At 41.0% G+C, this 57,671-nt stretch carries 46 protein-coding genes and 1 tRNA gene (2 of these 47 running past the window's edge); 27 read left to right on the top strand and 20 right to left on the bottom strand.

The features are described from left to right. On the bottom strand, positions 1-1,673 hold the 5' portion of the coding sequence (locus BLP52_RS09860) for an oxidoreductase (protein ID WP_091710306.1). Its footprint begins 496 nt before the window's first position; only the first 1,673 of its 2,169 coding nucleotides appear in the window; its start codon is at positions 1,671-1,673; its stop codon lies off the left edge, out of view. Positions 1,674-1,983: 310 nt separating this feature from the next. Between BLP52_RS09860 and BLP52_RS09855 the strand changes: the two genes are divergently transcribed. The 5 genes from BLP52_RS09855 to BLP52_RS09825 all read left to right on the top strand — a co-directional run bounded on the left by BLP52_RS09855 (position 1,984) and on the right by BLP52_RS09825 (position 8,971). Continuing rightward, a complete protein-coding gene (locus BLP52_RS09855) occupies positions 1,984-2,325 on the top strand; it encodes a hypothetical protein (RefSeq protein ID WP_091710305.1) in 342 nt (113 codons plus the stop codon). Between the two features lie 126 nt (positions 2,326-2,451). Next, positions 2,452-3,234 (top strand): helix-turn-helix transcriptional regulator, encoded by a 783-nt coding sequence (locus BLP52_RS09850; protein ID WP_091710304.1) that lies wholly within the window; start codon positions 2,452-2,454, stop codon positions 3,232-3,234. A 688-nt stretch (positions 3,235-3,922) separates the two neighbouring features. Further along, entirely contained in the window at positions 3,923-5,566 is a 1,644-nt protein-coding gene (locus BLP52_RS09835; protein ID WP_091710301.1) for a methylamine methyltransferase corrinoid protein reductive activase, read from the top strand. Between the two features lie 72 nt (positions 5,567-5,638). Next, the gene (locus BLP52_RS09830; protein WP_238380786.1) at positions 5,639-8,155 is read left to right on the top strand and encodes a GAF domain-containing protein; all 2,517 of its coding nucleotides are present in this window, start codon (positions 5,639-5,641) and stop codon (positions 8,153-8,155) included. A 51-nt stretch (positions 8,156-8,206) separates the two neighbouring features. Then, positions 8,207-8,971, top strand: coding sequence for a formylglycine-generating enzyme family protein (locus BLP52_RS09825; RefSeq protein ID WP_238380785.1), 765 nt, complete (start codon positions 8,207-8,209; stop codon positions 8,969-8,971). 199 nt (positions 8,972-9,170) lie between these two features. Here the strand turns inward: BLP52_RS09825 and BLP52_RS09820 are convergent, their stop codons facing one another. Continuing rightward, positions 9,171-9,566, bottom strand: coding sequence for a DUF3467 domain-containing protein (locus BLP52_RS09820; protein WP_238380784.1), 396 nt, complete (start codon positions 9,564-9,566; stop codon positions 9,171-9,173). A gap of 81 nt (positions 9,567-9,647) precedes the next feature. Next, the gene (locus tag BLP52_RS09815) at positions 9,648-12,125 is read right to left on the bottom strand and encodes a DUF5814 domain-containing protein (RefSeq protein WP_091710299.1); all 2,478 of its coding nucleotides are present in this window, start codon (positions 12,123-12,125) and stop codon (positions 9,648-9,650) included. A 149-nt stretch (positions 12,126-12,274) separates the two neighbouring features. Between BLP52_RS09815 and BLP52_RS09810 the strand changes: the two genes are divergently transcribed. Further along, entirely contained in the window at positions 12,275-13,111 is an 837-nt protein-coding gene (locus BLP52_RS09810; protein ID WP_238380783.1) for an RAD55 family ATPase, read from the top strand. 20 nt (positions 13,112-13,131) lie between these two features. On the opposite strand, the gene BLP52_RS09805 is transcribed toward BLP52_RS09810, so the two are convergent. From BLP52_RS09805 to BLP52_RS09755, 11 genes are all read right to left on the bottom strand, one after another. Beyond that, on the bottom strand, positions 13,132-13,977 hold the full coding sequence (locus BLP52_RS09805) for an MTAP family purine nucleoside phosphorylase (RefSeq protein ID WP_238380782.1): 846 nt from the start codon (positions 13,975-13,977) through the stop codon (positions 13,132-13,134). Positions 13,978-13,981: 4 nt separating this feature from the next. After that, the gene (locus BLP52_RS09800; protein ID WP_091710298.1) at positions 13,982-15,085 is read right to left on the bottom strand and encodes a DUF373 family protein; all 1,104 of its coding nucleotides are present in this window, start codon (positions 15,083-15,085) and stop codon (positions 13,982-13,984) included. A gap of 99 nt (positions 15,086-15,184) precedes the next feature. Further along, positions 15,185-15,814, bottom strand: a complete 630-nt coding sequence (locus tag BLP52_RS09795; RefSeq protein WP_091710297.1) for a 6-hydroxymethylpterin diphosphokinase MptE-like protein — start codon at positions 15,812-15,814, stop codon at positions 15,185-15,187. 7 nt (positions 15,815-15,821) lie between these two features. Next, a complete protein-coding gene (ileS, locus tag BLP52_RS09790; protein WP_091710296.1) occupies positions 15,822-18,998 on the bottom strand; it encodes an isoleucine--tRNA ligase in 3,177 nt (1,058 codons plus the stop codon). A 272-nt stretch (positions 18,999-19,270) separates the two neighbouring features. Next, entirely contained in the window at positions 19,271-20,134 is an 864-nt protein-coding gene (locus tag BLP52_RS09785) for a formylglycine-generating enzyme family protein (RefSeq protein WP_238380781.1), read from the bottom strand. Positions 20,135-20,459: 325 nt separating this feature from the next. After that, positions 20,460-21,095 carry an NTP transferase domain-containing protein gene (locus BLP52_RS09780; protein ID WP_091710295.1) on the bottom strand — a complete coding sequence of 212 codons (636 nt, stop codon included), beginning with the start codon at positions 21,093-21,095 and terminating at the stop codon, positions 20,460-20,462. Beyond that, positions 21,083-21,904 (bottom strand): adenosylcobinamide-GDP ribazoletransferase, encoded by an 822-nt coding sequence (cobS, locus tag BLP52_RS09775; RefSeq protein WP_091710294.1) that lies wholly within the window; start codon positions 21,902-21,904, stop codon positions 21,083-21,085. The genes BLP52_RS09780 and cobS overlap by 13 nt, the downstream gene beginning before the upstream one ends. After that, entirely contained in the window at positions 21,901-22,491 is a 591-nt protein-coding gene (gene cobZ, locus BLP52_RS09770; RefSeq protein ID WP_091710395.1) for an alpha-ribazole phosphatase CobZ, read from the bottom strand. Before cobZ ends, cobS begins: the two co-directional genes overlap by 4 nt. Before the next feature lie 122 nt (positions 22,492-22,613). Then, positions 22,614-23,591: a cobalamin biosynthesis protein gene (locus BLP52_RS09765; RefSeq protein WP_091710293.1), complete on the bottom strand. Its 978-nt coding sequence runs from the start codon at positions 23,589-23,591 to the stop codon at positions 22,614-22,616. Beyond that, positions 23,588-25,081, bottom strand: coding sequence for an aminotransferase class I/II-fold pyridoxal phosphate-dependent enzyme (locus BLP52_RS09760; protein ID WP_091710394.1), 1,494 nt, complete (start codon positions 25,079-25,081; stop codon positions 23,588-23,590). The genes BLP52_RS09765 and BLP52_RS09760 overlap by 4 nt, the downstream gene beginning before the upstream one ends. Positions 25,082-25,142: 61 nt before the next feature. Continuing rightward, positions 25,143-26,606, bottom strand: a complete 1,464-nt coding sequence (locus BLP52_RS09755; protein WP_154717845.1) for an aminotransferase class I/II-fold pyridoxal phosphate-dependent enzyme — start codon at positions 26,604-26,606, stop codon at positions 25,143-25,145. Between the two features lie 197 nt (positions 26,607-26,803). On the opposite strand from BLP52_RS09755, the gene BLP52_RS09750 reads away from it, so the two are divergent. From BLP52_RS09750 to BLP52_RS09725, 6 genes are all read left to right on the top strand, one after another. Further along, complete coding sequence (locus BLP52_RS09750; protein ID WP_091710291.1) at positions 26,804-27,586, top strand: TIGR00266 family protein; 783 nt, start codon at positions 26,804-26,806, stop codon at positions 27,584-27,586. Continuing rightward, the gene (locus BLP52_RS09745) at positions 27,570-28,292 is read left to right on the top strand and encodes a metallophosphoesterase family protein (RefSeq protein ID WP_338011379.1); all 723 of its coding nucleotides are present in this window, start codon (positions 27,570-27,572) and stop codon (positions 28,290-28,292) included. The genes BLP52_RS09750 and BLP52_RS09745 overlap by 17 nt, the downstream gene beginning before the upstream one ends. A 33-nt stretch (positions 28,293-28,325) precedes the next feature. Then, positions 28,326-28,838 (top strand): cupredoxin domain-containing protein, encoded by a 513-nt coding sequence (locus tag BLP52_RS09740; RefSeq protein WP_091710289.1) that lies wholly within the window; start codon positions 28,326-28,328, stop codon positions 28,836-28,838. A gap of 22 nt (positions 28,839-28,860) precedes the next feature. Further along, entirely contained in the window at positions 28,861-30,012 is a 1,152-nt protein-coding gene (locus BLP52_RS09735) for a tRNA (guanine(10)-N(2))-dimethyltransferase (protein WP_091710288.1), read from the top strand. Between the two features lie 106 nt (positions 30,013-30,118). Next, positions 30,119-30,700: a helix-turn-helix domain-containing protein gene (locus BLP52_RS09730; protein WP_091710287.1), complete on the top strand. Its 582-nt coding sequence runs from the start codon at positions 30,119-30,121 to the stop codon at positions 30,698-30,700. A gap of 16 nt (positions 30,701-30,716) precedes the next feature. After that, positions 30,717-31,400 (top strand): DUF2110 family protein, encoded by a 684-nt coding sequence (locus BLP52_RS09725; protein ID WP_091710286.1) that lies wholly within the window; start codon positions 30,717-30,719, stop codon positions 31,398-31,400. Positions 31,401-31,421: 21 nt separating this feature from the next. On the opposite strand, the gene BLP52_RS09720 is transcribed toward BLP52_RS09725, so the two are convergent. Then, positions 31,422-32,162, bottom strand: coding sequence for a transcriptional factor MsvR (locus BLP52_RS09720; RefSeq protein ID WP_091710285.1), 741 nt, complete (start codon positions 32,160-32,162; stop codon positions 31,422-31,424). A gap of 148 nt (positions 32,163-32,310) precedes the next feature. Here BLP52_RS09720 and BLP52_RS09715 point away from each other — a divergent pair, with 148 nt between their 5' ends. Beyond that, on the top strand, positions 32,311-33,330 hold the full coding sequence (locus BLP52_RS09715) for a class I SAM-dependent methyltransferase (protein WP_338011378.1): 1,020 nt from the start codon (positions 32,311-32,313) through the stop codon (positions 33,328-33,330). Positions 33,331-33,359: 29 nt separating this feature from the next. Here the strand turns inward: BLP52_RS09715 and BLP52_RS09710 are convergent, their stop codons facing one another. The 3 genes from BLP52_RS09710 to BLP52_RS09700 all read right to left on the bottom strand — a co-directional run bounded on the left by BLP52_RS09710 (position 33,360) and on the right by BLP52_RS09700 (position 36,555). Further along, positions 33,360-33,833 carry a DUF2124 domain-containing protein gene (locus BLP52_RS09710; protein WP_091710284.1) on the bottom strand — a complete coding sequence of 158 codons (474 nt, stop codon included), beginning with the start codon at positions 33,831-33,833 and terminating at the stop codon, positions 33,360-33,362. 90 nt (positions 33,834-33,923) lie between these two features. Continuing rightward, positions 33,924-34,886 carry a methenyltetrahydromethanopterin cyclohydrolase gene (gene mch, locus BLP52_RS09705; protein ID WP_091710392.1) on the bottom strand — a complete coding sequence of 321 codons (963 nt, stop codon included), beginning with the start codon at positions 34,884-34,886 and terminating at the stop codon, positions 33,924-33,926. Between the two features lie 193 nt (positions 34,887-35,079). Further along, on the bottom strand, positions 35,080-36,555 hold the full coding sequence (locus BLP52_RS09700) for a hybrid sensor histidine kinase/response regulator (protein ID WP_091710283.1): 1,476 nt from the start codon (positions 36,553-36,555) through the stop codon (positions 35,080-35,082). 319 nt (positions 36,556-36,874) lie between these two features. On the opposite strand from BLP52_RS09700, the gene BLP52_RS09695 reads away from it, so the two are divergent. The 3 genes from BLP52_RS09695 to BLP52_RS09685 are packed head-to-tail and all read left to right on the top strand — an operon-like array spanning position 36,875 to position 43,598. Further along, complete coding sequence (locus tag BLP52_RS09695; protein WP_238380780.1) at positions 36,875-37,474, top strand: helix-turn-helix transcriptional regulator; 600 nt, start codon at positions 36,875-36,877, stop codon at positions 37,472-37,474. After that, the gene (locus tag BLP52_RS09690) at positions 37,471-38,337 is read left to right on the top strand and encodes a hypothetical protein (protein WP_091710282.1); all 867 of its coding nucleotides are present in this window, start codon (positions 37,471-37,473) and stop codon (positions 38,335-38,337) included. The genes BLP52_RS09695 and BLP52_RS09690 overlap by 4 nt, the downstream gene beginning before the upstream one ends. Further along, on the top strand, positions 38,334-43,598 hold the full coding sequence (locus BLP52_RS09685) for a HEAT repeat domain-containing protein (protein WP_091710281.1): 5,265 nt from the start codon (positions 38,334-38,336) through the stop codon (positions 43,596-43,598). Before BLP52_RS09690 ends, BLP52_RS09685 begins: the two co-directional genes overlap by 4 nt. 28 nt (positions 43,599-43,626) lie before the next feature. On the opposite strand, the gene BLP52_RS09680 is transcribed toward BLP52_RS09685, so the two are convergent. Together BLP52_RS09680 and ftsZ are read right to left on the bottom strand one after the other, a co-directional pair. Further along, on the bottom strand, positions 43,627-45,120 hold the full coding sequence (locus BLP52_RS09680) for a dihydropteroate synthase-like protein (protein WP_091710280.1): 1,494 nt from the start codon (positions 45,118-45,120) through the stop codon (positions 43,627-43,629). Between the two features lie 108 nt (positions 45,121-45,228). Beyond that, positions 45,229-46,425 carry a cell division protein FtsZ gene (gene ftsZ / locus BLP52_RS09675; RefSeq protein WP_091710390.1) on the bottom strand — a complete coding sequence of 399 codons (1,197 nt, stop codon included), beginning with the start codon at positions 46,423-46,425 and terminating at the stop codon, positions 45,229-45,231. A 489-nt stretch (positions 46,426-46,914) separates the two neighbouring features. Between ftsZ and BLP52_RS09670 the strand changes: the two genes are divergently transcribed. From BLP52_RS09670 to BLP52_RS09620, 11 genes are all read left to right on the top strand, one after another. Then, on the top strand, positions 46,915-48,654 hold the full coding sequence (locus tag BLP52_RS09670; RefSeq protein ID WP_091710279.1) for a site-2 protease family protein: 1,740 nt from the start codon (positions 46,915-46,917) through the stop codon (positions 48,652-48,654). Positions 48,655-48,701: 47 nt separating this feature from the next. Further along, the gene (locus BLP52_RS09665) at positions 48,702-49,715 is read left to right on the top strand and encodes a potassium channel family protein (RefSeq protein ID WP_091710278.1); all 1,014 of its coding nucleotides are present in this window, start codon (positions 48,702-48,704) and stop codon (positions 49,713-49,715) included. 5 nt (positions 49,716-49,720) lie between these two features. Continuing rightward, entirely contained in the window at positions 49,721-50,422 is a 702-nt protein-coding gene (locus tag BLP52_RS09660; protein WP_091710277.1) for a potassium channel family protein, read from the top strand. Positions 50,423-50,440: 18 nt separating this feature from the next. Then, positions 50,441-51,190 carry a sulfite exporter TauE/SafE family protein gene (locus tag BLP52_RS09655; protein WP_091710276.1) on the top strand — a complete coding sequence of 250 codons (750 nt, stop codon included), beginning with the start codon at positions 50,441-50,443 and terminating at the stop codon, positions 51,188-51,190. Between the two features lie 59 nt (positions 51,191-51,249). Then, positions 51,250-51,346, top strand: a tRNA-Arg gene (locus BLP52_RS09650). Between the two features lie 243 nt (positions 51,347-51,589). Continuing rightward, positions 51,590-52,675: an iron ABC transporter substrate-binding protein gene (locus tag BLP52_RS09645; RefSeq protein WP_091710275.1), complete on the top strand. Its 1,086-nt coding sequence runs from the start codon at positions 51,590-51,592 to the stop codon at positions 52,673-52,675. Positions 52,676-52,764: 89 nt separating this feature from the next. Then, positions 52,765-53,889, top strand: a complete 1,125-nt coding sequence (locus BLP52_RS09640; protein WP_091710274.1) for an iron ABC transporter substrate-binding protein — start codon at positions 52,765-52,767, stop codon at positions 53,887-53,889. Next, positions 53,886-54,503: a class I SAM-dependent methyltransferase gene (locus BLP52_RS09635; RefSeq protein ID WP_202905766.1), complete on the top strand. Its 618-nt coding sequence runs from the start codon at positions 53,886-53,888 to the stop codon at positions 54,501-54,503. The genes BLP52_RS09640 and BLP52_RS09635 overlap by 4 nt, the downstream gene beginning before the upstream one ends. 19 nt (positions 54,504-54,522) lie before the next feature. Beyond that, a complete protein-coding gene (locus BLP52_RS09630; protein WP_091710273.1) occupies positions 54,523-56,295 on the top strand; it encodes a radical SAM protein in 1,773 nt (590 codons plus the stop codon). After that, positions 56,288-57,307, top strand: a complete 1,020-nt coding sequence (locus tag BLP52_RS09625; RefSeq protein ID WP_091710272.1) for a FecCD family ABC transporter permease — start codon at positions 56,288-56,290, stop codon at positions 57,305-57,307. Before BLP52_RS09630 ends, BLP52_RS09625 begins: the two co-directional genes overlap by 8 nt. Next, positions 57,298-57,671: the start of an ABC transporter ATP-binding protein gene (locus tag BLP52_RS09620; RefSeq protein ID WP_091710271.1), read on the top strand. 421 nt of this gene lie beyond the right edge of the window; 374 of the gene's 795 nt are visible here — the first part of the coding sequence; the start codon lies at positions 57,298-57,300; its stop codon lies off the right edge, out of view. Before BLP52_RS09625 ends, BLP52_RS09620 begins: the two co-directional genes overlap by 10 nt.

The following is a 57,671-nucleotide window of genomic DNA, read 5'->3' as shown; positions in this document are numbered from 1 at the left end:
AGTGAATAAGCAATTTCACATCCTAGCACGCCACCACCTACAACCAGTATATTCCGGATGTTTTCAGGAAGCTCCATATTCCTGTTCAGAAGATCTTTCCCCTCTAAATATCTCACATCTTCCATACCTTCAATTGCAGGCAAAGCGGTTTTCAGTCCGTTACAACAGATAATCACATCAAACCCATCATTAATATCGGATACATGGAACTCTGTGTTGAATCTGATGGAAAATCCATCTTTTTTCAGCAGTTCCATCCGGTATTCAAGATTTTCGAGGTATCTCCTGATATCATGTTTTATTAGCATTTTACCGGCTGTGACAAGTTGACCTCCAATACGTTCAGTCTTTTCAAAAAGTGTCACTTCATGTCCTCTTATATGAGATGTAATGGCTGCTTCACAGCCAGCAGGGCCGGCACCTATGATGGCGACCTTCTTTCTCCTTTCAGCTTTAGTAAGTTTCTTTGTGTCCTCAAATCCGGTGTATGGGTTCACTGAACAGCATGGATGTCCTCCTTTTTTAAAAGATTCAATACATCCTTCATGGTCACCTATGCAGTGTATTATCTCTTTAATCCTGTTCTCTTTTACCTTGACCGGCCAGTAAGGGTCTGCCAGCAGAGGTCGCCCCAGCATTACAAAGTCAGCCTGCTGAGCTGATAATACGGACTCTGCAACCTCAGGTTTTCCAAGCTTGCCTACGGCTATAACCTTAGCATCAATACTTTCCTTTCTAAAGAAATCCTTTAGCCTGCCAGCTATTTCCTCAACATAGACAGCATCGTCAAAATAGGATGGCGGATGAGGCCAGAACCAGTTATCATAACAGCCTTTGTCAACATCAAAGGCATCCACTCCGGCTTCATACAGAGCCTTGCAGAACTGTAATCCCTCATCTATTGTCCTCTCTCTTCCACGGAAACGGTTCCTGAAGACCTCATCACCGTAGCTTTCCTGCAAAGCCTGTGTCAGGTCTATTCTATATATTACTGGAAAATCCTCTCCACAACGACGTTTAATCTCTCTGACAACGTCAATACCGAACTGGAAGTTGTTCCTGTACCTGCCTAGTTTCCGGCGGTTCCATGGTGCAGATGTTAATTGGTCCATCAGGTATCCTTCGTGACCATGGAGGTGTACACCATCAAAACCGGATATTTTTGCATTGGCTGCACTCTGTCCCATCATCTTGACAATTCTTTTTATCTTGCGATCAGAGAGGGGCAGATGAGGAACCTGAGGGATGTAATAGTTACTGTTCCATGAAGCAGATTTGAGTATCTTTCCATGTAATGCTGATTCAGGTGAGCCGACTCTTCCAAGACCTGCAGACAATTGTATGAATATCTTTGTTCCGTATGGTTTTACGCCTGCGGTCAGGTCTCTCCAGCCACTTAGCCGTGTTCGTGAAGAGCCATCGATACGCGGAAAATAAGTAGTATCATTCTCTTCAGAAAGAGTCGGATCGATCCCGTAAGATACAGGTACAAGGCCGGTAATCAGCAGACCAGTACCTCCTTTTGCCCTTTCAATGAAGTATTCTATCATCTTATTGAGGGGACGACCGACAGGATCAGCCATATTGATATTGCCAATGGGAGCCATTATTATCCTGTTCTTAAGTTTGCATTTGCCAATGTACTGCGGCTCGAACAATTTTTCAAATACCATATATCCCTCAAAAGATGCCTGATATTAGCTATATGAAAACATTTTTTCTATTCCTTCGATAAAAGAGAAGGTATGCGGACAACACATGATATCAACTGCAGGTAACTGATACGTACCTGATTGTGTAAAAAGTATAGATTTAGCTGTCTATTATATCTAATGCAGATGTTAAGTTCAAGCCTTTGATTTTATCGACATCGTTGTTATTTTGTTGATTAAAGATTTCTTATGACTTTTTGATTTTAAAGTATAATTCGTTATATATAGGTATGAAATGAAAATTATGTATTACTGTCAAAAAGGTGAAATAATGTCTGATGAGAAAAAATATATTGATGATCTAAGACGCGATGAACGGTATTCTTTTGAGCTGCAGAGAAAGGGAGTTAACAAGAACTTCTATGATGCCAACAGAATGCTTCTTTGTCCTGAATGTGGCAGATCTTTCAATCTGTTCCACTCAAGAGCAAAATTATGTTCTGGATGTCCAAAACTTGTCAGAGGTTGTGAACTTGCCAGATGTACACATTGTCATACTGAATTCCCATTAAATAACTTCATGTCCAAAAGATCCTCACGAATGACAACTAATTACATTGAATCAATAATAAATAGATATCATCATACGTTTGGAGAAAGACCCGGGCAATAATACTATCAGCCTGATAGACTGGGTTCAGAGGTTAAAATGTCATCATTGAACTATTTGTACTGTCTGGGAATTGATCGTATCCATATAATCAAATTGCTTCCTTCAGGAAAAGGCGAGTGATAGACCATGAAAACTGAATTGATAAGTACGGTGTTCCTATCAGAAAAAAGGAAAAGTACTCTGTTGATGTTAATGGATGGGCCAGCCACCATTGATCAGATAAAGAATTCCATAAATGGTACAACCAGTGCGATCATGGCTCAGATCAAAATTCTTCTGGAACAGGGTCTTATTGAACAGAAGAACGATGAATACAGGTTGACGCATGTTGGTCAGATCATCCTTAAGAAAATAAAACCACTGATCGAAGCTCTCAATGTCGTGGAAGGTAATAAGGAGTTCTGGGCAAGCAGGGACCTTGGTGCAGTACCAGATCCTTTACTTGACAGAATTGGAGACCTTGGAGAAGTTCTGATACATGAGCCTGATCTTAACCATCTGTTCGAACCACCCAGAGAACTGCTTGTTAGCCTCAAGCAGACAAAGAATGTCTGTACATTCTACTCATATTTCTGTCCTACATGTCCCAATAACTACGCAGAGCTGGCAAAAAAAGAAGTGAATTATAATCTTATTCTCACAAGGCCTGTATATGAAAGACTGCGGGATGAATATACAGAACAATACAATGCAATTGTTGAATCTCCCACCTCACATCTTTACGTGTGTGAAGAGAACATAATGAAACCAGGTGCAATATCTGTTACAGATAATCTTCTTCTGTTGTCATTCTTCAATAAGAAGGGATTTTTTGACCATAAAAAGGTCATAAGTTTTGAGGATAGTGCACGTGAGTGGGGACAGGATTTCTTTTTACATTACAAAGAACTTGCAGAGCAGGTTACATGAAACTGTGAAATACAAAATATTCCTCATTTTTAATCCCTGCTTATATCGACATTCATGCTTTTGATAATGTCAAAGGCTTTAATCGGTCATATGCTTCTGTTATTTTGAATGACCTTATTCTGAATTAACAAGTCGTAAAATCCATTGTTTGAATTGAAAACATGGGTTTGATAATAGTCTTTTAATTGATTTATTACCTCAGGTTATTATATATTCTATTACCGGATAGCATGAATTGTCCATCTGTGGACACAGGACATAGAAGATATATGCACATTCAAGGGTCTGTAATTCTACTTCCGATCCAGAGTTCAATTCAGAAATTAGATCATAATATTTCCAGGAGATCGTGCATATTGAATCCCGACCTGTTTTTGCAGGGTCTCTCCACATAAAACGACCCTGCAACTAATTGCTGCAAATATTGTCACATTTATATGATTTATTAAGAATTATCTGATTTTTTTTCAATGTAACTGAAAACATGGGTTTGATAAAATCAATCATGTTATTTTTAATTCTGGCATTTTTTTTATCAACAATACTATCCTTATTTGAAGCTTCGATAATATCGCCACCTCTTATTTTTTTCCCGAAGTCGTTATTTATAGTTCTCTGACAAATCAATTGCATATACAATAGAACCGCATGTCAGTAATTCGTGCTTGAAATAAAAGGAGGATTTTGTTTGTATGGAATTGCATTAGATCTTGGAACAAGTGGATTTAGATTACAACTCATAAACCTGAGAAAAAAAAATGCTATTAAAACAGTAATGACAATGAGACATCCCCTCCCTGGAGGAAATGTGATTGATCATCTGGGTTTTGCTATTCAGGTTGGGGAAGAAAATGCAAACAAGATAATGATCCATACAATTCTAAAGATGTTCAATGAATTACACATTCCCCTCGATGCAATAACAAGAATAGCTGTTTGTGGCAATCCTATACAACTCTCACTATTCCAGAACATCGAAATAAGGGATCTTGCGTATGCCGGGAAGAACATGCAAAGGAGACTTGGTATCGAAAGCGTGGAAAGGGGGCTGAAGATCTACAGAGGAATAGAGATTTTTGGTAAGGATTCCGGACTGGATGAATGTGAAATAATTGTTTTACCTTCAATAGAGCATGAGATCGGAGCTGATGCCCTTGCAATGATGGTCAAGACCGATTTTATTGAACAGGATGAAGTGGCTATTGTTACAGATTATGGCACCAATGCAGAAATGGCACTTAAGAAAGGTGACCGTATCATCACCTGTAGTGCTGCAGCAGGCCCTTCCATAGAAGGTCAGGGAATCAAATGTGGTATGCTTGCCAGTCCCGGAGCTATTTCTGATGTGAATGAAGAGAACGGATTCTGGAGGATTACCGTACTGGATGAGAACATGGAACCCGGAAAAGGTGATCTTATTGATCCTGAGACAGGAGTGATTGTGGAAAAGGGTGAAGTGCAGTCAAGGGGAATCACCGGTACCGGTGTCATCTCTGCAATTTCACTGGCAATTAGCTCAGGTATGGTAACGAAATTACCAGAGCTTCCAAAAGGACGACTTGTTCTTGGCGAAAAGGTTAGACTTACAGACGAGGACTTTGCAGAGGCAGGAAAAGCAATAGGAGCCATCAGGGCTGCACATCTGACATTACTTATCGAATCCGGAGTGAAGTATGAGAATCTGAAGTACATGTATATGTCAGGTGCTTCGGGAACTTATGTTGACGCAGAAAAAGGGCGTAAGATCGGATTAGCACCCATTTTCTCAAAGAATATAGTACAATTTGGTAACACATCTCTTGAACTTGCAAGGGATGTGGTTATTGGTAATTATGAGCTGGACGAGATAGTAAGTCTTGCTGACAGGATAAAGGCAGATCACATAATGCTGGCATCCAATGATGTCTTCAAAAATATCTACGCATGTGAGCTGGCTTACTGGACAGAAGGAATGCCTTATGAAATGTACAATAAATTCCTTGAAGCCTATGGAATGCCTGGTCTTCCGGATATTAACATGATCCCAACTATAGAAAAGAGAGTTAACAGGGATATTGAAGATTCGGGTTATCAGGGACTAAAGATCATCAGGGATCTTGACATGCTCATTGAAGAGGAATCCAGCGGATGTATGCAATGCAGGATGTGTGAAAGAGAATGTCCTGAAAAGGCCATACATGTTGTTCCAAAAGATGGACATGTGTATGTGGATTATACAGCACATCTGTGTCTGGGTATGAGTTGTAAAAGGTGTATAGGGGTTTGTCCTGTTAAAGCTATAAATTACAGGGAAATAAGAGCCATATCCCCGGGAGACCTTACTGCAGTGTGATCTCTTCAATTCTATTGAAAATGGTTAGTTGTACGAATAATTAAAGAATGTAAAGTATCACCGGTCAAAAACATGATTGGACAAGCAGATATGGAAATTAGTATGGAATCAATAATCAATAATAGTCCTATTATTGTGATTTCCAGAAAGATAGAGAAAGATTTTCCTGTGAAGTATATCTCAAACAATGTTAGGCAATTCGGATATACTCCTGAGGATTTCTATTCAGGTCAGGTCAAATATGCAGATCTCATTCATCCTGATGATAGAAAAGTTGTTTTAAAATCTCTGAAGTACCTGAACAAGCAACTGCCAGAATTCATTCAGGAATACAGGGTGATCAGCCGCTTTGGAGAGGTTCGGTATGTTGAGGACAAGGTTCGCATAAAGAAATATGATGAAAATAATTTACACCTTGAAGGCACAATTATTGATATTACCGAGCATAAGCACAATGAAATGATAAAACATCAGCAGAAATCCCATAATGGCAGATCACTAACTGAAATCTCACTTGACGATGTCCTGGGACTGCTTGTTACAAATGCTGAAAGGATACGTGACGGCCTTACGTGTGCTGTTATGCTTATTGATAAAGATAAAAAACATATTTGTCGTGTTATTGCACCCAGTCTTCCTGCCTTTTACAGGGAAGCAATGGAAGGTCTTGATATCGGCTACGGTGTTTGTTCAGGTGGTACTGCACTCTATATGGGAGAGCGTGTCATTGTTGAAAATATAGAGGTCCATCCATACTGGGCAATGCACAGGGATATTGCTAAAAAAGCAGGCCTTAAAGCCAGCTGGGCAGAGCTGATAAAATCATCATCAGGTGAGATACTTGGTGTTTTCTTAATGTACTTTAATTTTCCTAATGCACCAAAGAAGACATGTTACGAATATCTGAAAGCAAATGCTGACCTTGCAGCAATTGAGATCGAGCACCGTGTAGTCAATGAGACTTTCAGGGAATCCGATCATAAGTTCAAGACCATTTTCAATAATATCAATGATCAGATCTATGTCAGTGAATTGAATGGCAATCTGATAGATGTCAACAAAGTTGTTGTCGATGATCTTGGATATTCAAAGGAATTTATTTTAAAGTCATCACCAATGGATATTGTTCCTTCATGGTATGTACAGCGTGCTTCTGAGCTCATTAAAATTATAGAAAGGGATCATAAGGCAATGTATGAAGCTGCAGCTATCTGTAAGGATGGGACAGTTATTCCCCTGGAAATAAATGCCAGGATGATAAACTATAACGGAAAGAAGACAATTCTGTCAGTTGCACGCGATATCACAGAACGTAAAAAGGCTGAAAAGGCAAAGGAGCTTAATGAATCACGTCTTGAAGCGTTGATAAAGCTCAATGAGATGACAGGTGCTTCCCTGGATGAGATCGCAGAATTCGTCAAGGAAGAGGCTGTTCGACTTACGGACAGCAAACTTGGATATCTTGCATTCATGAATGCCGATGAGACAGACCTGATTATGCATTCCTGGTCTAAGACAGCAATGAGTGAATGTGCCATAACCGATAAAGAGTTTATCTATCCTGTAAAGAATACCGGATTATGGGGAGAAGCTGTCAGACAGAGAAAAGCCATCATAACCAATGATTATGAAGCTTTCAGTCTCCATAAAAAAGGATATCCTGAAGGACATGTTAAATTGACAAGGCACATGAATGTTCCCATATTTGACGGAGAACACATCGTTGCTGTTGTAGGCGTTGGGAACAAAGATGAAGACTACGACGAATCCGATGTCCGCCAGTTAACTCTCCTGATGCAGGGCATGTGGAAACTTATCCAGAGAAAACAGTTGATAGGTGCATTAAGTAAGTACTCCGAGGAGTTGCTTAAAGCTAACACGAAGCTTCGGTCTGTTAATATGATAAAAGCTGAATTCATCGAAGAATACATGAACAACGGACATGATCTTTTGCATAGCTTCGATATACTTGATGATGAAACACTGAACCTTCTGGATGACACTCAGAAAGAGGCTATTTCCACAATGTTGAATAACTCTGAGAGGTTAAAGCTGTTGATAGATGCAGTTCTGTATAGTGATCTGCAGCAGTCAGGCAGGATAGAGTATTCATTTGAACCGGTAAGTATCGAAACTGTTCTTTCTGATGTACTGCTCAACCAGATATTGCTTATAGACGAAAAAGGACTTTTGCTTGAGAAAGAAATTCCCAACGGACTTCCACCTGTGAAAGCTGATAAGGAGAAACTTAAGGAAATGTTTGTTTATCTTATCCATAATGCAATTAATCTCACACCTAAAGGAAACAGCATAGGGGTTGATGTTTCCGATGAAAATGGCTATTTGCATGTGACCATAACTGACACAGGTGAAGGTATAGATAAAAGCCTAATTCCACGTTTGTTCTATAAGATGTATCAGGCAGATGAATCAATAGCAAGGATGTTCCAGGGTTTTGAGTCCAGTCTTTATATTTGTAAAGATACTGTGGCAGCTCATAATGGAAATATCTGGATAGAGAGTGAGAGAGGACTTGGCAGTTCATTCCATGTAAAGATCCCAAAGTGGGTAGAAGGAATCAATACCTAAGCCTTTACAATGCATTTTGAAAAGTGAAAATATCATTGGATGAATAATTTTATGGAATTACAGTCATCTTTTCTGCAAAAAAGAGAGGCATTAGAGATTCTGAATATTTACAAAAACTCCATTGGAATGGAACTCATTCTGATTCCATCAGGCGAATTTGAAATGGGTTCTGATACAAATGAAAGTAACTGGTACAATAACGAAAAACCAGTTCATAATGTCAGCATAGAATACCCATTTTATCTTGGTAAATTTTTAGTTACGCAGGAACAGTGGATGGAAATAATGGGCAACAACCCATCTAAGTTTGTCGGGGACAACAGACCTGTTGACAGAGTTTCATGGAATGATGCACAGGAGTTTGTTAAAAAATTAAATAATAAAGAGAGTACTGAAAAGTATCGTCTGCCATCTGAAGCAGAATGGGAATATGCCTGCAGGGCTGGAACAGCTACAAGATATTCATTTGGTGATAATGAGTCAGAACTGAATGAATACTGTCATCACGGTAATTCTGATATTGGCTCACATCCCGTTGGCCAGAAGAAGCCCAATTCTTTAGGATTGTATGACATGCACGGAAATTTATGGGAATGGATGCAGGATGTGTATTTTGATAGTTATGAAGGTGCCTATGCAAATGTTGGATTACAAAAAACTACTGATGACATTTCTTCCAGAGTTATGAGGGTACTGCGTGGAGGCAGCTGGCAGACATCTGCCGCAGGCTGCCGTTCTACAAGCCGTTATTTTTATCCTCAGGTTGTAAGGCGTAACAGCAGTCGTATTGGTTTGCGTCTTCTCAGAGAAATATGAGGATCTTATATATCAGGAAAACAAGGGGAATTATTATCGGAAACGCTGTCATCCCGCAATTTCACTGACAATCATTTCTGGTATGATAATAAGTTACCCAAAATTATCTGAGCTGCCAGAAGGAAGGATCATTCCTGAAGGCAAACCCTTCCTAAATAATACTTAGTTCACACGATCAATTGAACTCACAAAACCAGAATCACATATATCCCTGTATCTCAGTACTGTCCTGGACAGCCTCAGGCTTTTTCTTAACTCCCACCTGCGGCCTTGCAATCGGACCAAATGCAGCCTCGTAGTTCTGAATATGCTGATTAAGCCAGCGCACAAGCTCCACGGCAGCCAGAGGTGACATAATTACCTCGGTCTCCAGTCTTCTTTGAATTACCTGTTCTCCTGACTTGTCTGTTGCCATTGGCATATCATTATAGAAACCGATCCTGAAATCATACGGACTGTGACCTCCTACAGCACCGATAGAGTATACTTGTTTGAAATCCTCTGGCTTATGAAGCTCTATTCTTACAGTCTTCTTTTTCTTAGCATCTTCCGGTTTATCGCTCATTACAACACCTTCGTTTTTTTCTTTGTCCATAATATCATATCCTCACAGTACTCTAATCTGACAGTATAACTATTATAATTTTTGATTTTACACGCAAGAGAAAGAAATGGTTTATCCCTCAACCTGCTTTCTCAAACTCTTGGCCTTTGATGAAATATCACGCTTTGAATAAGCACTAGCTATCATTTCTACAGCCTCAAGATTGCGCACCACATTATCAAGATATCCAAGCACATCTCCAGGATAAGCCGTAACACCATAAAGATGTTCGAGTTTCTTAACAATGCCCTCCGGCTCATATCCTTCAGCCCTGATAGAAATTATCTTCTCGGAGAACTTACGCTCTGCACACCCACAATAAGGGGAATCACGGCAATTACAGGTCAGAAAATCAGCCGCAAACTCGAACAACTGATCACGCAGGGTAATATCCAGTTTGTCCATGTTCTCTCCTTCAAAAAGAATATCCAGAGAAGCACCCTGGAACACCCTTGAAGGAAGGTTCACATTAAGAGCCGAAGAAATACGATTTGCATATTTGTAATAAACAGAATCAAAAAATTCAAGATTAGAAACCGTTACAATGGGGTCCTGTTCCACAAGGACAGAATCGCGTATAAGGAAAGCCTTTGAAACTGACAGGAAATGACCTGCTGCTATCTTACCGAATTTAGTGAGAGATACAAAGTCTCCTTTTTTATGTATGAACTTATTCTTTGCAAGCTTTCCAAGCAGATAATCCACATTAAAATCTGCCAGCATAGATGAATGGATCTTCTCCAGGTCTCTCTTTGATGAAGTCACAGCAACCGAAGCAAGAACTTCCTCCAGCTGTTCGTCTTCCCCGTACTCAACTTTGGTATGTTCCATTTCACCTTTAAGGAGTTTCAGGGCAACAGCATCCTCTGTATCACCCTTATCACCTGAATACTTTTTATTCGGAACAGCCAGCAGCACAACCTGTCCACGGTCATGGTAATCCGGTCTTCCGGCACGACCAAGCATCTGAAGGAAATCCTGCATTGTAAGCCACTCAATACCCATTGCAAGAGACTCAAATATAACCTGTGATGCCGGGAAATCCACACCTGCAGCAAGTGCAGCAGTTGTAACCACAACCGGCAATTTTCCTTTCAGGAATGCTATCTCGGTCTTTTTGCGTTCCTGACTTGTAAGACCTGCATGATAAGCAGCAGCAGATATTGGAAGTGCCTCTGCAATACGGTGGCAATTCCTTCTTGAATTTGTAAAGATGATAGTCTGTCCTTTGTGTCCTTTTGATGACGTGGTTGCAAATTCCTCCCGCACAAGCCGGGCCATGATCTTATTCTTGGAATGTTCAGGACACAGGATGAGATGCCTCTCTATCGGCACAGGACGATACTCATATTCCACAAGTCTTGCATCAAATTGTTTTGCACGTAACTTCGGCTTTGCAACGGTAGCAGACAGATAGATGAACTGGGCACTGGGTGCAACATATTTCAGTCTTCCAATGACACCGTCCAGACGATGACCCCTTTCCGAATCCTCAATGGTGTGTACCTCGTCAATGACCACAGTGCCTATCTTTCCTAACAAATCAGCACTACCTGTCCTTAGCAGGTAATCCAGACCTTCGTATGTTCCTACAATGATCTCAGAATCCAGTGTCCTTTTCATTGAAGCGTTCTTTGCAGTCTTTATCCTGGCACTACCTACCCTGATAGAGGTCTTCAGTCCAATTGGGGAATATCGTTTTGTGAACTGGTCGTATTTCTGGTTTGCAAGGGCCACAAGAGGCACAAGGTAGAGCATACGTCCTTTACCACGCAGTATATTCTCAATACCCGCAAGTTCGGCTATCAGTGTCTTTCCGGTTGCTGTCACAGAAGTCACAAGCTGATTCTGACCTTTTAAAAGACCATTTTCTATGGATAGTGACTGAACTGGTAGAAGGGTATCGGATTTTGCAAGCAATATCTTCTTGAAACTTTTATGCAAAGGAAGAGGCTTTATCTTTCCGGTAGGAACTTCTGTGTTTGCTGCAATGGAATCAAATTTTGTGAGTTCACGGTCAAGGTCTTCAGGACTTACCATTGCCATTGTACGGTCAAGGTCCTTTGTCTTGAGCATTATCTCTTCAAATCTCTGGCATGCTTCATCAGCATAATTTATTTGAGAACTTTTTAACATCCTGTTAAGCTCTTCCCTGGCACAGTCCTCGCATATCTTATCCCTGTGATATTTAATAGAACGTCTGTTAAGGAAATTGAACCGGTTCTTCAAAAGACAAAAACGACATGCATTGACAACATCAGCACTTAACTGGAATCCCTGGAGCATCTCAGCGAACTCTGCTGTTTGTTTCTCATCACCGCCCTTTGCTATCATAATACGGTCAGCTATTCTCAAAAGATCTATGAATTCGGAAGGTGGCCTGTATTCACCTTTCCCATCACTTTTTACCTTGAATTTATGAGGACGGGGGCCTGCATCAGTATGCCTCAGGATAAGTTCACCGACAAAGAGAGGGACTTTTTTCCTATCACGTATCGGCAGAATGATTATCTTTGACCTTTCAGGGCTTGCAAGTATCCAGAGTGTCATTGCTGCTCATTGATGACTTTCAGTTTATAAAAACTATTGGTACTAAGGATATTGCAGAGAACTTAAAAAATATAATAAACTATCATTTTCTCAAAAGAAGAGTTTTATAATATTAAAGACAATATAATTACTATTAAAGAGGACATACTATGCTGGATCCTAAAAACATGTTAGAAAACGAAAATACTACTCCTGTTGCCGAAGAATCCAGAGAGAATGCTGAAAGCTCACTGTATGACAGCATCCGAAATCCAGATCATAACCAGGTTATACACAAAGGAGTTCAACTAAAATCTACCGGTATATTCGTTCTGGACAGAACACTTGGAGGAGGATTACCAGCAGGTTCACTTACATTTTTCTCGGCGGACCCGCGATCTATGTCAGAGGTTTTTCTTTACCAGTTCACGCAATCAAGGAAAACATATTATTTTACAACCAACAGAAGACCTAGGTTTGTGTTGAATGATGTTATAAATCTTGGTTTTGATCCTTCGAATATAATATTCGTAGATATATACAGTGAATATTACTGTACTTCATGTGGAGAGATCTCAGACAATCTGAACAACGAGTTCATAGATTCGAAAATACTGGAATTTACCGAATATAACCTGCGTAACATTGCAAATGACTCCAGTGGTGAGGATGTAAACATAATCTTTGATTCTTTTTGTTTCTTTACAGGACTTACAGCTAACAAGGGACTTATAAAACAGCTAATCAACGTCATATACGAAACAACAAAAGAACTTAATTGTCTCACTTATCTTTACGGATCGACTTGCACCACCAATGAGAATCTCAAGGCTTTCATTTACAGTTTATGTGATGTGATATTCGAATCAATGCTTGATGAAGGTGCTGACAAGGTAGTGAGTAAACTGGCAATCCCAAAAATTAGAGGAATGATACCAAATACCGAGATCATTAAGTTCAAAATCGGCGATGGTGTCCAGATAGATACTTCCAGGGATATCGCCTAAGCAGATTTAAAAATATCAATTTATAGCTCTGCATCAGAGCATGCGTACCTGCAATTACATGAAGGAGACTCAGGAAGGGCACATATGACACTGCTCAGTATATCCTGCAACCTTTCTTTTATTGTGTCAAGAGTATCAAGGACATCACTTACTGTCATTTTACCATTTCCAAGACCGCATGCATTATTGGTTATTGTGCAGATGGAAGCATAACACATGTTCATCTCTTTTGCAAGGACTGCTTCAGGAAGACCAGTCATACCAACCACATCTCCAAACTGCCTCATCATGCGTATTTCAGCTCTGGTTTCAAAGCGTGGACCTTCGGTACAGACATAAACACCTTCTGAATAGCCGATATTATTTCTTTCAAGATAATCTGCCATTAGTTCTCTTATCTCAGGACAGTATGGTTCGGTTACATCAGCATGAACAGTCCTGTCATTGTAAAATGTTGATGGACGGGTTCGTGTCATATCTAAAAAATCTTCAGGCAGGAAGAAACTTCCAATTGGATGGTTCTTCATTGTTCCAACAGAATTTGTAGAGATTACCCGTGAAATACCAAGTTCATGTATAGCGTAAATATTTGCTCTGTAATTGATCATATGAGGTGGCAGGTGACCATTATTGCTGGCATGTCGAGGCAATAATGCAACATTCTTTTTACCAATAGTAGTTAGATATACAGCAACATCGCCATAAGGAGTATTTACCATTAACTCCTCTGCTATCCCTTCAGAAGGAAACGCAACACCACCTATTAAAGCAGCCTGGAGATTCAGATCTCTGTAATCCTGCATATCTTCCTTATGATCCTGTGAACTGTCCGGAGATACTATATAATTGCGTGCTTTTTCCTGCATGCTCCTACCTTTTTGATCTTTTTATCTTATCCAGAGGTTTATTGGAAACTCTGATCCCTGCCAGTGCAAGAATTATGGCAAACACAATGGAATATATGAATACCTGTATGCCTCCAAATTTACTGGCTTCAGTTGTACTTACCACAGGATTCACAGATAGCAGATAACTGGAGGCTCCCCACAAGAGGAAACCCAATGACATGATAAAGAATGCCGGGATGAGATACTTATCTGTTGGTTCAGAGCGTTGCCTGCAATCAATAATTTTACCTGCATCTGCAAACAGGATCGCCAGAACATATACCCAGATAGTCCTGTGGATGAATGATGTTATCAATGGAATTATACCGTAATACCATATTCCCTGTGAAGTATAAAGTGACCATACGTCCATCAAGCCTAGAAACGTAGCCACCAGTATCAATAAAGCTGCTGTTGCATAGGTGAAAAATGTCATCCTGCCTGAATAGAAGGAATCTTTCAGTTTTTCCCAGTAAAGGTTCACTGTGTCACTGAAACCTCTGTAAAGCATATAAAGACCCACAGCTGCCAGAATACCTATTATGGCTCCCTGTGAATAGTCAATAAGAAGGAAAAATGCATAGATAAGAGCCGCAAGACCCAGAGGTACGAAGAATGTCTGGGATATTTTCGGATCATTGAATGCATGTTTAATAATGTAGTAAGTACTTTCAAGATTTGCACTCTGCATAACTACAATACGCCTGACAGAATCGATCTTGATCCTGGACTGGACTATTGGTAATAATGTTTCATCCTCAGCACCGTCTGACACAAAGATAGCTGATTCGGCCGGAAATTTTTTTAACAGTATATCGAGCTGATTGGCAATCTTCTGATCAGAGATGATTCCAATATTTCGATCGCCTGCAAGGGTGATTATTTCAGCATCAACTCCTTTTGCCAGCAGTTCGTCAAGTATCTTCACGCCACCAAAGATAGTATTGGTATCTGAATCTTCAGGGTCTGCAGTTGCAAGTTTCACTGCTGCTTCTATGTTTGCTTCCTTACCTATAAGAGGAGCAAGTACGTTTGCTTTATCACCAAGGTCGTTATCCCGGTCAATACAGATTACCAGTGTTTGCATGCAACTCCTGTAGATATTTATAACGAAAATATAAATAGATTCTGATAAAACGTTACCTGCAAGTAACTTGGAAAAAAGATAAATTGAGTGTTACAAGACTTATGGATTTAATCTTTCTATAAGCAGACGAGCCCATTTCAGTTTTTTCTTCTTAATAGGATTGACATTCTCATCATCAAAATCAAATCCAAGAAGAGTTATACTGGCAGCACCAAATTCCTTTGCCAGATATGCACATCTGTCCCCGTCACTGAATCCACCGAAATTGAATACATTTTTCAGAGGTCCAGCCTGGGTACTGCCTATTATTCTGTTAAGCTGCGGGATATAAGTATGAAGCTTGTCAATGTTGTCTCCATGACCATGTACCACCATTATTGAACCTGCTTTGTTGGCAATGATCTCTTTATCGACATCTCCATCAAGATCTGTTACAATAATATCAGGAATTATTTCTCTGTCAACAAGTACAGCAGTCGCTCCATCGGCTGCTATTATCACAAAATCATCGGGATTAATTAGTTCAAGTTCCTGTGAAAGAACAGGAGCATTTCCACAGACAAGAACATCCTTCCCTTCAATGAGTGATTTTAATTCGGAAATATCTGCAGAATTGGAGGTATCGAGCATGGCAGAGAGGATGAGAGCTGCCTGCTCATCACCTTCCCTGCTAAAACCCATGTCCTTTAGTATGGACTCGTAAATGGGTTCCCATTCATTGAAGTCCATTGTAACCTCAGTTTGTTTTTGAAATGCCGATGGTCATGGATATACCTTCGACATCCCAGTCCTTTTCAAGTGAACCTGCCGTGTCAACATCAAGACCAATAACCTGAACGTTTGCACGGGTTTCCTTTGCAATGAACTGCTCGCGGTCAAGTACAAGGTCAAGTACCCTCTGGTCGTTTATCTGTATGTGGGATTTGATATTGTCATCAACTGCAAGATTGAGTTCCTTCCTCATGTCCTGCACCCTGCGGATAACTTCCCTTGTGTAACCTTCGGATTCGATCTCACGGGTCAGGTTTGCATCCACATAGATTATACCTGCGCTGGACTGGGCACTTGCAACCATTTCAGGTAGCGTCTCTATGAAGTTGACCATTTCAGGTTTGATCATGGCAGTTCCGCCTGGTATTTCAAGTTCAAACTGGTCTTCCAGAGCAAGAGCCTTCTTAAGTTGCATTGCATCTGCCTGCTTTATTGCACCTATGACCTTGCCAGCATCACCTTTGAATACCGGACCTATCTTTCCAGGATCCGGGTTTGCTTCAAATCCAAGTTCGTCCCATGATTCACCTACACCTGTAAGCACGATGTCTTTGGAGTTTGTCTGGTCCATTAGTACGGACTTCAGGTTTGTGACTGCATCTGCTGCCTGCTGGTTCACAGGACTGAGAACTATGCGTGATACAGGCCACCTGAGTTTCCTGCCAACCTTCTGGCGGGCATTGGATGCAGACTCCACAATTGAGCGGACCATATCCATGTGAGCTTCAAGTTCCTTGTCAACAAGACCCTCGTCGACCTGTGGCCAATCGTTCATGTGAATAGTAACTGGTGCATCAGGGTACACATTTCTCACAAGGTTCTGGTACATTTCCTCAGCCAGATGTGGCATGAATGGTGCGATCACCTTTGCTGTCAATACGAATACATCATAGAGTACACGATAAACTGCAAGCTTGTCAGGGTCATCTGCTTCTACCCATGTTCTTGGCCTGATAAGCTGGATATACCATCTTGAAAGATCCTCAAGAACGAACTCGTTAATAGATCTGAGTGCCCTGTGCAATGTGCACTTTGACATTGCATCATTAACTTCAGCAACAAGTGATTGTGCCCTTGAAAGTATCCATCTGTCTTCCTTGCGAAGGTGTGGTTTCACAGATTCAAGTGAGACTTTGGATGGATCAAATTTATCAAGAACCATATATGGAAGTGGGAAACGATAGACATTCCAGAGAATGTTGATAGTCCTGTTGATATTGCCCAATTCACTGCTTACGAATTTGAGATCATCCCATGGAGCACTTGAAGATAAAACGAAGCTACGCAGGGTATCGGCACCGAACTGCTCTATTACATCACCTGGAGCTACTACATTTCCAAGGCTCTTTGACATTTTCTTGCCTTCACTGTCAAGGGTGAAACCGTGCATAAGTACGCTCTTGTAAGGTGCCTTGCCAAAAGCGACCATACTTGCACCAAGCTGTGAGTAGAACCATCCACGTGTCTGGTCCTGTCCTTCTGTGATAAAGTCTGCAGGCCACCATTTCTCGAACTCTTCTGTCTGCTGTGGGAATCTCAGTGTTGCCCATGAAGCCACGGCTGAATCGAACCATACATCGAAAACGTCTTCAACACGCTTCATCTTGCAGCCACATTCACAATCAAGCAGGATATCGTCCACATATGGCCTGTGAAGCTCAACATCGTCGCTTACACCTGACATTTCCTGAAGTTCTTTCTTGGTACCGACAACGTGCATCTTGCCACAGCTCTTACACTTCCAGACAGGGATTGGGATACCCCAGTATCTCTGACGGGAAACACACCAGTCACGTGCTCCCTCAACCCAGTCCTTAAACCTAGCAGAACCGGCCCATTCCGGATACCATTTTACCTGTGCTATCTCTTCAAGCATCTGTTCCTTGAGTTCACCGATCTTGATGAACCACTGTTCTGTAGCAAGGTAGATGATTGGTGTCTTACAGCGCCAGCAGTGTCCGTACCTGTGTTCAATAGTACCTTCTGAGAGCAGGTTTCCGCGCTCATTAAGGTCTTCGATGACAACTTTGTTAGCTTCACGGATATGCATTCCTGCATATTCACCGGCTTCTTCAGTGTAGCGACCATCGGGTCCAACCGGACAGAATATAGGAAGACCATTCTTCTTACCAACTTCAAAGTCATCCATACCATGTCCCGGAGCAATGTGTACACAACCTGTGTTCTCTGCGGTTACATAGTCTGCAAGATATATGCTGTGTTTCATCTCGGCCTGTTTTGGCACTTTGTCAGCGATCGGACTTTCGTATGAGAGTGATGTGAGGTCCTCGCCAAGCATTGTTCCGAGAACTTCATAATCTACATATCTTCCCTTTTTGAGTACATTTTCAACAAGTTCGGAAGCAACTATAAGTGTTTCCTCTTTGCCTTCTGCATTTACCGCTTTTACCTTTGAGTACTCAAAAGAAGGATGCACTGCAACTGCTACGTTTGAAGGTATGGTCCATGGTGTTGTGGTCCATATGACCACAAAGGTGTTCTCCTCACCGATTATCGGGAATTTTACAAATATTGAAGGGTCTTTCCTTTCCTCATACTCAACTTCGGAATCAGCAATAGCGGTTTCACAGCGTGGACACCAGTTGACAACACGTTTACCCTGCTCAAGGAGACTTTTCTCCTGCGCCTGTTTCATTGTCCACCAGGCAGCCTCGATGTACTCATCCCTGAGTGTCATATATGGGTCATTCCAGTCAAGCCAGGCTCCAAGGTCCTGGAACTGCTCTGTCATGTCGTCCTTCTGATTAAGAGCGAATTCCTTACATTTTTCGATGAAATTACCGACACCGTAGCTCTCGATGTCCTTCTTGGATGTAAAACCAAGTGCACCTTCCACTTTTACCTCTATAGGAAGACCATGCATATCCCAGCCTGCACGATCAACGATATCAAAACCATTCATGGAACGGTATCTTAAGATGGAGTCCTTGATGATCTTGTTCCAGGCTGTTCCCAGGTGAATATGTCCGGTTGTATATGGTGGACCGTCTACGAAAAAGAATCGTTTTCCGCCTTTTCTGTGCTCACGTACCTTGGAATAGGCACTCGTCTCGTTCCAGAGAGCATGTACCTTCTCCTCTATTTTCTTTGGGTCATACTGGTTGGTGATCTCCTCTATCATTCAGGATTCTCCATGTAAATGTGAATTATGATTAATTTGAGTTTATATGTAAACACTTCGTGTAAACCTAGTGCTTATCCTACTGCAATATTGAATTTAAATATATTGCATCAAGAATCTGCATCATGCTAATTCTATCGCCTAAGCCTGAATACTTTCAACTAAGGGCAGCATGAATCATACTTAAAAGTTTCGAATTTAACAGTTAAAACAATCCTGGATGACCAGTAATCCCGATAAAAAAAGAAAAGTGTAGATACCCATTAAGGATATCATATATCTTTCACAACGCGGAAACCAATATATTCCACACGACTGCCCTGTCCGATGCTATCTCTTACAGCAGAACGACAGTCAATATCTGCATTATGCCAGCTTCCACCGCGGAATACTCTTGTACCACTGACCCCGCCTGTCCATTCACTGCCATCAGTAGGAGCTTTGTAGTAGTTGCTGTGATACTCATCCTGAGTCCATTCTGCAACATTTCCATAAACATCATAAAGGCCCCATGGATTCGCATCCTTCATGCCAACCGGCCATGTCTTGTCTTCTGAGTTGGCATCATACCAGCCATAATCAACCAGCATTGAAGTATCATCACCAAAGCAAAAAGCAGTCTCAGTACCAGCCCTGGCAGCATATTCCCACTCAGCCTCAGTAGGCAGGCGATATGTTTCAGTGCCTTCCATTGAATTAAGTATACCAATGAATTGATTTGCATCTGCCCATGAAACCTTTTCTACCGGAAGATCACCGTCTCCTGTGAAATAGGAAGGATTCTCGCCCATGACCTTTACCCACTGGTCCTGGGTTACTTCATAAACCCCGATATAGAAGTCTTTTCCAATAGTCACCTCATGAACAGGTCTTTCTGCCCTGTCACTGTATTTCTCCTCTTCAGGAGCACCCATCAGGAAGTCACCTGCAGGGACCTTCACAAATTCCATTCCTATGGAATTGGTAAAAGTACTATCATCAACTACTGTTTCTTCAGGAGCAGGGGTTACGTCTTCTGCAACTTCCTGCTGTGTTTCTTCATTTGCTGTATCATCAGAACCAGTACAACCACTTACCAGGACTGCAGCCAGAAGTACGAGACACATAATAAATGTCATGTAAGATCTTTTGATCATAAACCTATCCTCATATGTTTTACTATAGTAACAACCGAAATAACATTGGTTTTAGTCAGAAACACAATTTAAATGCTTTGGTTTGTTCTACTACAGATCAATAAAATTACTAAAAACATGAAAAACAAAAAAAGAAAAATTGAAGACTATGAATAGAATGGCACCTCTTATTCTGTAAAAGGTGCCTGTGAGTTCTCCAACCACCGCACATGAGACAATTCCAACCTGCCTTAAAGAATATTAGTAATTATAAGATATAAAGTGTGCGGATATTGTAATTAAATATCATTAACAATATTTTACTGCAATTTTCTTTGACTGGAATCTAATTCTTAATTGACCTGACATCACGCTCAAGGATCATCTCTTTGCATTTTTTGAGGTCATCGACCGTATTGATATTAAGAGCAAATTCAACATCTTCCATCACAAGACTGACATATTCCTGCTCATGATCAACATCTTTACCGTCCATTATATTGACACCAGAAGGAACTATCAGCTTTCCTTCACCGCCCCAGTTGAACACCGTATCCGGCCTTATGCCAAGGCTTTTACAAACGGATATCGGAGAGAATATAGACATAGCAGGTTTACCACATGTCTTGTATTCAGCAATTACCTTTTCAAGAAGAGCAGGAGTTAACAAAGGTAGATCTGACATAAGTATCATTAAAGGGTCGCTTATACAGGCAACTTTTACTGCATAGACCATGTCACCAACATAGTTGCCACCACCTGTCGGAATTACCTGCACCTTCCCTTCATACTCTTCTTCCACAAAAGATGCGGTTTTAGGTGTTGCCGGAGATACGGCAACATAGATATCACCTATACTTTCTGTTTTTTGCAGCGCATCGATCACATATGATATCAGAGGCTTTCCAAGTAGATCGACACAGGGTTTTTCCCCCATACCTAACCTGCTTCCAAAACCCCCGGCCATTATTATAGCGTCCAAACAATACCTCCATACATCAATACCAATGTTACAGCGATAAGTGCGATTATCCTTCCAACCTCATTGGAAGCACCGATAACATCACCATTAACACCACCAAAATGCCTGTTACTGATATTTAGCAAAATAAAGGTTGCGAATATAGCTGCAATGAAAGGAATAATACCTGTTATACCGAAACCCAGGTAAAATGACATTGCGACACAGGCAACAATACCAATTACAAATCCTATAAGATATTTAGGTACTGTGGTATTCTTGATGAGTATTGATCCAAGCCCTTCGTGTATGGACTTGCCAAATGCAGCAACTGTCAGCATGGACTGCATGGCACTTATCTCTGACACGAACATCGCAAAGAAAAAGATTCTTGCCACATCGGCAGCAGATGAGTATACAATTAAAGACTGCTCATTAAGTGCCACAAGAGTTGCATAGAATGCAATAATAATAAGAGATGCGTAGGCAACGCCGCCTATTCCAAGGGACATATCCTTCAGTGCTTTGAGTTTCTTTTCCACAGACCCATGTGCAGTCAGACCGTCACCAAGGTCGGCCATTCCATCAAGATGGTTCAGTCCTGTAATATAGTAGACGAAAACTATTACAAACACAGCGGCAATGTTGATCGGCAAATAACTTATCAAAATATATGCAACTGCACCCATCAATAACCCAAGGACAATTCCAACTACCAGATGCAGGTATGTTCTCTTGAAGAACTCATCAAGTCCTTCCATTGTAATTCCTACAGGAATTGTTGAAAGGAATCCGAAACTGGATCTGAGAGCTAATAAGAATCCGTTCATCCTGCTATCACATCACTTTTGTTTTCAGGGTCTGTTTTCTTCTTTTTAGCTTTTTCAGCAGCTTCTGCCATTGCTCTTGTGTACATGTTGGCAGACACTCCGCCAATTAGACCACCTATAATGTCATCCATGAAAGGTCCAAGTTCAGCAAGAATACCTGGTTTTTGTTTGTCAAATCGTACGAACTCAAACATTCCTTTGTCACCACTGATATATTTAGAAATACTCATACCAAGCACCTCATCTGCGATAATGAATGTAAGATCCTTTTCGTAAGAACTTCTGCTTATATTAGGTAAGCGGCCTTCTCTACCTTCTTTTTCAAGTAAGATACCGGAATAGATAAGAAGACAGAGATTCGGATCGGATACTGCAATATCAAGTTCTCTGAGGAACTTTTCCTCTGCAAGTTCTTTTGTTTCTATACCCGGATGGGGAGCATAGAGCTCAAGTGCAGCATCAACAAGCATCTGAACTGTTATTCCTTCCTCTTCAAGGATCTCGATTATATCCCTGGTGATCTCACCTTCCAGTTCTTTTGACTGGTTCTTTTTCAGGTCTTTTGATTCTATATCCGATAATTTCATTGCCATCACTTCGGGGAGATTTCTTTATAATATTGTTGTTTGAGATTTGATCGTTATATTTCTGGATTTCAATTCTTAGACATTAATATCAGACTGTGGTCATTAATTAGCTTTCAACATAGCTATAGTATAATTGTAAGTGAAGATACGATGATAGCAAAGAACGATGCCACAAGGATAATCCAGGATGTAAGTTTGATATCCTCCGACACCGGGTAAGCAAAGCCATCACCCAGAACATAGGTATTCGGTTTTTCCAGTTTTATTTTCAGAGCACCTGCAACGGAAGCCATTGGAAAACCGGAATTTGGAGATGGTGTTTTTAATCCGTCCCTGATACCTGTTTTAAAAGCTGTCCTGTAGTCCGGTATCTTGACCTTACGATAAGCGAGACTCACAACAAGAGTTGCAGCTGAAAGGAAAATCACAGACAGACGTGCAGGTATCCAATTAAGTACATCATCGAACTTGGCAGAGAACCAGCCCACTTCACGGTGACGCTCGTCTTTATATCCTACCATTGAATCCAGTGTACTTGTAGCTTTGAATACATATGCTGCTATGAGTCCGTAAGGCCCGAAACATGCATAGAACAAAAGGGGGGAAAGTATTCCATCTACATAGTTCTCAGAAGTTGTCTCGATAATTGCTGAAGATACCTGGCCCTCTTCCAGTTTTGACGTATTGCGGCTCACATACATTGAAAGTTTCTGCCTGGCGCTGTCAAGTTTACCAGCATCAAGTTCAGTCCTTACTTCATTGGCTGCACCGTAAAGACAGCGAATGGCAAATGTTGCCTTAAGGAAATAAGCAGCCACCAGATAACGAAGAACTGCCGGAATGGACTCAATACCCATGAATAACATTACAAGATAGGCAATAGTACATCCGAAAAGTATCGTAGTAAGGCCAATAAATATTCCGTAAAGCTTGCGATTGTTCTCAGGAATGTTCTTTTTGAAGAAGCCTATCAATCTGCCCATCCAGACAACAGGATGGATTGCAAAGGGAGGCTCGCAGAACACAAGGTCTAGAGCATAGGCTAAAAGTAATACTATTACCAGTTCGCCTGGATTTGCCTGTACCGAAGGCAGGATCATAGATTGAGCTCCATTACTTCCTTCCACGCTTTTCTGATACTTTCATCGTTAAGACCTTCGCCAACAAAGACAGATAACAGGTCATCAACTATCTTTTCCTCATGAACTATATTGCAATTAAGACAGCTCCATACCTGACCACCGCTTGAGCTTTCTATCCAGTTTCCACCTGTACGACTATCCTCGCATGGATAGAAGGGACAGAAGCAGAAAGTACAATCCTGTCCTTTGAAATGACATGGATAATAGTCACAGTCAGTGTTACTTCCTTTGCGTCCGCATTCTGCAGCTACTTTTATATTTTCATGAAGCTGCATCTCAGCCTGTTCCCTGCCCCATTCATATATTACCTGACGTACTGTATCTGCAATACGCTCATTCTCCTCTCTTGTGCGTATTGCCACCCTTATATGATTCTTGCCATTGTTCTGGAAAGAATTGCAGTCACGAATAAGAACACCATGTGATGCCATTCTTTCTGCAAGTTCGGATGAATTGAGCGACAGATCAGTAATATCTACATAAATGTAATTAACACAGCTCTCTGCAGGCTTGAACCCCCTGCGAGATAGTTTACTCATAAGAAAATCGCGTTCTTGCGCTATGAAAGCCCTTGAATCCAGCAGATATTTGCTGTTCACACCGCCTTTCATACTCAAGAGAGCTGTAGCAATTGTATCTGAAACACATCCCATGTTCCAGGAAAGTCTTGCATTGTTAAGCACACATGCAAATTTTGAAGAAGCAACTCCAAAACCCATTCTGATCCCGGGAATTGCAAAAGATTTCGTTAAGGAACGCTGAATGAAAAGATAATCATTATCCTCCACAAGATAAGCAACACTCTGCTCCGGTTCTGCCAGTTCTATATAGGCCTCATCCACAAAGAGTATTGTCTTCTGGGCTGCACATTGTTCTGCAAGTTTCTCCATTTTCTCTTTTTTGAACAATTTCCCCGTTGGGTTATTTGGGTTGCACACAAAAAGGATCTTAGCTTCGGCAAGAAGCTCATCCTCAAGGTTAAAAATATCATCCTGCTCGATATACTTTATACTGGCACCCATGACACTGCATTGCAATTCATATTCACTGAAAGTAGGTCTTGGAATTAGTACAACATCGCCTTCAGCTACTACGCACTCTGCCACCAGTCGTATAATCTCAGTTGAACCGTTTCCGGGAATGATGTTCTCATATGTCATTCCCATTCCCACAAATTCTGCTGCAGCCGTTCGATATTCAAGATAACGGTTATCCGGGTACTGCTCAAGTTTTTCAAGGCCTTTATCCAAAAGGTCCTGCAGGTCCAGCTCAGGATCCGGCTGGTCAAAAGGGGTTCCTAAGGGATTAAGACTTGCACTTGCATCCAGGATATCTGATTCAGGAATGCCGTATTTCTGGGAACTTTTTCTTATCAGTCCACCATGTACACATGGTTCAAGGCTTAGAAGATATTTCTTTACCGGAAGATGTGGTCTTTGGTCTGTCACAATAATCAAAGCATGTAGAAAACATGAAATCTATTGACCTGCTCAATTGATCTTCGCAGAATCAAAGCAGAGGCTCAATGATTTCCTTCCATGCCCTCCTTATATTATCATCAGTGTCTCCGTCGGCCATCAGCGCATCAAGCACCATTTTGGCGACCTTTGGTCTATGCAATAAAGTACAATGTTCACAACTCCACACCTGCCCTCCGGTGGAGCTTTCTATCCATTTACCTCCTGTCAGCTCTTCCTCACATGCATAGAAAGGACAGAAACAGAAAGTGCAATCCTGCCCTGTAAAATGGCAGGGATAATATTCACAGGTACCACGGCCGGCACAGGAACTACCACCGTGTTCAATGGTCTCTTCAAGTTTTTCCCTTGCGTCTTCTCTGCTGGTTTCAGCAAAGACAACATCAAGGGTGTGTATCAGTTTTTCAAAATCCTCCCTCATACGGACTGATATTCTCACATATCGCTTATTTCCATCAAAGAAATCACTGCATTCACGTATCAATATGCCATGCAGAGCCAATCCTTCGCTAAGTCTTAATGAATCCAGGAACAGATCTTTCACGTCAATAAGTATATAGTTAGTATTACTTTCAACAGGATCGAAACCATAGATACCTGAGAAGCGTTTGACCATGTATTCCCTCTCATTTTTAATGAACTCCCGGGACCTTCTAAGATATTCACTGTGAGGACCACCTTCCATGCTCAGGAACGCTAAACCTATGGCTTCGTCCGTTACACCAATATTCCATGAAAGACGTGCAGAATTGAGTATGTTTGCAAGATGAAGGGAAGCAATTCCGTATGCCAGTCTGATACCTGGCATGGCTGTAATGTTGGATACCGACCTTATTATAAAGAGGAACTCATTGTCAAGTGCCATTTCAGCAATACTCATATCAGGATCAACCAGTTCAATTGCTGATTCATCAACAATAAGTAGAGTACAATGTTCAGCACATTTTTGCGCAAAATCAGAAATTTCATCCTTAAGTATGAGCTGGCCGGTAGGATTATTCGGATTACCAATGACAATGACCTTTGCCCTGTCCAATGTCATTTTTGGAAGGTTTAACAATTCATCGGTAGTAAAAGAATGAATACGTGCTCCGAAAACCTCTGCTATATGACGATACTCACCGGATGAAGGTGAAGCAAGAATTACAATGTCCTCTTCATTGACAACGGTTTCCATGATCAGACGCAAGAGTTCACATGTACCGTTTCCGGGAATTATATTATCTGCAGAGATGTTAGTACCTAGATAAGCAGCTGCAGCCTGCCTGAGTTCAAAATATCTGTTGTCAGGATACTGCTCTATTCTTTCTGTTGATCTCAAAACAACCTGTTTCAGGTCAAGGTTACTTGCCTGAAAATCGAACGGTGTGCCAAGAGGATTCGTGTTGGAACTGAAATCAAGAATATCTGATTCGGCACCGTTGAATCTCATTGCCAGTTCATGAGTCCTCCCGCCGTGTTTCTTTGCCTGAAGTGCAAGCAAATAATGCTTCAAATGAAGTGGAAAATTTTTTCGGTACACACTTATCAACAGGTGGTTACGCACAGGAGCTATATTAAACTATTCAAGTTGAGTTGTGCAAGATGCCTTAGAATATGTATAATGAAGGATAAAGCAATAAATACTGGTAACACAAATCTCTATCACAAGTTCTTCAGGAACATTAAATGATTGCATTAGAGGAATAATTGATGGCTGATGAAATAGATTATAAGATTATTGGCAACGACATGCAGCTTGTAGAAATTGAACTTGATCCAAGTGAGGCTGTTAGGGCAGAGGCCGGAGCTATGATGTATATGGGACCGGGGGTCAGAATGGAAACATCCACCGGTGGTGGCCTGCTCAGAGGTTTAAAACGTGCCGTTACAGGTGAGAGCTTCTTTATCACAAGTTTTGTCCACGAAGGGGAAGGAAAAGGCTATGTGGCATTCGGGGCGCCTTATCCTGGAAAGATAATACCACTTGATCTAAGTAAATTCGGAGGTAGTTTCCTCTGTCAGAAAGATTCGTTCCTCTGTGCTGCAAATGGAATTGAAATCGAAATAGCACTCACCAGAAAGATAGGAGCAGGACTTTTCGGTGGAGAAGGATTCATACTCCAGAGACTGAAAGGCAACGGAATGGCTTTTGTACATTCCGGTGGCGCTATTGTTGAGAGAGATCTTGCACCCGGAGAGACGATCAGAGTAGATACCGGATGTCTTACTGCATTTGAAGAAAGTGTCGGATACGATATTACATTGACAGGCGGTTTCAAGAATGCGCTCTTTGGAGGCGAGGGTCTTGTACTGGCAACACTTACCGGACCTGGTAAAATATATCTCCAGAGCCTGCCGTTCTCACGTCTTGCTGACAGGATAGTCGCTGCATCAAGATACATGACCAATAATCAGAGAGAAGAATCCTCCGGAATAGCTGGTATTGGCAGTAATGCACTTGGAGGTCTTCTTGGCGGTGACCGCTCATTCTGAGCAAATAACCGGCAACAACAGGAATTGGAGACGCTTGAAAATGAGGTTATTCGCCATAGCAGATCCGCATGGAAATTATTCAAAGATAGAGGAACTGCTAAAGATCGCAGGTAACGTGGATCTGGTACTGATAGCAGGTGACATTACTAATTTTGGGCCCGATGAAAAAGCCCTTGATCTTTTTGATAAGTTTAGTTCGAAGATTCTTGCCGTGCCCGGTAACTGTGATCATGAGTCTATTATCAAAGTGATCGAAGACTCAAAAGCCACTAACCTGCATAAAAGATCAATCTCCATAGATGGAATAAGGTTCATAGGCATGGGAGGATCAAATCCCACACCTTTCTGCACTCCATTTGAAATACAGGAATGTGATTTTGAAGAAAATATAAGTCGCATGCTGGAAGATGTGAAAGCAGATGAGGTGCTGGTGACCCTTACACACACTCCACCTTTTAGCATTCTGGATATGGTAGGAGATATGCATGTGGGATGCAAGGCACTCAATGTATTCCTTGACAAAGCGGATCTGATGATCTGTGGTCATATTCACGAAGCAAGAGGAGTTGAAAAGTCAGGCAAAACCATTATTGTCAACCCTGGAATGGCTGCTTTGGGATTTGCTGCTGTAATAACTATTGTATTTGATAACAAGACTCCTATTATAAATGTAGAACTTATAAAAAGTGATAGAGAAGTTATTTAACCATCGGAAATATATTATAATGCAGGTGATACAATGAAAGCGAAATTATTGATGATACTCCTGATATCGCTTTCTCTGATAGTTGCAGGCTGTGTCGATAACACAGAGTCCACAACAGAAGAGAATGCATCCACGAACAATTCGGTAACCGATACTGCAAATAACAACACGGTTACAAATAATACAGATAATACGGATAATACTTCTACAGGAGAAACTAGCTCTGTAAATACCAGTTCCGAGGAAAATGGTAACGGAGGAGTTCAGGTCATAGAGTATGAGGGACCAAAAACATACACATTGTACATGGAAAATTATTTGATCCAGCCAAATAACCTGACAATCAGTCAACACGATACTGTAGTATGGTTCAACCGTAATAACCCAACACGCCTGTTCACACTGGTGAGCGATGATGGTCTCTGGGAGAATACTACCATAGGATACAGATTATCCTTCAAATATACTTTCAACGAGACTGGCACATATACCTACCATGTACTGGGCTGGGAAGAAAGAATGAAAGGAACCATTATCGTTAAATAAGAACGTATCTTCTGGGAACCGGATGAAAGTAAGATCTGTAAAAGAAGGAGATACTGAAGTTCTGGTTCCCGTTCCTGAAGAAGGGGCTAATTTTGCTCCTTCTGCAGCACCTGTTTTTTTTAATCCGGTCATGGAGATGAACCGTGATATCTCCATAGCTGCAACATCTGCTTTTCTTAAAAGAATGGAATCTGACCCTGAGAAGACCATAACTTATGTTGATGCACTTTCAGCTTCAGGAATCCGGGGCTTAAGAGTAGCCAATGAAATCGGTATTGAAACCACCCTGAATGACTGGAGTGAAGATGCCTATCAGCTTATACTGGAAAATATTGAAAAACTAGGTATTGATGGCCATACATTTGCAAGGCATAAAAATGCCAATGTTCTGTTACATGAAAAACATTTCAATATTGTTGACCTTGATCCTTTTGGAACACCAGCTCCATTTCTGGCGGCTGCAGCCCGTTCTGTCATCGATTTACTGGAGGTCACAGCAACAGATACTGCACCCCTTTGCGGTGCACATCTGAATTCAGGAATACGCAAATATGCAGCCATTCCACTTAACAATGAATATCACAGTGAGATGGGAGTACGTATTCTTCTTGGCAGGATCGCAAGAGAACTATCACTTCATGATAAAGCCATGATCCCTCTTCTATCACATGCCACAAGGCATTATGTGCGAACATATCTTCACATCAGAAGAGGAGCAAAACAGGCTGACAAAATGCTGAAGAAAATGGGATTCATTGCCCAATGTGAATGTGGCAACCGTGAGATAGTTTATGGTCTTGCTGTTCACGTAAGGGATAAATGCAGTCTCTGTGGCAAGGAAAATATAATCTCAGGGCCTATGTGGCTTGGAGAATTACATGAACCTGAGTTCTGTGATGAGACCATTGAGGAACTCGAGCAGAGAAACTGTGGAACTAAGGAAATGTCCGTTAAAATGCTACAATTCTGCAGGGACGAACTGGATATTCCAATGTTCTATGAACAGCATTTGCTATGTAAAAAACTTGGAGTTTCTGCATCAGCGATTGATACTCTTATCACTGCTCTGAGGGATAATGGTCATAAGGCTTCAAGGACGCATTTCAGTGGTACTTCATTTAAAACGGATGCTGAACTACCGGATATAGAAAGAATAATTGCTGATATCCGTTAGAAATATATAGTATATTTATTTTAATGATATATATTATAATATATAATTAAGGTATTATGATGTTTTCAAACAAGGGTTCTATATGCTAAATTAGAGGGGAAATCGTATGACTAAAGAATATGCTGAACAACTTTTTTTGCAGGAAAAACCAACCCTTGCCCTTCTGGCTATCTGGTCCCTTCAAAAAACCTATGCATCTGTTATAACTAAAGAAATAAATTCCACGTTTGCTCACACTACCAAAATACTGGCCAAGATGGAAGAGCATGGCCTTGTACAGTTCTCAGTTGAAGGACGTGTAAAATATGTGGAGCTTACAGATCATGGTTACAGAGTTGTTGATGCTCTCAAGAATCTAATAATGGCAATTGAAGGTGAAACACCTGAAGAGTCACAGGAAGAGAACAGCACTGAATCTGCCGAAAATGATTCGGAAAATACTGATGAAGCCAGAAAAACAACTCTTGATCATATAGACAGACTGCACCAACAGATAGTGACCACATATAACGGTCTTGAAGAGAACGATGCTGAACTTCAGATCATGAAAATGAAAATAGGTCCTTTTAGCAGGGATATCCAGTTACTCTTAAATTCAATAGAGGAGAATGAAGACCTTATTAATGACGAGGGACTGGATAAACTTACAGAGATACAGAATATCTTTGACCTTGTGATGAAACAATAACTAAAGGACAATAATAATGGTCACAAAACTATTGATCAAAATCTATGGCAACAGGGAAAGAGCAACTCATTCTGCTGAAGTACTGATCAACAATGAACTTAAGGAACTTGATGCCTCTGCTGAATTCTCAGTAAGTGATGACAATTGGCTTACTTTGGATCTTAAAGGTGAGGACAGCGAGTTCGCTTCCAATTTCCTAATTCAGAAATTCGGCTCGCCTGTCACAAAAATAATGAAAGGTGAAAACTATCACGGATTCATACGACAGATACATGATGACGAGATCGTTGTTGATGCAGGAGTTCTTGTGACCATTCCCCGAAAGAATCTTAACAATCTGGGAAACGGAACTGCTAAACAGATAGCTACACGGTTTGGTATTATAAGACACCTGCCTGTAAAAGTAGAGATAACTGATGAAAAGGCAAAGGAAGGAATCTTTACCAGAGAACAGGCAGACCTCTGGTGGAGCTGGAAGAAATCTCATCAGGATAGGGTGATTGCGAATTCGGTCACCAGGTCAGAACTTAAAGCGGCTATCAAGAAAACAGGCCATGCAAGGGATATTTACGGCATTGAAAGACTGGGCCTTATGGAACACATGATAACATGCCGTGAAAACACCGATGGACCGGGAATTGTTGCTGCTATCGGCAAACTTGTAAAAGGTGAGCTTGGGGTTGTAAGAACCTCAAATTAATTTTTAGTTAAATCATCAATATTAGAGTTTTATCATCTGGAAAAAACAGGAATCGCAAGTATCATCGCATTTACCGATCATTTGCATTACGCATTCCCCGCCCATTTTTGCCCTGAACACACCTTCAAAGACACCTTGTGCGAATGAGCACAATGTTTTCTCTTTTATTGGTATGGAGCGACAATCGAAAAAATTATGCACGGCGAGTTTGATGGGATCCTTTTCAAGAATAGTAAAACTTCCGATATCATTTTTTTCCCAGAAATTCAGCATTTCCTGAAGGATATCCCCCGGCTCCTGTGAAACGATATTCCTTGAGAGACTGGTACCAACATCATGACCTATTTTGCGCATGATGGGATCACAGTTGACACCGTGTGCCCTGAAACCATACTGAACCGCATGAAATAGACATTTTAAACAACCAAAAGAGTGAACTTCAGGAGAAGCTATAAGGTCCAGCATTTCATTATACTGTTTCATTCCCGGTTCCTGGGAACATGCTACATACTGACACCTCAGGAAATAGACTTTTTTTCTTTTATCGTTGGAGTCAATGGTTTCCTCAAGGAGATTCTGGCTCTTTAAGTCATTGAGATGCACAGATATTGTTGATTTGGCCTTACCGGTATGCTGTACTATCTCATCAAATGATTTACAGCCTGTTTTGAGAAAATCAAGTATCTTTATCTTTACAGAACCGTTAAGAGCAATAACTCCAATATCAGTGGAAAAAATAGCCGTGTTGTCTCCGTTGTTCATGCAATTATGAATAAAACGACAATGTATTTAAATGTTCGCTATTGAACGAATGAGTTTATTCAACATATAAAGCCTTGATTTACAACCTTAACTATAATCAAACTTATAGTTGCATATGTTATTTAAAAAATAACCACTCTCTGAAACAATGACCATGAACAAATGTATTCGGGTTCCGTTAAAAGATGCGGAAAAAATCAGAATTCAACTTGCAGGATCAGGCAGACTTGATCCACACCGCAAAATAAAGCTTATTGATACGCACCAGCGTTTGCTCGAAATACCGGTTACGGAAGACATTGAAGGTTTTGAATCTTACATGCAGGAAAACGCTGAGTTTTACAATAAATGGCAATCTCTTGAAGATATACTCAAAAATGATATTTCCTCAAATGAGCTTGAGAAACTTCCTTCCGGATGGCATATTATCGGAGATATTGTAATCGTCACAATAGACCCCACTATAGACCATCTTAAAGTGATGATTGCTAAAGCCTTGCTGCAGATGTACCCATCATGCAATACGGTTGTCAGAGATCTTGGAATCAGTGGTCAGTTCAGATTACCAAAGAGGGAGATTCTTATTGGAAACAACACGGAAACAATCAACAAAGAGCATGGATGTCTTTTCAAGCTTGATGTTACAAAAGTGATGTTCTCCAAAGGTAATCTCCATGAAAAGAAGCTTATGAGTAAGATCGGCACGCATGAGACAATAGTGGACATGTTTGCCGGAATCGGATATTTCACTATCCCAATGGCAGTTCATGCAAAACCTGAGAAGCTCATTGCAATTGAGATAAATCCGCAGTCCTATGGATACCTGAAAGAGAACATTATTCTGAATAAAGTAGAACACATCGTTGAAGCTCTGAACGGTGACTGTGCGGAACTAACACCAAAAGGAGTTGCTGACAGAGTCCTCATGGGATATGTGAATACCACACACCACTATCTTGATTCCGGGATCGCAGCCCTGAAACCGAAAGGTGGCATAATCCATTATCATGAAACAACACCTGAAAGTATGGTGTTTTCAAGACCTGTTGAGAGAATCAAAACCGCAGCTTTGAAAGCTGGAAGAAGAGTTGAGATACTGGACTGCCGGAAGATAAAAAAATATTCTCCGGGAATCTGGCATGTGGTTGTAGACGCCAGGATTAGTTAAAAATAAAAGATAAAAATGAGTATCTGAGTTTATAGTTTTTTGATTTCGTTTGTCATATCCGCATCAATGATGTAATCGAAGTCAATGTGGCCTGGCCAGTTGCAGTTTATAAGCATTGACTGAAAGCAGACACCGATTATCAATTTATTCTCAGCATCTTTCAGTAGTTCATCAACAAGTTCCTTCATCTTTTCAGGTTCAACACCTATCTTTGGCATTGCAAGACCACCAAGAAGGACCACAGTATCTGCGGCTGGGTCTGCCTTTTCGTCAAGCTGCATTCCATAAGATGAGAATACCATTGAACGTGCTTCATCTGCACGCAGGTCAGGGAGGAAAACAATCTCTTTATCGCTGCCTCTTAGAACAAATGCCATGAGCTCGGCAAATGGTGTGCAGAAACCAACGGTTCCGATAAAAGTGATTTTTTTAGAATTACTGACAAGTTTTCTGAATTCTGTAAGCTGTCCACCGATACCTTTTGAAGTACTTATGATTTCCATTACTATCTCCAAAAGGAAAAAAGTAATACAACCTTTAAGGTTGTATCGGTATTATTTGAGTATGTTAGAGACTTAAGTCTAAGTCTTAGCTTAGATCTCTTTTATGCCGAAGGATTCCAGGAGAATGCCAGGGTTGATCCTTCCGCTTGTGAAGGACTTCTTGCTCTTGACATCATTCACTGTTATCTTGGCTGGTGCGAACATTCCTGCGTCAACCTTGAAGAAGTCGAATTCTGCTTCCTTGAAGGTTGTGTAGAATGGCTTACCGAAGTCCCTTGAGGTTGTGGATGGTGCCTTCTTGACAAGTTCTTCCAGCTTCTCCACATCTCCGTACTCAACAGTGTAGTATGTCTCACCACAGTAGATGATACAGTCATTGGTTGAACCCATGCACTTTGTGTCATCTCCGACAACTGGTGCAATTGGAGCAACACCGAAACCGCTCTTAATTGTGTTGATGTCGTATCCGATGGATTCGAGCTTGTGGATACCGGTCTCAACAATACGTGCTGAGATCTGGACACAACCTGCAATTGATGCTGTTGGTGCAACAGCGATGTAGACGTTCTCAGGGTCAACACTGCAGTGCTTTGCAATGTATTCGACAACCTCTTCATCTGGAATTGCGCTTGATTCCATTACAAGGACTGCAAACTCGGAATCATCTTTGTAGCCTATTTCTTCATACAGTTCTTTTGGTTTAAGACCCAGAGCCCTTGCAGGACCTGAACCCATTCCGAAATATTTACCGACTGCAATTCTCCAGCCTGCGTACTGGGATGCCATACATGCGATGGTTGGGTGATCTGTTGCTACCTGAATAGCTGGTACTGGAAGACCGTCCAGGTCGAACTTAGTGTAGCTGATGTCTGCAAGATCTGCAAGACAGAGACGGGAAAGATACATACCTGCATCATATCCACCTTCTACATTCACACCACAGTCAATGACAGTAGCGCCGTTATCAAGCTCTATGGACTGAACCTTAAGTTCCTCTTCCCAGTCAAGCATCTCATCGATTATAGCTAATCCCTTTTCGTTGACACTTATCACGTTTATCACTCTTAACCTGTTAATCGAGTGACATTAGGCACTGGAGCATATATACCTACCGTCTTTTCAGGTAATTATACACTCAATTAGCTACCTATGGTATCACTCACTGCTCGCTAATATGAAAATATATGATATGAAAGTTGTGATTACTATTTACCTGAACAGTAAACTAAAAAATTCGAGACCATGATTATTTGTCTTTTTTAAGTGTCAACCAGAAAACACTACCCTTTCCTCCAGGGTTGTCATCAACATCGATGAGTTCCATGTGAAGATCCATGATCCTCTTGACAATTGCAAGACCAATGCCTGTACCTCTGATGTTTTCCTTATGGAGTCTCTTGAAGCGTTCAAAAACAGAAGCCTTGCTTTCATTAGGTACACCGTCACCCTGGTCTATGAAACTGAGTTTCCATTTGTCTCCAATATCCATGACATCAATAGTAATGGTGCTTCCATCAGGACTGTACTTTATGGAATTGGAGAGAAGGTTCACAAAAACCCTTTCTATCATAGGATTTGCAATAGCAAAACTGTCTTCATCAATCTTTACAGTGATCTCCATGTTCTTTTCCATTGCCAGATGCACAAAACCGTTTACAGTGTCATTTATCATTGAGTTCAGATCAACACGTACAAAACTAATATCATCAACAGATTCGAGTTTAGCCAGATGCGCCGCATCCTCTATCATAAATATTAATTTTTCAGTTGCCGTACTGACATTGTTCAAAAGGATCTTCTTGCCCTCATCAGTTTCAGTTTCAATAAGTAAGTCAACAAAAGACTGGATAAGACCGGCAGGATTTAGCAGATCATGCCTCATGACATCAGTAAAGAGATCCTTGAGGTCGTTGGACTTCTCAAGCTGATATGCGTATTCTTTTAGCTGTTTTTCAGCTTCTCGCATTTCAGTTATATCCTCACCGGATATCAGAACACCCATATTATTGCCAAAATTATCCTTCAGTGGTGAATCATACCACCTGAAAAGACGTTCTTCACCTGTGCTTATAATGATAGGGAATTCACTGTATTCATAGGGTTTAACCTCGCCTGAAACAAGGCCATCATAATGAGCCCGGATATCACTTACCGAATCATGCGGAATGAAAGATTCTATCCATTCTTTGCCAACTATTTTATCAGGACTGTAACCCAGAAAATCAGATCCTTTCTTATTAATTGTTGTAACCTTGAAATCAAGATCCAGAACAGCTACCAGAATTCCAACATAATCCAGATAATAGTATGCTTTGTTCTTTTCGGTCAAAAGATTATCATGCTGTTCTTTTATCCTTAGAAGAGAATCAATCTTCTTTTCAAGCTCGAACTTACCAACAGGCTTTTTCAAAAAATCGTCTGCACCAGCCTCGATTCCTCTTTGATGATCTGCTTTGTCAGTTAGAGCTGTAACCATTATAATGGGTATGAAATCCATTTTGAACTCGTTACGTATGACCCTGCAAACATCATATCCATCCATCTCAGGCATCATTACATCCAGAAGTATCAGGTCAGGACATTCATCTTTTACTTTTGCAAGAGCATCCTTTCCATTATATGAAGTTACGATGTCGTAGTCATCCCCAAGATACACAGACAACAATTCCACATTCAGCGGTTCATCATCAACGATAAGGATCTTATATTTCGAGGCTGTCATCTAAACCTCATTATAATTCTACATTTATATAAAGCTGCCTAATTATTTCAATGTTGTTTCAGTAACTTCTAAAAAATAAATGTTGCCCGTTCTACTTGCATAGTACTTTACCAACAATTTGGATTAAATGTTAAACTATTTAATTCTTGGCGCGTTATTGTTGAAATGATTGTTATTGCAATAAAGTAATTGATGTTGTACAAAAACAGCATGTAACAATGGTGGTTTCAAATAAATGATACGTTTCATCCAATTGTTACAGTCAAAATATATCATTTGTTTCATCCCTTGTGATAATTGTCAACAGTGAGATGGTGACTTGATAAAGGAAAGAACAAAACTAATGATATCAGCAGGAATTCTTATCCTAGCAGGAATAATTACAGTGAGCATACTGCTACAGGATGCACCTGTAGTTATACAAATAGAGGGCGAATCATTCAAGATAATCGAGATTCCCTATTCCTATACTACAGGTGAAGCATACCTGCTGCTAATATCCGGTTTTTTCTCAGGTTTTGCCTTGTACCAGATATTTTTGTCTCTGGACATCTATCCATTCGCACACAAAACTACTCGTGAGTCTCCTTCTGATATTGAAATTGAAACTAATTTAGAAATGCTTATTTCTGGTGATGAAACTGAAATTCTAGCTGAAAATCAAGCTTCAATCCATACAGGCATGAAAAAAATACTTCTCATGGCTCTGGAAGGAGATGAGAAAAAGATTGTCAGGGCAATTGTGGATAACAACGGACAGATGCTACAAAACGAACTTGTTAACAGACTTGATTTTTCCAAAGCTAAAACTTCACGTGTTCTTTCTAATCTCGAAAAGAAGGGCATAATCTCAAAACAAAAGTACGGACTGACCAACTGCATCTCACTGACCGAAGAGATAAGGGGTGAGAACAAATGAGAAAAGAACTTCCATTAATTCTGGCAGGAATTATTCTGGTTTCTGTCATAATATGGTGGCACTATGACAGTAGTGTCGATGTAAGTATTGCTGAGATAAATGCACCCCGGACTCTGGGGGTAGATACTATCAGAACCGATAGCATGAATGAAATTGAACTTGTCATACAGAACAACGAATCAAAAAATGTTGAAGTAACTATCGAAACTGAAAATGCTTTTGTCGATGAGAACGGAAAGAGTGTCGACACGTTCATTGTATTTGGTTATGATGGCAGCAAATACAGTAATTATATTTCAACGCAGGACAAGATCAGCCTTGAACCAGGTGAGAACAGATTAACCCTGCTGCTTGGATATCAGGTAACGGGAGAACAGAATGTTCATATCAGGATTGTAAACAATGAAGTTGTCCTGGATGAGAAATCTTTTACTGTAGATGTTTTACCACCTGAGCTTTCTCTGGAGTTAAATTACGATCTGAAAAACGAAGGAAAACTGGAAATCTATAATATCGATGCCTATGTGTTGAACAGCGGTCTTGGCAGAGCTGAAAATGTAGAAGCAGGCCTGAGTATAATAAACCCTGAAACAAACGGGACTATAGCTTCAGATAAATGGAATCTTGTTGTACCAGCCTATTCCAAAAGTCCTTTCAGCACATGGCATGATTCTCCGGCTGGTGTTATTGAGCTAAGCTCCGGCGATAACTCAGATGAAAGTTACATGCCTGCCCTGGCAGTTGTTAAAGGGAAGACTTGTGAGCAATATATTGTGCGAGTTACTGCTGTATGGCATGATCAGGTTGTTGAAAAAGAAATACTTGTGCCTGAAAATAGTTCAGAGTTGGAGGTTCAATTATGAAAACAACAGGTAAAACTTTAATGATACTGATTATAGCAATTATCACATTTGTTCTTGTATCCGGAACCTGTGTTTCCGGCGAACAGAATAATCTGGGTACAAGTGATAGCCAGGTAACCGACAATTCCAGTACCTTTTCATTCATTATGAAGTCTTTTGAATCCATAGTTTACACTGAAGAAGATAAGAACATTACAAAGTGGATTGATATTCTTGAAAATGAATCTGAAACCCAAGAAAATAGAATCAATGCAGCAGATATGCTGGGAGAAACAGGAAACAAAAGAGCTGTAAAACCACTTGAAAGAATATTCCTTAATGAAGAAGAATCTGAATCGCTGCGTCATGTTGCTACCTATAATTTAGGAAAAGTAGGGGATGAAAGAATTACAGATTCATTGATTGCAGAACTTTACAGAACAGACGATTCAAGATCTGCAATAGCAGCTCTTGGAGAGATTGGAGATGAAAAAGCAGTCACTCCCCTAATGGAAGTACTTGAAAATAAAAGTGCTTATCCTGAGGTTCGCTATAGAGCTGCCGAAGCACTTGGAAAAATAGGAGATGAGAGAGCAGTTCAATTGTTGATTGATAATCTGAAAGATGAATCATCTCTTGTTGCTTCAAGATCAGCATGGGCACTTGGGGAACTTGACAACAAAAGCGCCATCAAACCTCTTATCCAAGCACTTGAAGATGAAAGATACGGCGTGGTACGTAATGCTGGCGAAGCTCTTCAGAAAATGAATGAACCAGTTACAGAAATTGTTATTGATAATTTAGATAGCAGAAATGTAAATGTTAGAAAAAATTCAGCCACTCTACTTGGAGACCTAAAAGCAAATGATGCTACAGATGAACTTCTTGTAATCGTAGAAAACAGAGCAGAAGACGAAAAAGTCAGAGCATCTGCCGTAATAGCCCTTGGAGATATAGGAAACAACAGTTGCATAAAACCACTTATAAAAATACTAAATAATCCAGATGAACCAATAGATGTGAAACTAAATGTCCCATCCACTTTGAGAAGAACTGACGAAAATGCAGCAATAGACCCACTTCTTGATAATCTGAATGATGCGGACCCGGAAGTAAAGATTAGAATTATGGAGTCTCTGGAAGCAATTTCATCAGATAGAGCAGTAAAACCTATAGAATATCTATTATTGAATGATGAAAAGTGGAGAGTCAGACAACAGGCAGCAATTACACTTGGACGAATGAGTGGAAGTAATTCAACATATGCATATACATTAGCATTAAATGATGAATCAGCTATTGTTCGTTCTGCTGCTGCTTCCCAACTTAAAAACTATCCCGATAAAAATGCAACTGAAACATTGATAAGCGCCCTAGGAAATGAAACTGATCAATCAGCAAGAAATACAATGGTGCAGGCATTAATCATAATAGAAGATAAGAGAGCTACTCCAATACTCACCCAAATAGCTGAAAACGAAAACGAATACATAAGTGTTCGAACTTCAGCAGTATCAGGTCTAGGTAATTTTAGAAGCAGCAATACTACAGAACTTTTAATCCAGATACTTGAAAATACTGCTAATTCACCCTATATGAGATCAGCCGCTGCCACTGGTCTTGGAAAAGTCAACGACACAGAAGCTATTGAAGTTCTGATCAGAGTTGCAGAAGATGAGAGAGACTTCATCCCTGTCAGGGAAAGTGCACAGCAGGCACTTGATAATATTGAACTGAACAATTCCGGAATTGTTTACACATCCAATATTGTAGAGATGGGATTCAATTTCTCACCGATTATAGATTTTTTCAAATCATTTGTCCATACCGAAAGAAATGACAACGTAAGTCAGTGGATTGAAATTTTGCAAAATAAATCCGAAAGTGAGGATAACAGACGACATGCTGCTTATATGCTGGGAGAATCAGGAGACACCAGAGCTGAAAAACCATTCATAAAAGTAATGGAAAATACGGTAGAATCGGATTCATTGCGTCAGTCAGTTACCAGTTATTTTGGAAAAGTAGGAAGTGAAGAAGATACTGATATGTTAATAGAAATGCTGGATGATGATATTCTTGATACCACAGCAGTTATTTCCTTAGGTGATCTTGGAGATGAAAAAGCAGTCGAGCCACTTATGGATATACTGGAAAATGAAAGCCAGTCAGAAAATATGCGAGGATATTCAGCAAAAGCACTTGGACAGATTGGAGATGCACGGGCAGTAGAATTGCTTATTGAATGCCTAGAAAATGGACCATGGCAGATACAACCGGAATCGGCCTGGGCTCTTGGGGAAATCGGTGATGAGAGAGCAATTGAACCTTTAACCAATCACCTAGAGGATGAGCATGAATTTACAGTTACAAATTCAGCTGTATCTCTAAAAAAATTGGGAGCGCCAATAGAAGAGATGCTTATTGAAAATCTTGATCATCGGGATGCTACTGTCAGGATAAATTCGATTCGTGCACTTAATTCTATTGAAGGACAGGATGTTTATGATATTTTTCTAAATATTGCGCAGGACAGAAATGAAGAAGTAAAAGTACGCAGAAGCACTATCATAGCCCTTGGAAAATTAGGCAATGAGGAGGCAATCGAACCTCTTGTTCAGATACTGGAAAATGAAAATGAAGAAAAAGAGGTGAGAAAGGGAGTTCCATGGGCACTAATGAAAATAGACGAAGAAAAAGCGGTTGAGATACTTCTTGATGGATTTGATATCGAAAATATGGAAGTCAGGGCAAGTATTGTTTCCTCGCTCAGGGTACCAGAAGAACAAAAATCAGAAAAACTATTGGATGCGATAGAACCTCTTGAATATCTGTTATTGAACGACGAACAATGGCCTGTTAGAAAGCAAGCCGCAATCGCTCTGGGAAGTATAGCCGGAGAAAATGCATCAGATACTCTGGCAATGGCCTTGAATGATGAAAATTCAGAAGTCAGGTCTGTTGCAGCAATGTATCTTTCCTATATGTCTGATGAGAACTCTATAGAATATCTGATAAATGCTCTGGCAAATGAAACAAACAAGTATACACGTAATGATCTGGCACGTGCACTTGGTCATACAAACGATAGCAGGGCAGTACCTGTTCTTGTGCAGATCATGCAAGACAGAGAAGAATACATAGATGTACGAATATTAGCAACAGAAGAACTTGGCATTTTTAAAGACAGGAATTCAACAATTCCTCTTATGAACATAGTTGAGGCTAAGGATGATTCTCCCAATATCAGAAACGCGGCAGCAGTTTCACTCGGACAAATAGGAGATCCGGCAGCAATTAAATTAATGACCGAGATTGCAAATGATAAAGAAGAGTATCCTGCAATCAGGCTGAGTGCCCAGGAGGCACTAGAAAAAATAGAAGAAAACAGTTCTATGAGAATTAATGAATCTCAGGTAGTTAAAATGGGATTCGATTTTTCTTCAATTGTAGATTTTTTCCAATCATTTGCCCATACTGAAAGAAATGACAATGTAAGTATTGTTGAGATTAATGCGCCCATAATTGAACTCAGTCAGGGAATGAACTCCGATGAGAGCTATATACCTGTAAATGCCAGTACAGCAATGAAAAACAATATTGAACCTCTGGTAAATACAGGAAACGAAAAAAATGTGGAACTTTGGACTAATATACTTCAGGATGAATTCAAAACCGATAATGAAAGAATTAACGCTGCTAAGATGCTTGGAGAATCTGAAGATACAAGAGCTATAGAACCACTTGCACAAATGATGAATAACTATGAGGAGAACAAGACTTTACGCAATGCTGCTACTGAAAGTATTGTGAAGCTTGGATCTCTGGGTGACAAAAGTGCTATAGCTCCTCTTACACAAATAATGAATGACCCTGATGAGAATGAAACTTTGCGTAATACAGCTGCTGAAAATCTTGCTAAATACAGAGGTTCCAATAGTATCAATGAGCTCATTGAAACACTTGATGATGAAGACTTTTCAAATAGAATAAACGCAGTCAAATCACTTGGAGCTATTGGAGATACAGAGGCAGTTGACCCCCTAATGGAAATACTTGCCGACCCAGACCAGTATGATGAAATTCGTGCATCTGCAGCAAAATCGCTTGGCCAGATAGGAGACAGAAGAGCAGTTGATCTCCTCATAACCACTCTTAAAGATGGAGACTACCTTATTCCTGAAATGTCCGCATGGGCACTTGGGGAAATCGGTGATATGCGGGCTATCAAACCTCTTGATAATGCATTGAAATATGAAGACAGAGGGACTGTATACGAAGCAGCAGTAGCACTGGATAAAATGGATGAACCTGTAGCAGATATCCTTATAGATAATCTGAATTACATGAACGAAGATGTAAGGAAAAATTCAGCCTATGTACTTGGAATAATGGAAGAACAAGCTGCCTACGAACCACTTCTTGAAATCGCAGAGGACAAATCCGAAAAAGAAGAAGTGCGCAGAAATGCAATATCAGCACTTGGAAGGATTGGAAATAAAGATGCTATTGCACCTTTGATCTCAATTCTGGAAAATAAGAACGAAACCGAAACTGTGAGAACAACAGTTCCAAAAACAATAATGAGAATTGATGAGGGAGAAGCTATTGAACCATTGTTAAACAACCTTGCTGATGAAAATATGGAGATAAGAATAAGCATTATACATTCATTCTATTCAACCGGAGATAAAGAAGTTGTTAAAGCTCTTGAAGATATGATGCTTACCGATGAGAAATGGCGTGTCAGACATGAAGCTGCAATGACTTTAGGCGAGATCAGCGGCCAAAATTCTACACCTGCATTAATTAAGGCCTTAGATGATGATTACTGGGCTGTGCGTTATACTGTGGCAGGAAGATTTGTTTTAATAAAAGATAGTAATGCAACTGAACCCCTAATCAACACTCTTGAGAATGAAACAGAACAAAAGGTCAGGTATACCATAGTATATGCCCTTGGCCAAATAGGAGACGAAAGAAGTGTTCAGGAACTCATAAAAGTATTAGAAAACAGAAATGATTACCTTAGTGCCAGATTACGCGCTGCTGAAGGTCTTGGAATAGCAGGAAACAGGAATGCAACCATTCCAATGACAAACATATTACTCAATAAGGATGATTCACCTGATTTGAGATTAACCGTTGCTAATTCTCTTGCAATGCTCAATGATCCTGAGGCTATTGAAGCTCTTGAACAGGTTGCAGAAGATGAGGATGATTACCCCGTAGTGAGAGAAAGTGCTCAAAAGGCAGTGGAAAAGATACAGGATAATTCCTGATGTCTTTGCTTTCTATCTTTGAACTTATCTAGAAATCATCATCCTGAGCATAACTTCTCCCCAGCTTCAGGGCGAGTTCTGCTTTTTTAAGTTCCTGTCCCAGATAAGCAGCATGTTCTATTCTTGAGACCAGTTCCATTTTTAGAATCGTGTCCATGACTTCCCTGGCAGTTTTTCCAACAATGGATACACTGTCATGTTCTGCAAGTATGTTTCCGTCTTTCATTCCAAACTTATCAGGGATTATGCTTATCCTGATACTGCCTTTGGGATCAACAGTCCACATCTTGCTTTTCTCGGCATTGAAAAAGGAACTCGGCATTATAGAATCTGTGCGCCTTCTTTTCTCTTTGATCTCTATCAGGTCAATTCCAAGGTCCTTTGGTGAACTTTCGCGCTCTTTTGCCAGCATCATCATCTGAGATGCTCTTTTGAGCTCACTTATGGAACCCTGAGTCTTGTTACTGTATTCCGGTGTGAAAAGAATGCTTGCTCCCACATCTGCACCGATTCCACAAAGTGTAGCATTAACACCTGTAGAGTCAACGTCTATGAGTTCGGTGACATTACCAATCCCATAGAAAACAGGAATTTCAGGGTTCTTTTCATGGAATTCCATGTACCTTACAATAGAACCGGCAATTCCATGACCTATCGGGTCAAGAACAGGATCAGCAATTAGTTTCTTAATACCGGCTTTGCGGGCAAGTTCAATGTTCTTCATGAGACTGTCATAACCTTCGCCCTGATCAGGTATCACAACAGCAGGAATATCATGGGCGGCAATTTCAGAAGCAATCTCTGCAATATTGCTACCATCCAAACTAAGCACCATGTCAATACCGCAATTGAGGGCTTCCCTGATAAGTACAGGATCAAGGGTATCAATACTCATAGGAAGGTTGGTGGTTTTGCGGGCAATGCTGATAGCTCGCTTTACATCATCAGGAATTGCATGCAGGGATGCACCAAGATCTATCATGTCAGTGCCTTTCATTTCAAAACTGCGGATTCTAAGTTCAAGTGCTTCAGGGTCAAGTCCCGTAGCATCTACAACCTCAGAAAGCACCTTCATACGGGAATCGCCGCCAATTTTCATTTTCTTCAATTGAAGCGGACAAGTGGCAGCAGCTTCGAGTTCTTCAATCTTTTCAATAGCCATGGCACGTCTTACGTCTGCAAGAAGCTCACAGGCAGGAACATCTTTTGAGAATTCCATGGTTTCTGCAAATGGAAGTACAAAGCTGAGATCATAGGCATGCTTTGGACCAAGCCATATTTTGCATCCTAATTCCTGTTCTGCCTTTTCAAAATTGCCGGAAACAAGGCCTGGAATGAATATTAAGTCATAATCAAAATCTGAATCAAAAACGCAGATCTGTTCTTTGATCGCAGCAAGCAGTTTACGAGGGGTAATGAATGCGGCAACCTGAGTGTCAGCAACAACAACATCGGCATGGTCACCAATTGCATTCCTTACAGTCTGTTCAGCAAGTCTGCCCGTAGCTATCAGTATTTTCATGAATGGAAATAGTAGTGAAAGTAAAAAAGAATATCTGCCAATTTCTAAAATCTATTTCGGAAAATTGGCAGATCCGGCTTAATGCCGGACTGATACTAATTAAATCAATCAGTGAATAATGTCAATGATAGATCCGCCGTTGCCCCTGGACTGAATTGGTTCAACAACGGAACGGCTGACCTTGTTCACAGATGTGCTTGCACGTCTGTATGCACGTGGTGCCTCTTCTCTGCTTGAAACAGCTGCTGGCTCGTATGACATACTGCTCTGTGGCTGTCCAAGGATCTGTGCTGACTGGACGCCGGTCATAATAGCCATTACACGTACCCTGCCCTCATACTCTGGAGTGATACGTGCTCCCCAGATGACATTTGCACTGGATGAAAGCTCGTATGTGAGTGAAGCAGCGATCTCTTCAGCCTCTTTTAGACTGAGATCAGGACCACCGGTGATGTGTACAAGACTGCCTGTTGCGCCTCTGTAATCCACATCAAGAAGTGGGTGGTTAAGTGCTGCGCGAACTACATCGTCACTCTTATCCTGGTTCTTGCTCTCACCAACAAGCATTACTGCAACGCCGCCACATCCCATGATAGCTCTGATGTCAGCGTAGTCGATGTTGATAAGTGAAGGCTGTGTGATAGTTTCTGTGATTCCCTTTACAGTCTCGGAAATAATCTGGTCCATTACTGAGAATGCCTGGTCGATCGGAAGGTTTGGTACGTACTCAAGGAGTCTGTTGTTATCAAGTACGATAACAGTGTCTGCAGCGCGGCGGAACTCTTCAAGTCCTTCCTCTGCCTTGACTGCTCTTGCCCTTTCAACTCTGAAAGGACTTGAGACCATACCTACGACAATTGCGCCCTGTTCCTTTGCGATCTCAGCTACTACAGGAGCGACACCAGTACCGGTTCCTCCTCCCATACCTGCTGTAACGAAAACAAGGTCTGCATTCTTGAAGATCTCTTCAAGTGTGCCGCGGGCAAGTTCTGCTGCCTTTGCACCAACTTCCGGGTATCCTCCTGCACCAAGACCGCGGGTAAGTGTCTTGCCCACGAGAATCTTCTTGTCTGCACGAATGAGGTCAAGGTGTTGCTTGTCAGTGTTGATAGCTACTGTTTCAGCACCTTCAATACCCATATTATAAAGTCTGTTGATAGTGTTATTACCTGCACCACCGCATCCGACTATCATGATCCTTGGCTGACCAAGAATATCGAACTGGTCGTCGTTAATTGCGATTGACTGGCGGTACGCTTTCTCTTTCTCTGTGTGTTTTAACGCTTCCTGAACTATTGACTGCACTTTCATCCCCTCACGGATTTAGTAACATTACGGTATAGTGTTCTGGTTTTTAGTTGTTGCTCGATTTTACTGTAACCATTCATCAACGTTTATCAACGTTTTGTAATTCTGTAATTGCTATATTTCCTTTATTGTTTTTATACTTATCCTTTTATGCAAGTTTGAAACATCCTACAAAAAAAGACCCCGGAAAGCTGGCAAACATTAAATATTACATTTGAGAAAGAAACTATATAAATTTAACCTGCTTAGTTTTTATATTTATGTACTGTATAAAAATAGTAAGACCAGTAATATCAGAATATTTTTGCCTAATTTTTGCCCAATCAATTATATATCATTCTTATCATTTAATATGACAAAGATATATACCTCGTAAAGAGAATTAAGAAACAAATCTAATTTATCTTAAAAATAATCTTGATGATTATTTTTGAAAATAGCTAATTATCGACTTCAACCGAAAATACCAAACGCCGGAGAGTTTTTTTGGACGGAATATACATTGCAGCTGCAATTTTTTTGCTTTACTGGATCGTTGTAATAGCACTTGACAGAAAAGGAATACTTGAAAAATACAACATCAGTGCCTATGGCCCTGTTCTGATGATCAGGACAACAAAAGGACTGAAATTACTTGACAAGCTGGCCATACCTAAAAAGGCATGGAGAGTCTATGCAGATATTGGCATCAGACTTATGTTCATAGGAATGATAGCAATGTTCCTTTTTGTTATCCTTTCTGACCTTGCCATGCTGGCATCGTATGAGGCAAACACAATGCCGGAGCCAAGCAAATTCAACGAGGCAAGGAATATATTCCTGATACCAGGTGTCAATGAGTTCATACCTCTTGTATGGGGTACCATTGCACTACTTGTCACACTTGTTGTCCATGAATTCTCACACGCAATACTATGCAGAGTGGAAGATATCAGGGTCAAATCAATGGGCATACTGCTTGCTGTTGTTCCTATAGGTGGCTTTGCAGAACCTGATGAGGAAGAACTCTTCGGAAAACAGGAAGAAGAAGAGCTAAATGATGAGAACGACCCTTATGGAGACAGGCGCCTTGGAATAGTAATAGACAACAAGGCCGAAGAAAAGAAAGTTGTCAAAGACGATGAAAAAGTAGCTACCCGTAAACAGAGAGCAAGAATACTTGCAGCAGGTGTCATGGCAAACTTCGTGGTAGCTTTTCTGGCCTTTGCACTACTTTTTGGACCGGTGCTCGGTTCACTGACACCTCTTGGAGATACTATGGTTGTGGACATTTCCCCGGATAGCCCTGCATATTCAGCAGGCATCCGGGAAAACATGGTAATAACACAACTTGATGACACAAAGATCAACAATGTAAATGAAATGCTTGATTATCTCGACGGACTTGAAACCGGCACAAGTGTAACTGTCTATGCGGCCACGGATCGCGTGGTGTCAAGTTATGACCTTCAAATTGGGAATACAAATATTGACCCTAAAGGCATCCTTATACAGAGCATAGTTGAGGGCACACCTGCAGAAGCAGCAGGAATGGAAGCTGGTACACATATCCTCTACATTGATGGAAAACCGATTTACACCTATACCGATTTTAACGAAATACTCAGTAAAAGCACTCCCGGGCAGGAAATATCAGCTGTGGTTGAAAACGATAAAGGAGAAACAACTGAATACAAGGTCACTCTTGCAGAGCATCCTGATTATGAAGGAAGAGGGTTCCTTGGAGTTACAACAGCCTCTGGAGGAAATGTAGTAACATCACTTGGTTTTTCCGTTGGTGAATATCCGGCAGCAGAATACCTTGAACTATTAAAGGGCATTCCTGGCATGCTTGGAAGTCTGGCAGGATGGTACCTCATACTTATACTGCCAATAAGTGGATTTACAGGAAATGGATTCCCGGGTTTCAGTGAAACACTTTCCCAATTCTACATGCCTGTGGGATGGGCCGAACCTTTCGGAATAGGAGTTTTCTGGCTTGCAAACACTCTCCTGTGGGTAGGCTGGCTTAATTTCTATGTGGGTCTGTTCAACTGTCTTCCGGCAGTACCTCTTGATGGAGGACACGTTTTCAGGGATTCTATGAATTCCTTAATTTACAAGGTAACAGGAAATGAAGAAAAAGCAGAAAATGTGTCAGCAATGATATCGGCTACATTTGCAATGATGATATTATTCTCATTCATTTTCATGGTGATCGGACCGTACCTTGTACATGGGTTCTGAGACTGGATGAGAATAAGAATCTAAAATGTATAAAACAGGGGAACTACATGAAAAGAAGACACCTTTGGCATAAAACGCTTCTAAAATCAGTACTGGGAGCACTTGCCATAATAATGGTGTACATGATTATTTTTGTGGAGATTATGATACACGAGGGTCAGACACAGTATGTCAATATCTATGATGCCATTTACTGGGTGGTGACCACCCTGACAACAGTGGGATACGGGGACATAACAATGACATCCCCTATAGGGAAGATGTATGCTGTCTTTGTCCAGCTGACAGGAATCCCACTGGTATTTGGCATACTTTTCACTCTTGTGATAATTCCCTGGATGGAAAAAAAGATCCAGTCCAATATTCCTTCCAAAGCACCGAAAAAGCTTACAGATCACATTATTATTTGTGGATATAACAGGCTTATTGAAACACTTATCGAGGAGCTAAAGGAGAACAACATCCCGTATATCCTTGTTGAAGAAGAAGCTGAACTTGTAATGGAACTGCTAAAAAGGAATATCCATGCAATTTACGGACTTGTAAGTGAGGAAGAAACCCTTAAGAATGCAAACATAAAAGAAGCCCGTTTCCTGATAGCAAACAGAAGCGATGAGATGAATGCAAACATCGTGCTGACAGCACGCAATATCAGTGAAGTGAATATCATTGCTATGGTTGAGGACAGGGCTAACAAGAAATACCTGAAATATGCAGGAGCAACAAGTGTTGTTTCACCAAAGGAACTATTCGGCAGGTTCATCGGAAGAAAGGCTGCTGATCCATTCGTCAACAGGCTCACCGGTGCAACGGAATTCTTTGAAGGGGTCAGCATTGTGGAATTACCCATCTATCCTAAAAGCCCGTTGATGGGTAAAACCATGAAGAATGCAGCCATAAGGGAAAAGACAGGTGCAAACGTTGTAGGAATGTGGAAGGGTGGAAGCCTGACGTTTGTAATCAAGCCTGAAGATATCATCAAAGACAATTCGGTGCTCCTTGCAATAGGTTCCAATGAACAGCTATCGAAACTTAAGAAACTAACACAATCCGCGGAGTGAATAATATGGAAAACTCAGGACACAAAGATCATATTGTAGTTCTCGGATGTGGAGACGTTGGCAGAAGGGTTGTGGAAACATTAACTTATGCTGATATCAAATTCGTGGTCGTAGATTCACAGGTTCATTCTTTTGAGAGTGCGGATTATGATTATGTTGTGGGGAATGCAACTGAAGAAGACATACTTATTCAGGCAGGAGTACCACAGGCATCAACCATCATAGTTACCCTGAATGACGATACCCATGTGATGTTCGCAACACTCATATCAAGAGGACTTAACCCCGATTCAACTATAATTGCAAGGGCAAATTCGTACAAGTCCATAGACAAGATATACAAGGCAGGTGCAAATTATGTTGCAGCCCTGCCAATAGTTGCCGGGCAAATGCTTGCAAAAATGACCTCAAGATGCATTGATATCTCATGCAAGAAAATGGACGAGGATATCATGCTCTATGAAGGTGTGGATATTGAAAAACATACAATTACTCATTCTGACGACCTTGCAAACAAGACTGTAGCTGATATAAGTCTCAGGCACAAAGTTGGATGTACCATTTTAGGAATAGAAAGAGAAGGACAGATCATCACAGACATACTTCCATCCACAAAGATATTGAAAGGAGATATCATTGCAGTAGTAGGCGGAAAAGAAGAGATATCCCGTTTCAAGGAAAAGTATGTAAAGAACAAAATAATTTGATCTTACGGACTGCCACCAATGGAAATACTGCTTATTGCTCTTGTTGTTTTTTGTGCATCTGCTTTTTTTTCAATGATAGGACTTGGCGGAGCTATATTCTATGTACCATTTTTTTACTGGCTTACCGGAGATTTCATCTTTTCTGTTACTACCGCTCTGTTTTTGAACTTCACCACTTCAGGATCGGCAGCTATTACATATGTCAGGAAGCACATGGTGGATTTCAAAACAGCTATACCTTTTGTATTTGCATCCACAATAGGAGCACAAATAGGCGCATTCTTCACAAAAATAGCACCCGTTGATCTCCTTTTGTTTATGCTTTCCCTACTGATGTTATTTGTAGGTGAAGAGATGATATTTTCAAAAGTGCAGATACTGTACAAAAGAAAACAGGTCAAAGGAAAGGTCAAATACTTGCTGGTAGTCATCTGCGGACTCCTTATAGGAATGATATCAGGCATGGTTGGTATAGGAGGAGGATCATTGATCGTTCCTCTGTTACTTATAATCGGATTCGATATGAAAAAAGCCGCAGCAAGCTCAGGGTTTATGGTTTTCTTTACGTCCATATCCGCATTTATTGCCCATGTTCCTTCCTGGAACCCGGATATTAGTTTGATCATCTCCATAATCATTGCCGCATTTTCCGGAGCACAACTGGGATCCCATCTCATGCATAGCAGGGTCAGAGCGGAAACACTTCAGAAAATGTTTGGAATCGTGCTTTGGCTGATGGCAGCTAAAATGTTATCAGGACTTTTATGAAAATGATATGTATAATAGAAACCTTTAATACCGCCCGTAGCAATGAGTAGTTGCTTTGCGGGCCTGTAGGGTAGCCAGGATATCCTGATGGGCTTCGATGTGACCACAATGGTACGAAGATACCCATCGACTCGTGTTCGAATCGCGGCAGGCCCGTTCTTTAATTTATTATTTATCAAATTCGTTGTTTTATTTGATGTTGATACCTGAGTTGACACTATTACTTTTTTAGCACTCGGCAGGTGTAATCGTTAAAAGTTACCACTTTTTTGAATGAATTGAAAGCCTACATTGGAAATATAATATTTAGCTCATAAGCCATTCAACGTATATCTTTTTATACCATTATGTTTCTCAGAACATAACGATAAAAACAATTAATGTTTTACAGGTGTTGTCATGAACGTAAAAAATGGTACATTACTCCTCATTTTTATGGTTCTGCTGGCTGTTACTGCATGTGGTTGCATGGAACAGACCGGAGCAGAACAGGTACAGTATACTACAAATAATACGGTGGAAATCACGGATATGCTTGGCAGGGAACTGACAGTACCCGAAGATATCACATCGGTTTACGCTACATCCCCTCCTTCTACAATCCTTGTTTACATGCTTGCACCTGAAAAAGTAGCAGGCTGGAATTTTCTTAACACTTTTAATCACACATTGATGAATGACGAATACCTCAATTTGCCAGTTCTTGGCGGGTGGTTCGGCACACAGACAGGGAATTACGAGACAATCATCAACATTCATCCTGATATCGTAATAGAAGGATACACAACCGACGGCCAGATAAATGAAGCAATCGAACGCAGGCAGGAATCATTCGGAAATATTCCGGTTGTAGCCGTTGATGATTCGATTATTTTTGTAGAAGACTCCGACCCTACAATTGAGTATGTAGGAAAACTCCTTGATTGTGAAGAACAGGCTACTGACTTCATAAACTTCAGAGCCGGGGTCCTTGATGAAATTGAAAGCAAGGTATCCGATATTCCAGACGATGAAAAGGTAAGAGTCTACTATGCAGAAGGACCAAAAGGACTTGCTACAGACCCTTCGGGATCACAGCATTCACAGGTAATCGATATATGTGGCGGTATAAATGTTGCTAACTGTTCCCTTACCCCTGGAAATGGAATGACACCAGTATCCATTGAACAGGTAATCGAATGGAATCCGGAAGTAATCCTCACATCCAATGCCCAGTTCTACAATACAGTTTACTCCGATCCACTCTGGGAGAACATCGACGCTGTACAGAACAAGCGTGTCTACCTGTCACCACTAAATCCATTCTGCTGGATAGACAGGCCACAGGGACCACATCTCATTATCGGAACCGCATGGACAGCCACAGTATTGTATCCAGATCTTTTCGAAGATATGGATATGGAACAGACTACACGTGATTTCTATTCACAGTTCCTGCATTATAATCTCACAGACGAGGAACTGAAATCACTGCTGAATCCTTAACCGGATTCAAAAATAATGATAAGCACAGGTATTCGCACAAACCTTCCTACCTGTGCTTTATTTAAAATAAAACAAAAGGTAGTGAAAAAATGGATAAGAAATTCTATCCAGGTATTTCCTTAGGTATTTTTTTATTAATTCTAATTTTAGCAACTGCAATCAGCGGTTGCACTGACCAGACACAGCAATCCATAGTCCAGCAAGAAGAAACGGTAGAGACAGTCGAAATAACCGATATGTTGGGCAGGAACCTGACAGTGCCTTCTGAAATAGATAGTGTTGTAACTGCAACTGGCCCTTATTCCATACTTGTTTACATGCTTGCACCTGAAAAACTTGCAGGCTGGAACACATTTACTCCTATAGACCACATGCTTATGGACGAGCGGTATACATCTCTTCCTGTAGTTGGTTCATGGGGAAATGCCCAGACAGCAAACTATGAAACTGTCATTGGTCTTGATCCTGAAATTGTTATTGAAGGATACACCGTAAGCAAAAACGGACAGATAAGTGAACAGGTTACTGAAAGACAGGAGAAATTCGGAAGCATTCCTGTGGTTGCCATCAATGGTTCTATTATTGCCATAGCAGATGGAGATGACACTATAGAATATCTGGGTCAACTGCTTGATTGTGAAGAGCAGGCTACTGACTTCATAAACTTCAGGTCATCTGTCCTCAATGACATACAAGATAAAGTAGGCGACATACCGGATGATGAAAAGGTACGTGTTTATTATGCAGAGGGTTCCACCGGTCTTAAAACAGATCCTTCCGGTTCATTGCATTCTGAAGCAATCACTATATGTGGTGGTATTAATGTCGCAGACTGTCAGGTCACACCAGGAATGGGAATGACACCTGTGTCTATTGAACAGGTAGCAGAATGGGACCCAGAGGTCATACTGACAACAGATTCCGAGTTCTACAACTCCGTTTATTCCGATCCATTATGGGCAAACATTGATGCCGTGCAGAGCAAGCGTGTATATCTTGCACCACAGAACCCGTTCTGCTGGATAGACAGACCATACGGTGTGCACCGCGTGATAGGAGCTGCATGGACAGCCAATGTACTCTATCCGGAACTGTTCTCAGACACTGAACTTGAAGAACTGACAACCAAGTTCTATTCGGAATTCTTCCATTATGACCTCAGTGATGAAGAAATGGATAATCTGTTGCATCCTGAAACGGAGGCATCAGCATGAGTATGGATGAAAAATCCGGGAACTTTCCGGATATTGCAGAGAATGTCTTTGCACCGATCTATCCTGTGATAGCAGCCGACATTGCTGCTTCCAGTGGTATAAAAGAAGGTATATGCCTTGACCTTGGATGTGGAATCGCATCCCTTGGCATTGCTTTTGCAGAGCAGACGGAACTTATGGTCTATGCTGTAGACATCTCAGAGAAAATGCATGAGCTGTCAATTGAAAAAGCAGCCAGACACGGTGTTTCTGACAGGCTGGAACCTCTGCTTGCAGATGTACATAAACTTCCTTTTGATGATGATTTTGCAAACCTCATTGTAAGCCGCGGCTCTGTGTTTTTCTGGGATGATCTTCCTGTTGCTTTCAGTGAGATTGCCAGGGTACTTGCCCCTGGAGGTGAAGCCTGGATAGGTGGTGGTTTTGGTACCGCTGAGCTTCGCCAGCAGATAGCAAAGACAATGGAAGAACGTGATCCGCAGTGGCGGGAAGGTTCTAAAAAAAGGCTCAGTCCAGAGAACAAACAGGCAATGAAAAATGCCTGTGTCAGCACAGGACTGCTATTCAGAGTTGTGGATGATGATGCAGGCTTCTGGGTGGTTATGAACAAGTAAGGAAAAAGGAGGCAAAAAAGTGAAGTGCAAGATATGTGAAATGGCTTGTGACATCAACAAGCATAGTACAGGCAGATGCAAAACCTACCAGCTTGATGGTGACAAAATAATTCAGGACCCTGATAGTGGGTATCTCGGAGCGTTTCCTGTTTCAATAGAGACAATCCCTATGCTCCATTACTATCCTGCAGGAAAATTCCTTCAGGTATTCAGCACTGGTTGTAACTTCCAGTGTCCTGGATGCATTGCAAGACTGCTGGCTTCAAGAAGATCGCTTGGATGGCCAACCCTAAGTCCTGACCAGGTAATCGAAACTGCACTAAAACTTGGTTGCAAGGGAATTGTTTCCACACTCAATGAACCTGCTGCTAATTTTTACATGTTCCGTGAACTGGCACTAAAAGCTAAGGAAAAAGGCCTCCTTGTTGGATGTTCATCTAACTGCTACTTTACGGAAGAAACTATTGAGGAACTTGCTCAATTTGTCAATTTCATGAATGTTGGAGTAAAGGGACATTCTGATGACGCTTACAGGAATTGTGGCGTCCTGTCCTCCAAGCCAGTATTTCGTAATATCGCGAAGTTACATCGGATGGGAGTACACGTTGAGGTCTCGGCAGTCTACTTAAAAGGAAACGAAGATGATGTTATTCAGGTTGCCAGGACTCTTGCAAACATATCAACCTCAATTCCTTTGCAGCTCATGAGATTCATTCCATTCGGTGATGCACCGATAACCCTTGAACCTTCCATTGGTGCATCGGAAAGACTGTGCAACAGCCTGCATGACCATCTGGAACATGTGTACCTCTTCAACTCTCCCGGTACAGGATTAATGCATACTTATTGTCCTGAATGCGGTGAAATCGTTACAGAAAGAGAATTCTACGGACCTATGGGTTCCAGACTCCTGAAACCATGGAGTAATTACACCTGTAAATGCGGCCATGATATTCCGGTCACAGGTACAGGAGCCATTGAGAGTTTCAGTGAATCAGGATTTATGGGCGGATACAGGATAAGCCGTGCTTTTGGAATGGTTCATGCTGTTCTTACATGCCTGGGAATTCCCGAAGAAGAAAGGATGCTTGAAGTATGGAAGGAAATTTCCAGTTCAGAAGCACTCATGGACATTCACCACATGATACAGAACCCAACCTCATATCTGGAATATATCAGATTGATCGCTGACAAAGCAGGTGTGCAGGAGAAAGGTGAAGATCTTATAACATTTATCAGCAAGCGTCTGGAGCTGATTGAAAAAATAGCCTCGGAAAATGATGGCGGAAGCGCATACTACTGCATGGGTTCACCGCTCTTTGCACTGAATGCCGGAAGAATGGAAAACAACCTTGTTAATTTTGCCGGAGGACAGAGTATCAACAAATTACTTCAGAAAGAAGGTAAACCAGGTTTTAATGTTGAGCCAGGATTTATCAACGACAATAACCCCAAAACGATATTCATCTCCGGTTTTCTTTCCCGTCCGCTTTATGAGTTCTACGGTCTCTGCAAGTATTATGGAATAGAAGCAGATGCAGTAAAGCAGCAGAGGATATATGCGCTTCCACCTTCATGGGATTTCGGAAGCCCACGCTGGATACTCGGGCTCCTTTACATTGCAGATAAACTCTATCCGGGTAAACTTGGAATCGACGTTGAGCAGGAAGCAAATACATTCTACTGGCGCTACTACGGTATATATTACAGCGAAGCAAAACCTAACAGGTCTTTCCACAGGCCATCTTCAGGAATCTGGCCAAAGGAGGTTGTGAGGTGCACTCATGCCTGATCACAGGCGATGTGCCACCATTTCAATTTATTTGCTTCCAATATTGCTGTTAGTTGCTTCACTCTTTGTTGGCAGATACCAGATGCCAGCATCACTTGTTGTTGCTGACATCGTGAATACAGTAATTTCCTTTATATCAGGAACTGCAAGCCCGATGTCCACCCAGCACACTGTACTTTTCAGTGTGAGATTACCAAGAATACTTGCAGCCTTGCTTGTAGGCTCATCACTTTCACTTGCAGGAGTATCATTCCAGGGTGTTTTTAGAAATCCCCTGGTATCACCTTATATTCTTGGAGTTGGTGCCGGTGCAGGTTTTGGTGCATGTGTAGGTATACTGCTCTGGAACAGTCAGCTTGCAATACAACTGCTGTCATTTACCTGTGGACTGATAGCAATGTTTGGCGCAATCAGTATGGGTAAGGTCAGCAAAGGAACAGGAACTCTTGTATTCGTTCTCTCGGGAATTATCGTGGGTTCGATATTCACAGCCCTGATATCACTTGCAAAATATGTGGCTGATCCTTATGATGACCTGCCGGAAATCGTATTCTGGCTCATGGGAAGCCTGTCTTCTATCAGATATAACGACCTGCTCTGGATCATTGTACCAATGCTCTCAGGAACATTGGTACTTTTCCTCCTGAGGTGGAGAATTAACATTCTATCACTTGGAGATGAAGAAGCTCGTTCTCTTGGTGTGAATGTTGATCAGATACGCTTGATAATCATTGTCTGTGCCACTCTTGTCACATCGGCTGCAGTGAGTATCAGCGGCGTTATCGGATGGGTGGGACTGGTCGTACCACATATTGCAAGGATGATCGTAGGTCCTAATTACAACCGGCTTTTGCCAATGAGTATGGTGATTGGTGCATCATTCATGCTTCTGGTAGATGACCTTGCAAGAACTGTAACTGCAACTGAAATACCGCTGGGAATAATCACTTCCCTGCTTGGTGCACCGTTATTCGCATATCTTCTGAAAAGGGGGCGTATGGGATGGAATTAGAATTAATTTTAGAAGTAGATTCACTGGCATATTCGTATGGTAAAGGACCCGTCTTTGAGGATGTATCATTTTCAATGAAAGGCGGAGAAGTAATGTGTGTACTCGGACCCAATGGAGTTGGCAAGTCCACACTTATCAAATGTATTGCAGGTATTTTCAAACCTGCTGCTGGTTCTGTCCGTATACAGGGTGAAGATACTCAAACAATGACTTCAGGGTCTATTTCAAAGAAAGTCGGATATGTACCACAACAGAACGAGACCGTTTTTCCATTCGATGTACTTGACTTTGTAGTTATGGGACGAACACCTCATCTTTCAATCTTCGGTTCACCCGGAGAGGAAGATATGGAAATTGCATGGAA

Source organism: Methanolobus vulcani, from assembly GCF_900100715.1.
GTDB lineage: Archaea > Halobacteriota > Methanosarcinia > Methanosarcinales > Methanosarcinaceae > Methanolobus > Methanolobus vulcani.
This window is presented reverse-complemented; position numbering and strand designations above follow the sequence as displayed.

Coding starts and splice junctions, on each gene's coding strand:
- BLP52_RS09685 (WP_091710281.1), top strand. CDS start 38,334: ATGAAAACAACAGGTAAAACTTTAATGATACTGATTATAGCAATTATC.
- BLP52_RS09800 (WP_091710298.1), bottom strand. CDS start 15,085: ATGCAAACACTGGTAATCTGTATTGACCGGGATAACGACCTTGGTGAT.
- BLP52_RS09640 (WP_091710274.1), top strand. CDS start 52,765: ATGGATAAGAAATTCTATCCAGGTATTTCCTTAGGTATTTTTTTATTA.
- BLP52_RS09810 (WP_238380783.1), top strand. CDS start 12,275: ATGCTGGATCCTAAAAACATGTTAGAAAACGAAAATACTACTCCTGTT.
- BLP52_RS09700 (WP_091710283.1), bottom strand. CDS start 36,555: ATGACAGCCTCGAAATATAAGATCCTTATCGTTGATGATGAACCGCTG.
- BLP52_RS09850 (WP_091710304.1), top strand. CDS start 2,452: ATGAAAACTGAATTGATAAGTACGGTGTTCCTATCAGAAAAAAGGAAA.
- BLP52_RS09815 (WP_091710299.1), bottom strand. CDS start 12,125: ATGACACTCTGGATACTTGCAAGCCCTGAAAGGTCAAAGATAATCATT.
- BLP52_RS09830 (WP_238380786.1), top strand. CDS start 5,639: ATGATTGGACAAGCAGATATGGAAATTAGTATGGAATCAATAATCAAT.
- cobZ (WP_091710395.1), bottom strand. CDS start 22,491: ATGAAATTATCGGATATAGAATCAAAAGACCTGAAAAAGAACCAGTCA.
- BLP52_RS09720 (WP_091710285.1), bottom strand. CDS start 32,162: ATGAACAACGGAGACAACACGGCTATTTTTTCCACTGATATTGGAGTT.
- ileS (WP_091710296.1), bottom strand. CDS start 18,998: ATGATAGAGGAGATCACCAACCAGTATGACCCAAAGAAAATAGAGGAG.
- BLP52_RS09820 (WP_238380784.1), bottom strand. CDS start 9,566: ATGGACAAAGAAAAAAACGAAGGTGTTGTAATGAGCGATAAACCGGAA.
- BLP52_RS09825 (WP_238380785.1), top strand. CDS start 8,207: ATGGAATTACAGTCATCTTTTCTGCAAAAAAGAGAGGCATTAGAGATT.
- BLP52_RS09765 (WP_091710293.1), bottom strand. CDS start 23,591: ATGATCCTGCCTTCGGTACAGGCAAATCCAGGCGAACTGGTAATAGTA.
- BLP52_RS09750 (WP_091710291.1), top strand. CDS start 26,804: ATGGCTGATGAAATAGATTATAAGATTATTGGCAACGACATGCAGCTT.
- BLP52_RS09625 (WP_091710272.1), top strand. CDS start 56,288: ATGCCTGATCACAGGCGATGTGCCACCATTTCAATTTATTTGCTTCCA.
- BLP52_RS09735 (WP_091710288.1), top strand. CDS start 28,861: ATGAAAGTAAGATCTGTAAAAGAAGGAGATACTGAAGTTCTGGTTCCC.
- BLP52_RS09740 (WP_091710289.1), top strand. CDS start 28,326: ATGAAAGCGAAATTATTGATGATACTCCTGATATCGCTTTCTCTGATA.
- cobS (WP_091710294.1), bottom strand. CDS start 21,904: ATGAACGGATTCTTATTAGCTCTCAGATCCAGTTTCGGATTCCTTTCA.
- BLP52_RS09690 (WP_091710282.1), top strand. CDS start 37,471: ATGAGAAAAGAACTTCCATTAATTCTGGCAGGAATTATTCTGGTTTCT.
- BLP52_RS09785 (WP_238380781.1), bottom strand. CDS start 20,134: ATGATCAAAAGATCTTACATGACATTTATTATGTGTCTCGTACTTCTG.
- BLP52_RS09805 (WP_238380782.1), bottom strand. CDS start 13,977: ATGCAGGAAAAAGCACGCAATTATATAGTATCTCCGGACAGTTCACAG.
- BLP52_RS09645 (WP_091710275.1), top strand. CDS start 51,590: ATGAACGTAAAAAATGGTACATTACTCCTCATTTTTATGGTTCTGCTG.
- BLP52_RS09725 (WP_091710286.1), top strand. CDS start 30,717: ATGGTCACAAAACTATTGATCAAAATCTATGGCAACAGGGAAAGAGCA.
- BLP52_RS09660 (WP_091710277.1), top strand. CDS start 49,721: ATGGAAAACTCAGGACACAAAGATCATATTGTAGTTCTCGGATGTGGA.
- BLP52_RS09680 (WP_091710280.1), bottom strand. CDS start 45,120: ATGAAAATACTGATAGCTACGGGCAGACTTGCTGAACAGACTGTAAGG.
- BLP52_RS09715 (WP_338011378.1), top strand. CDS start 32,311: ATGACCATGAACAAATGTATTCGGGTTCCGTTAAAAGATGCGGAAAAA.
- BLP52_RS09655 (WP_091710276.1), top strand. CDS start 50,441: ATGGAAATACTGCTTATTGCTCTTGTTGTTTTTTGTGCATCTGCTTTT.
- BLP52_RS09795 (WP_091710297.1), bottom strand. CDS start 15,814: ATGGACTTCAATGAATGGGAACCCATTTACGAGTCCATACTAAAGGAC.
- BLP52_RS09635 (WP_202905766.1), top strand. CDS start 53,886: ATGAGTATGGATGAAAAATCCGGGAACTTTCCGGATATTGCAGAGAAT.
- BLP52_RS09855 (WP_091710305.1), top strand. CDS start 1,984: ATGTCTGATGAGAAAAAATATATTGATGATCTAAGACGCGATGAACGG.
- BLP52_RS09665 (WP_091710278.1), top strand. CDS start 48,702: ATGAAAAGAAGACACCTTTGGCATAAAACGCTTCTAAAATCAGTACTG.
- BLP52_RS09730 (WP_091710287.1), top strand. CDS start 30,119: ATGACTAAAGAATATGCTGAACAACTTTTTTTGCAGGAAAAACCAACC.
- BLP52_RS09710 (WP_091710284.1), bottom strand. CDS start 33,833: ATGGAAATCATAAGTACTTCAAAAGGTATCGGTGGACAGCTTACAGAA.